Annotated in this window: 39 protein-coding genes and 1 pseudogene (1 of these 40 only partly in view); 11 read left to right on the top strand and 29 right to left on the bottom strand. The window is 55.2% G+C overall.

The window, feature by feature from the left end; genetic code table 11:
- Positions 1 to 128 precede the first annotated feature (128 nt).
- Together ACFPQ4_RS18435 and ACFPQ4_RS18430 are read right to left on the bottom strand one after the other, a co-directional pair.
- A complete protein-coding gene (locus ACFPQ4_RS18435; protein WP_378113363.1) occupies positions 129 to 335 on the bottom strand; it encodes a hypothetical protein in 207 nt (68 codons plus the stop codon).
- Between the two features lie 72 nt (positions 336 to 407).
- Positions 408 to 866 carry a hypothetical protein gene (locus ACFPQ4_RS18430; RefSeq protein WP_378113355.1) on the bottom strand — a complete coding sequence of 153 codons (459 nt, stop codon included), beginning with the start codon at positions 864 to 866 and terminating at the stop codon, positions 408 to 410.
- 160 nt (positions 867 to 1026) lie between these two features.
- Between ACFPQ4_RS18430 and ACFPQ4_RS18425 the strand changes: the two genes are divergently transcribed.
- The 6 genes from ACFPQ4_RS18425 (at position 1027) to ACFPQ4_RS18400 (ending at position 2987) form a co-directional block, all read left to right on the top strand.
- Positions 1027 to 1269 carry a spore germination protein gene (locus ACFPQ4_RS18425; protein WP_378113354.1) on the top strand — a complete coding sequence of 81 codons (243 nt, stop codon included), beginning with the start codon at positions 1027 to 1029 and terminating at the stop codon, positions 1267 to 1269.
- On the top strand, positions 1266 to 1484 hold the full coding sequence (locus ACFPQ4_RS18420) for a spore germination protein GerPB (RefSeq protein WP_378113353.1): 219 nt from the start codon (positions 1266 to 1268) through the stop codon (positions 1482 to 1484). Before ACFPQ4_RS18425 ends, ACFPQ4_RS18420 begins: the two co-directional genes overlap by 4 nt.
- A gap of 14 nt (positions 1485 to 1498) precedes the next feature.
- The gene (gerPC, locus tag ACFPQ4_RS18415) at positions 1499 to 2152 is read left to right on the top strand and encodes a spore germination protein GerPC (RefSeq protein WP_378113352.1); all 654 of its coding nucleotides are present in this window, start codon (positions 1499 to 1501) and stop codon (positions 2150 to 2152) included.
- Positions 2149 to 2361: a spore gernimation protein GerPD gene (locus ACFPQ4_RS18410; protein ID WP_378113351.1), complete on the top strand. Its 213-nt coding sequence runs from the start codon at positions 2149 to 2151 to the stop codon at positions 2359 to 2361. The genes gerPC and ACFPQ4_RS18410 overlap by 4 nt, the downstream gene beginning before the upstream one ends.
- On the top strand, positions 2358 to 2744 hold the full coding sequence (locus ACFPQ4_RS18405; protein WP_378113350.1) for a spore germination protein GerPE: 387 nt from the start codon (positions 2358 to 2360) through the stop codon (positions 2742 to 2744). The genes ACFPQ4_RS18410 and ACFPQ4_RS18405 overlap by 4 nt, the downstream gene beginning before the upstream one ends.
- Before the next feature lie 117 nt (positions 2745 to 2861).
- Positions 2862 to 2987 (top strand): sporulation protein YjcZ, encoded by a 126-nt coding sequence (locus ACFPQ4_RS18400; protein ID WP_378113349.1) that lies wholly within the window; start codon positions 2862 to 2864, stop codon positions 2985 to 2987.
- Positions 2988 to 3057: 70 nt separating this feature from the next.
- Here the strand turns inward: ACFPQ4_RS18400 and ACFPQ4_RS18395 are convergent, their stop codons facing one another.
- The 5 genes and pseudogenes from ACFPQ4_RS18395 to ACFPQ4_RS18375 form a co-directional block, all read right to left on the bottom strand.
- A complete protein-coding gene (locus ACFPQ4_RS18395) occupies positions 3058 to 4743 on the bottom strand; it encodes a PucR family transcriptional regulator (RefSeq protein ID WP_378113348.1) in 1686 nt (561 codons plus the stop codon).
- Between the two features lie 154 nt (positions 4744 to 4897).
- Complete coding sequence (locus tag ACFPQ4_RS18390; protein WP_378113347.1) at positions 4898 to 5077, bottom strand: hypothetical protein; 180 nt, start codon at positions 5075 to 5077, stop codon at positions 4898 to 4900.
- A gap of 300 nt (positions 5078 to 5377) precedes the next feature.
- Positions 5378 to 5578: an ATP-binding protein gene (locus ACFPQ4_RS18385; protein ID WP_378113346.1), complete on the bottom strand. Its 201-nt coding sequence runs from the start codon at positions 5576 to 5578 to the stop codon at positions 5378 to 5380.
- Positions 5484 to 6134: pseudogene (locus ACFPQ4_RS18380) on the bottom strand (PAS domain-containing protein); the annotation flags it as partial. The gene ACFPQ4_RS18385 and the pseudogene ACFPQ4_RS18380, both read right to left, overlap by 95 nt.
- Before the next feature lie 98 nt (positions 6135 to 6232).
- Positions 6233 to 8278: a beta-galactosidase gene (locus ACFPQ4_RS18375; protein WP_378113345.1), complete on the bottom strand. Its 2046-nt coding sequence runs from the start codon at positions 8276 to 8278 to the stop codon at positions 6233 to 6235.
- 118 nt (positions 8279 to 8396) lie between these two features.
- Here ACFPQ4_RS18375 and ACFPQ4_RS18370 point away from each other — a divergent pair, with 118 nt between their 5' ends.
- Positions 8397 to 9227, top strand: a complete 831-nt coding sequence (locus ACFPQ4_RS18370; protein WP_378113344.1) for an AraC family transcriptional regulator — start codon at positions 8397 to 8399, stop codon at positions 9225 to 9227.
- Here the strand turns inward: ACFPQ4_RS18370 and ACFPQ4_RS18365 are convergent.
- The 16 genes from ACFPQ4_RS18365 to ACFPQ4_RS18290 form a co-directional block, all read right to left on the bottom strand.
- Positions 9224 to 9955, bottom strand: a complete 732-nt coding sequence (locus ACFPQ4_RS18365) for a DUF1361 domain-containing protein (RefSeq protein WP_378113343.1) — start codon at positions 9953 to 9955, stop codon at positions 9224 to 9226. The genes ACFPQ4_RS18370 and ACFPQ4_RS18365 overlap by 4 nt on opposite strands.
- A gap of 18 nt (positions 9956 to 9973) precedes the next feature.
- Positions 9974 to 10957: an aldo/keto reductase gene (locus tag ACFPQ4_RS18360; protein ID WP_378113342.1), complete on the bottom strand. Its 984-nt coding sequence runs from the start codon at positions 10955 to 10957 to the stop codon at positions 9974 to 9976.
- Positions 10958 to 11079: 122 nt separating this feature from the next.
- Entirely contained in the window at positions 11080 to 13041 is a 1962-nt protein-coding gene (locus ACFPQ4_RS18355; protein ID WP_378113341.1) for a glycoside hydrolase family 15 protein, read from the bottom strand.
- A gap of 21 nt (positions 13042 to 13062) precedes the next feature.
- The gene (gene glgA, locus ACFPQ4_RS18350; protein WP_378113340.1) at positions 13063 to 14490 is read right to left on the bottom strand and encodes a glycogen synthase GlgA; all 1428 of its coding nucleotides are present in this window, start codon (positions 14488 to 14490) and stop codon (positions 13063 to 13065) included.
- 33 nt (positions 14491 to 14523) lie between these two features.
- Positions 14524 to 15636, bottom strand: coding sequence for a glucose-1-phosphate adenylyltransferase subunit GlgD (glgD, locus tag ACFPQ4_RS18345; protein WP_378113339.1), 1113 nt, complete (start codon positions 15634 to 15636; stop codon positions 14524 to 14526).
- Positions 15633 to 16799 carry a glucose-1-phosphate adenylyltransferase gene (locus tag ACFPQ4_RS18340; protein ID WP_378113338.1) on the bottom strand — a complete coding sequence of 389 codons (1167 nt, stop codon included), beginning with the start codon at positions 16797 to 16799 and terminating at the stop codon, positions 15633 to 15635. The genes glgD and ACFPQ4_RS18340 overlap by 4 nt, the downstream gene beginning before the upstream one ends.
- A 41-nt stretch (positions 16800 to 16840) precedes the next feature.
- The gene (gene glgB, locus ACFPQ4_RS18335) at positions 16841 to 18769 is read right to left on the bottom strand and encodes a 1,4-alpha-glucan branching protein GlgB (protein ID WP_378113336.1); all 1929 of its coding nucleotides are present in this window, start codon (positions 18767 to 18769) and stop codon (positions 16841 to 16843) included.
- Between the two features lie 347 nt (positions 18770 to 19116).
- Positions 19117 to 20397 carry a methyl-accepting chemotaxis protein gene (locus ACFPQ4_RS18330; RefSeq protein WP_378113335.1) on the bottom strand — a complete coding sequence of 427 codons (1281 nt, stop codon included), beginning with the start codon at positions 20395 to 20397 and terminating at the stop codon, positions 19117 to 19119.
- A gap of 154 nt (positions 20398 to 20551) precedes the next feature.
- The gene (araA, locus tag ACFPQ4_RS18325) at positions 20552 to 22036 is read right to left on the bottom strand and encodes an L-arabinose isomerase (protein ID WP_378113334.1); all 1485 of its coding nucleotides are present in this window, start codon (positions 22034 to 22036) and stop codon (positions 20552 to 20554) included.
- 457 nt (positions 22037 to 22493) lie between these two features.
- Positions 22494 to 22733, bottom strand: a complete 240-nt coding sequence (locus ACFPQ4_RS18320; protein ID WP_378113333.1) for a DUF3892 domain-containing protein — start codon at positions 22731 to 22733, stop codon at positions 22494 to 22496.
- Positions 22734 to 22872: 139 nt separating this feature from the next.
- Positions 22873 to 25062 carry an alpha-galactosidase gene (locus ACFPQ4_RS18315; RefSeq protein ID WP_378113332.1) on the bottom strand — a complete coding sequence of 730 codons (2190 nt, stop codon included), beginning with the start codon at positions 25060 to 25062 and terminating at the stop codon, positions 22873 to 22875.
- Between the two features lie 114 nt (positions 25063 to 25176).
- Positions 25177 to 25578 (bottom strand): DUF6232 family protein, encoded by a 402-nt coding sequence (locus tag ACFPQ4_RS18310; protein WP_378113331.1) that lies wholly within the window; start codon positions 25576 to 25578, stop codon positions 25177 to 25179.
- Positions 25579 to 25733: 155 nt separating this feature from the next.
- Positions 25734 to 26168: an L-fucose mutarotase gene (gene fucU / locus ACFPQ4_RS18305; protein WP_378113330.1), complete on the bottom strand. Its 435-nt coding sequence runs from the start codon at positions 26166 to 26168 to the stop codon at positions 25734 to 25736.
- Positions 26169 to 26172: 4 nt separating this feature from the next.
- The gene (locus tag ACFPQ4_RS18300) at positions 26173 to 27669 is read right to left on the bottom strand and encodes a rhamnulokinase (protein ID WP_378113362.1); all 1497 of its coding nucleotides are present in this window, start codon (positions 27667 to 27669) and stop codon (positions 26173 to 26175) included.
- Positions 27670 to 27706: 37 nt separating this feature from the next.
- Positions 27707 to 28366 carry a class II aldolase/adducin family protein gene (locus ACFPQ4_RS18295; RefSeq protein ID WP_378113329.1) on the bottom strand — a complete coding sequence of 220 codons (660 nt, stop codon included), beginning with the start codon at positions 28364 to 28366 and terminating at the stop codon, positions 27707 to 27709.
- Between the two features lie 14 nt (positions 28367 to 28380).
- Positions 28381 to 30171, bottom strand: a complete 1791-nt coding sequence (locus ACFPQ4_RS18290; RefSeq protein WP_378113328.1) for an L-fucose isomerase — start codon at positions 30169 to 30171, stop codon at positions 28381 to 28383.
- A 125-nt stretch (positions 30172 to 30296) separates the two neighbouring features.
- Between ACFPQ4_RS18290 and ACFPQ4_RS18285 the strand changes: the two genes are divergently transcribed.
- Positions 30297 to 31343, top strand: coding sequence for a LacI family DNA-binding transcriptional regulator (locus tag ACFPQ4_RS18285; protein ID WP_378113327.1), 1047 nt, complete (start codon positions 30297 to 30299; stop codon positions 31341 to 31343).
- A gap of 155 nt (positions 31344 to 31498) precedes the next feature.
- Positions 31499 to 31855, top strand: a complete 357-nt coding sequence (locus tag ACFPQ4_RS18280; RefSeq protein ID WP_378113326.1) for a hypothetical protein — start codon at positions 31499 to 31501, stop codon at positions 31853 to 31855.
- On the opposite strand, the gene ACFPQ4_RS18275 is transcribed toward ACFPQ4_RS18280, so the two are convergent.
- Positions 31848 to 32330 carry a hypothetical protein gene (locus ACFPQ4_RS18275; protein WP_378113325.1) on the bottom strand — a complete coding sequence of 161 codons (483 nt, stop codon included), beginning with the start codon at positions 32328 to 32330 and terminating at the stop codon, positions 31848 to 31850. The two genes, ACFPQ4_RS18280 and ACFPQ4_RS18275, sit on opposite strands and share 8 nt — an antisense overlap.
- A gap of 97 nt (positions 32331 to 32427) precedes the next feature.
- On the opposite strand from ACFPQ4_RS18275, the gene ACFPQ4_RS18270 reads away from it, so the two are divergent.
- Positions 32428 to 33912, top strand: coding sequence for a lamin tail domain-containing protein (locus ACFPQ4_RS18270; RefSeq protein WP_378113324.1), 1485 nt, complete (start codon positions 32428 to 32430; stop codon positions 33910 to 33912).
- 88 nt (positions 33913 to 34000) lie between these two features.
- Here the strand turns inward: ACFPQ4_RS18270 and ACFPQ4_RS18265 are convergent, their stop codons facing one another.
- The 3 genes from ACFPQ4_RS18265 to ACFPQ4_RS18255 are packed head-to-tail and all read right to left on the bottom strand — an operon-like array spanning position 34001 to position 38304.
- Positions 34001 to 34576, bottom strand: a complete 576-nt coding sequence (locus ACFPQ4_RS18265; RefSeq protein ID WP_378113323.1) for a nitroreductase family protein — start codon at positions 34574 to 34576, stop codon at positions 34001 to 34003.
- 57 nt (positions 34577 to 34633) lie between these two features.
- A complete protein-coding gene (locus tag ACFPQ4_RS18260; protein WP_378113322.1) occupies positions 34634 to 36541 on the bottom strand; it encodes an ABC transporter ATP-binding protein in 1908 nt (635 codons plus the stop codon).
- Positions 36538 to 38304 (bottom strand): ABC transporter ATP-binding protein, encoded by a 1767-nt coding sequence (locus ACFPQ4_RS18255; RefSeq protein WP_378113321.1) that lies wholly within the window; start codon positions 38302 to 38304, stop codon positions 36538 to 36540. The genes ACFPQ4_RS18260 and ACFPQ4_RS18255 overlap by 4 nt, the downstream gene beginning before the upstream one ends.
- A 274-nt stretch (positions 38305 to 38578) precedes the next feature.
- Here ACFPQ4_RS18255 and ACFPQ4_RS18250 point away from each other — a divergent pair, with 274 nt between their 5' ends.
- Positions 38579 to 39319, top strand: a complete 741-nt coding sequence (locus ACFPQ4_RS18250; protein ID WP_378113320.1) for a spermidine synthase — start codon at positions 38579 to 38581, stop codon at positions 39317 to 39319.
- Positions 39320 to 39375: 56 nt separating this feature from the next.
- On the opposite strand, the gene ACFPQ4_RS18245 is transcribed toward ACFPQ4_RS18250, so the two are convergent.
- Both ACFPQ4_RS18245 and ACFPQ4_RS18240 read right to left on the bottom strand, forming a co-directional pair.
- Positions 39376 to 39666: a DUF3817 domain-containing protein gene (locus ACFPQ4_RS18245; RefSeq protein WP_378113319.1), complete on the bottom strand. Its 291-nt coding sequence runs from the start codon at positions 39664 to 39666 to the stop codon at positions 39376 to 39378.
- Between the two features lie 85 nt (positions 39667 to 39751).
- On the bottom strand, positions 39752 to 40436 hold the 3' portion of the coding sequence (locus tag ACFPQ4_RS18240) for an RluA family pseudouridine synthase (protein ID WP_378113318.1). It continues 266 nt past the right edge of the window; only the last 685 of its 951 coding nucleotides appear in the window; its start codon lies off the right edge, out of view; the stop codon is at positions 39752 to 39754.

Raw genomic sequence — 40436 nt, 5'->3', positions numbered from 1 at the left:
GCTTGGCCCCTCCCGCGACCGGACTTTCACCGGCTAGAAGATGCGTGCCTCTGGGCACGCCAAAACTAAAAAAGCCTCGGCGAATGCCGGGCTTTTTTGACCTCTTTGCGCTTATTGCAGCCGACGGGCTACGCAAACCAAGTGTTCACGGATGCGACGAGTCCGACGAAGGACGCGACCGAAAGCGCGAGAAAAATAAAGCCTTGCCGTTTATTTTCCTGGAAAAACCGCAGCACGCCCAAGCTCAAAAACGAACCGATCAGAAGAATGAAAATCGCGCCCGTAATGAACAACGCGGGAGAAATATCTTTAACATCGACCAAATCCACGACCATTGCCCCCTTAAACCGTTCCAACCCGATCTACGTTTCCGCTAGCCGGGTTGATTCCTCTAGCATTATACCGATTTACGGCTGTATAAACAATTCGTATTCGCTTTTCTCGGGGGGCCTTCGCTTGAAGCGAACGATTAGTTGTCCTTTTCTCATCTCGGCTTTGCCGGATCTGGCGTACACCAGGCAGGGGAATCGAACCGCCTGTTTCCCTTCGTTCGGCAATCCCGTTACCCGAAGTCGATCGGAAACGGCGAACAGCTGCAGATCGCGATAGTCGACGTTCGGGTCCAAGTGCATCGTTACTGTAACGAACTTTTTGTCCTTTTGCACGTCCATGCGCACAAGTCCCCGCGACTTTACGCGCGCATCCTTCTTCGCGTGGGTCATCATATTTTTTACGTACTGATTCAACCAATCGGTGTCTCCAGGCTTATCCCATTGCTCGACAAGCTTCCAGGGTAGATCTTTGCCCAACCATTGTTGCACGACTTTCCAATCCGGAAGCGGCCCGCTATCGAAAAAAGAGCTCATCCGCCCTCCCACCTTCCCATCCAACGGCTTATCATTCAGCATATGCCCATAGCGTGAAGCCGTGCGCGCGACTCCCCGACCGTTCATTCCGGATGAACCTCTGGGCATTTGCCTTCATACACTGTTGCATGACCCCACAGCGAAGGAGTCGTTTCTCCCTATGCCCTGCATAATCGGCAACGTAAAAATTTTAAGCGTCGGCTCGGGCAGTGTGGTTCAATTCGGCGATTCGCTCCAAATCTCGCCTTCGAGCACTTCAAAAACCTATGCGGGCGCGGGTTCCTTCATTACCGGCGACCTATCTAGAAGCAATAACGCCGTAAGCGCGACAAATACGAACGATACGGATCTCCAAGATAACCCGACAATTAATGAACCTGGATCCGGGAGTGTGGTTGTATGAGTTGCTGGTACGTCAACCAGACGATTACGATCGGCCAGCTTCGCGTCGAAGCGGTTACGAACTCCTCCGTGTTGCAAATCGGCAGCGCCGGCAGCATCCAGTCTCTATCCCAATTGTACAATACCGGCGGATTTACTAAACCGGCGCCAGGAGTCGAAACCGTTGGCGAGGCGCTGTCTTCGCTTTCGCTCGTTCCGCTCCCGAATCCGACATAAGGAGGACGTTCGCGATGAATCCGCCTTCGAACGGGCAAAACCAGCCGCTCCCGAACCCCATAACCGATTGGCCGACTTTATTGCAACGCTTCTACCGGTCGGAGCAACAGATCCAACTGATGGCCGCGCAACTGCAGTCGATTCAGAAGCAGCTAGACGACTTGAAGAGCAAGCCTCCCTTGCACGTGGAATACCATTTTGACCAATTGAAGGTCAACCGGTTGGAAGGTACGCTGAACGTCGGTATTACGCCGCAGGGCACGCCCAGCATCGAGTCGCTCGAAACGCCGGGCGGAGCTTGTTGGTCGGTGAATCCGGCGGAAGCCGAAGCCGCGGACGACCCCGTGCGCCGCATGCAGGGCGAGATGGCCGCTTACTTGAACGGGGAAGGCGCGCAGTCGCTAATGCTGCTGGAGCAACAATACGCCGTCCCTCTCGACGAAGTCCACCGGACCCAAGTCGTCGACGACGTAAGGCGGCAGTTGAACGAAAGAGTCCGATATTACGTCACGATGAAACCTTATCCGCAACAAGGCACGGACGAAGAGAAGCGTCTGTGGCACGATCAGATCAAAGAGAAGACGACGCGAGATATTCAAGGCGCATTCACCGCCTACTTGCAAAAGCAAAAGACATCTGCGCCCGAAGGGAGAAACCACCGCCTATGAATGCCCCGCCTCCTTACAGCTTGAATGTCGTTAACGGTCCGCTTACGATCGGTTCGATCACGATACTTGGCGTATCCAGCTCGTCTTCGTTGCTGCTTGGCGACACCGAGTCGATTCGGCTGTATGCGTTCTTCGACACGCCTCCCGAATCCGTCATCGTCGGACAGATCGCTCCGCTTCCGGAGTTGCCGGAGGGAGATATCGAATGACGCTGCCATCGGGTAGGAGCACGAATATCGGATGGATGAATTTAAATACCGTCAGCTCGTCCGGAGTCGCCCAATTCGGCGATAACGGGACGACCGAGCTAACTTCCCGCGCGCTCGCCGTGCAGCGAGCAGTCGCGAATTACTCGCACGACGAGACGCGGTTCGCCGCTTACGAGATCTTCGCCCGCCCAGCGTATAACCTGGATACGTGCGTTCAAGTCGCGTTCCATAAGACCGATTGCGTCCCCGAAATCCGAATCGGCTACATCGACGTGACGGCTATATCGTCCGCTGCCTTGCTGCGCGCCGGCATTGGCGGACCTCTGTTGGCGACTACGCGAATCAAACATATCCGCAATTTCAACTACCGGGACATTCGCTGAAATATCGGGAATAAACGCTCCCCCGGTACAAACGTACAGGATTCGTCATGCCCCCCGCCATATGCTGACATTGTGATTTGCCATCACATCACTTCGAACGCGGGAGGTTTTACACAGATGAGTTATCCAGTTGCAGGTGCAGTTGGTTGCGGACATGGTCATGGTCATGGTGGGATGAGCGCAGCTGCTTTCGTTCTTGTTCTCTTCATCCTGTTGGTTATCATCCTTAAAGCCGGCTATTAAGCTAAGCCACTAACAGCGTATGCACCATAAGAAAACCTTGCCGACATGTCGTCGGCAAGGTTTTTGAACGTTAACCGGAAAATCCCGGCGTAATTTGTCCTAGCTTCAAGGCAAGATGCAGCTGCAACCGGTCCTCCGGATCGTCGAGGGACACGCCGAGTATCGCCTGTATTTTCTCCAGCCGGTACACGATCGTGTTGTAATGCGCGTACAGCTTCTCCGAAGTAAGCTTGATATTGCCGTTGCATCGGAAGAACATCTCCAGCGTCTCGACGAGCCTGCCGCCGCCTTTGCGGTCGGCTTGCTGAAGCGGCGCCGCGAACCGCATGAGAAACTGATCCCTCTCTTCCCCTGCGGGAATCAAGTAGAGCAGAGAATAAATGCCAAGCCGATCGTACGATACGACCTCCCCCGGCAAACCGCACACTTCGGCCACTTGCCTTGCCCTTTTCGCTTGCGACCAACTGCCGTGCAACCCGTCGTATCGATCGATGATTCTCCCCGTGTAGAGGCGCAAATCCCGGTCGCCGAGCATCGGACGAAGCTCTGCGAGCAGCTTGCCGAGCAGCTGCTCGAACGCTTCGACGCCGCTGCCTTCAGCTAACGCGGACCTACCTAGCGGCAACACGAGCGCCAAATCGTTGCCGATCGGCGCAGCCAGCATCCCGTCGACCGTGCGCAGCCTTTCCGACCGAAGCCGACGGGTAATTTCCCGCAGCTTCTCTTGCGATGGCTCCTTCTGATGCCAGCCGACCATAACGGCGCACATGCGCGAGCCTTCGGGAATCGAACAGCCGCAGACGTCGGCCCGAAGCTTCCAATCCGCGTCCGAGACGATTTTGCCGGAGAGCCAATCCTGCATAAATTGATCCAAGTATTTACCTTCGACCTCGCGCACCGCTTCTACGTTCGCGAGCTCTAGGCCGGCTAGCGCCGAAAGCCGATCCACGCTAAGCGCGTCTAGCGGCGAGATGTCCTTGCCGCGTTCTAGCAACACGAGGCACGCTTGCTTCATTTTGCGCGACGGAATAGGGCTGACGTAAGCCCGGTACGCGTTCTGAAGCAAGGTGAAGCCGCTATTCAAGCCTCGCCCAATCTGCCGAAAGGAGAGCGATTGCAGGATCGGCCATATTTCCGTAGGTTCCGCCCCTCTCATGCTCGAGGATAGCCATGGCTTTTCTTGTTCGCGCACGACAATGACCGGATTTCCCAGCATATCCTCCATAGCGTCCAAAAACGCATAAAGACCGCTTCCTTCCAGAAGCAGGCGAGTCATGCTTTGTATTCGGTTTTGCAGTTCGGATAATTGCGAGGTTTCCTGCGCGAGCACCCGCTCCATGCACGCACGGACGAGGTCCGAGAATACGATGTCCGGAGGCAGGTCGATCAGCGCGAAGCCTAGCTTATCCGCTTCCTCCAGCAGCTCCTTGGGCACCTCTTCGAAGAAACGCTTCGTTTTGATACCAAGTGCGGTGACGCCGCGCTTTGCGAGCTCCGGAATGAGCTGCAGGAAGCGCTCGGGTTCCTCTCGGAAAGGATAACCGGTCGTCATCAAAAATTCCCCGGGTCTGACCCAAGTAATGATGTCCGGCACCTCCATTACGTTAACCCTGGTGATGGCGCGATATTGGCCGGCTTGGCCCGCGACAAGCTTAGCTTCCTTCAAAAGCGGGATGCCGAGCAATTCCTTCACCGTAAATATCGTTTCCTCGGCTTGGCTTCCGGGGGACGATTCCTTGCGCGGCATCATTGCCATTATGCTTCCTCCTCGACAGTCGTCCTAGCTCCTAATGTTGCTATTGCTGCAATTGATGCTATCTAATCGCTTCCGGATATTTCCGGCTGCGGAAGGCTTGACAATACGGCTTCCGTAGACGCCGCCCATCCGAAAATACCGCCTTGCTGCACCGTCATCCGGATCGCCGCTTCGTGATCCCGTTCGTCGTAATCCGCGGTCGTTTGCCCGCCCCGTTCTCGCCTAACACCGCATGAATTTCCGCCGCGTGCGCCGATAGCGTCACGCCGTCGTTCGCCCTTACGTTGCCGAAAACTTTCGTAAGGCCCGTTACTTTCAGTAATGGCTCCTCCATCGTCCTCTCTCCCTCTCTTTTACATCACGTCACTTACAATAACGCGAAACGGGGAATAGGCTACTTTTGTTGTTCTTGTGTTATATTTTATTACACATTGATTGTATTGTCTTTAGGGATTATTGCTGAAAATAGGCATTCGCAGCTGTGCACAACCTATAATCGCTTCGATTCACTCCGGAAAGTGTTAGATTGCATGACTTCAAAACGCAAAAAAGAGCCGCCTCCGCATACCTTACACGGAGACAACTCTACTTTTTGAAAGCTCGTTCATACGTAAACTTAATAGTTTATGCTAGGTTATTGCGATCGCAAAGGCCATGCAATCTCGATCGTCGTGCCCTTATCGACGACGCTATAAATGTTGATTTTCCCTTTGTGCGCTTCCACGATGCGGTTGCACACCATTAACCCAAGACCGGTACCGCTCTCTTTGAGCGAAAAAAACGGTTCGCCGATTTTGCCCAACCACTCTTCCGGAATGCCGACGCCTTGGTCCACGATTCGCGTGCGACCCCAACAATTCCGGATGCATGAATCGAGAGACGTGCTGACCTAGCAACTGACCTGAGTTGTCTGCACCCATCAGCTTATTAGCCGCGGGATTAACGAAAACGATAACTTGGTCCTGGAAAACGACGATCGGTTCGGGCAAGCTGTCCACCAGCACCCGGTAACGATCCTCGCTCTCCCGCAGCTTCTCTTCTACGTGTTTCTTATCCGACAAGTCAGTCTCTACGACCATGAACGCGAAGCATACCCCTTGTTCGTCGCGCATAGGCACGACCGTGACGTCGAGAAACATAGGACTGCCGTCTTTGCGAATCCTCGTCAAATTCGACAGCTTAACCTCATTGCACTTCTCGGATTGCGCGAACGCTTCATTGACGCGCAATAAGCTTTCGGGCGTTATAGGCACCCTTGCCCCGATAATTTCCTCCGGAGACCATCCGTATAATCTTTCGAACTTGTCGTTAACCTCAAGGGTGATCCCTTTCACATCGGTAATATACACGCTGTCGGTAGTTCTTTTGAGGAACGTCTTCAACACTTGCATTAACGTTGTCAAAATATATATTGTTGTGGGTCGGTTGCGAGGCAAGAATCCAAATAAGAAAACAGCCGAGTACGATAAGCACCCGGCCGTTCGTATGCTTAAGCTTTAAGTTCGACGATCCATAAGTCTATGCCGGCTAAGCTAGACGTGCCGGAGATCGTTTTGCCGGTTAGAAGATCGGTTCCGCCGTCTTCGGTTAATTGAATGTCTACCGCATCCGCGTTGTGATTAAGGACGAACAAGTAGCGCTTGCCGCCTTTGACGCGAAGCGTCGTCTCGACGCCGCTAGGAACGGATTGAAGGTGCGGTCGAATCGAAGATTCCGCGCACAGCTTCGGCAACCAATCCCGCAGGAAAGCGGCTTCCGGACTTGTAGCCAAATACCACGCTTCCCCCGCGCCGAACCTATTAACCGTTAATGCAGGCATACCCTTGTAGAAGTCTTCTCCGTATTCGGCGACGACCTCCGCGCCTTCCGAATGGACGAGATCGCATAACATCGAAGAAACGTAACTGCCCTCCAACCCGATCGCGTTCGGCTTCACGACGATCCGATTGCTTTGCGTCGGCAATAGCGCATCGATCTCCTCCGACCAAATGCCGAGCACCTTACGGAGCTCGCCCGGATAACCGCCGAGCGTAACGATGTCGTTCTCGTCGACGATGCCGCTGAAATACGTCGTTATGAATTTGCCTCCCGCGCTCACGAAAGATTCGACATTCTGCGCGAAGCCAGGTTTAACCATGTACATAACCGGCGCAATTACGATATCGTATCGGCTCAGATCCGCGTCGACTCCGACCACGTCCGCGGAGAAACCGGCTTGATAGAGCGCGTCGTAAAATTTATGCACCTCTTCGACGTATTTGAGAGCGATGGTCGGACCGCTGGAAAGCTCCGTCGCCCACCAATTCTCCCAGTCGAACACAATGGCGATCCTCGATTCCACGCGCGAATCGAGCAGCGTGTCGCCAAGTTTGTGCAGCTCCGCCCCGAGCTCCGCGCACTCGCGGAATACCCGCGTATGTTCGTGTCCCACATGCTCTATGACCGCACCGTGGTACTTCTCGCATGCGCCGATCGATCGGCGAAGTTGGAAGAACATGACCGTATCCGCGCCATGCGCCACCGCCTGATAGCTCCATAAGCGCATGACGCCCGGACGCTTCAAAGAGTTGTACGGCTGCCAGTTTTGCTGGCTCGGCGTCTGTTCCATCAGCATGAACGGCTGACCGTCCTTCAAACCGCGCATGAGATCGTGCATCATCGCCGTGTAGCTGTACGGCGTATCGAGAGACGGATAGTTATCCCAAGAGACGACATCCATATGTTTCGCCCACTTTTGATAGTCCAGTTCCTTGAAGGCGCCCATCAAATTCGTCGTCACCGGAACGTCCGGCGTCCGTTGCTTAAGTGCCGCTTGCTCTAGTTTATAGCATTCGAGCAAGCTATCCGACTGGAATCGGCAATAATCCAGCGAAATGCCTTGGAAGTTCGTCGCCGTGCGTCCGTTCCAACCGCGCCATTCTTCGCTGAGCCCGTTCGGAGGGACGATCTCGTCCCAATCGTAAAACGTATGGCCCCAGAACCCCGTATTCCATGCACGGTTGACGGACTCTAGCGATCCGTAGCGTTGCTTGAGCCATTCCCGGAAAGCTTCCGCGCAGTTGTCGCAGTAGCAATACCCGCTGTATTCGTTAGAGACGTGCCAAATGAGCAGCGCCGGATGGTCCTTATATCGTTCCGCCAGCTTCTCGGCCATGCGGACAGAATACTTGCGGTAGGTCGGGCTATTCGGACACGAATTGTGCCGTCCGCCGAACTTGCGCTTGCGACCGTCGAAGTCGACGCGCAGCACGTCGGGGTAACGCTTCGCCATCCAAGCCGGATGCGCGGCCGTACTCGTCGCGAGGCATACGCCGACGCCGTCCGCGTGCAGCTTATCCATCATTTCATCCAACCACTCGAACGAGTACGTCTCTTCGTCCGGCTGATTAAGCGCCCATGCGAACACGTTCAACGTCGCGACGTCGATGCCGGCCAGCTTGAACATGCGCAAATCTTCGTCCCAGACGGGCTTCTCCCATTGATCGGGATTGTAGTCGCCGCCGTACCAAATTTTGGGCTTCGCCTTATTAATCATCTCGCACCTCGTCAGGAATAGGATAATCTGTCATCACAGCTTCGATTATAAACCTTATCCGAATAGCATCCTATATAATATAATGGACAGAAGATATAACAATCTGGAGGTCACCTTCATGCTTCGTCGCTTCGTTGCGCCTACAGCAGGCGAGCTGCTTCCGCTGCAAATCGAGACGATCGGACTCAATCCCGATCAAGAACACGTAAGCCGTCCGGACGGCTATCCTTGCTATCATTGGCTGCACACCCTTGAAGGAGAAGGAGAATTGCGCGCGCTCGGCATGACTTGGAAGTTGCCTGCGCGAACGGGATTCCTGCTCCACCCCGACGTGCCCCATGAATATTACGTAAGTAACGGTCCCTGGCATACGGCGTATATTACGTTTACCGGGAGCATGGCGGCAACGTGCGCCAATACGCTGTTCGGAGCCGCTTCGGACAAGTTCCAGTGGGAACAAGGAGCCGCCGGGCCGACCGAGCAGCTCATGCGCATGCTGAACTTGGCGGAGTCCGGCGACGACCCGTCGGGCTGGAACAACTCCGCGGAGCTATACCGGTTCATGACTTTGCTCAAGACGAACGGCACGAACGATCAACAACCTTCCCTATCCAAGCGTTTGGAGCGCGTGCAACAGTTGCTCCATTGGCTGGACAAAGAATACGCCAACCCCGATTTGGGATTGGCGGAAATGGCGGAGCGATTATCTATCGGCACGAGGCAACTAAACGAGCGCTTCAAGGAATCTTTCGGACAGTCGGCTTACGCCTACCTCATTCAGCTACGGCTTCGCAAAGCAAAGGAATGGCTGCCCTCTCGTCCCGACATGACCGTCCGCCAAATCGGCGAAGCCGTCGGCTTCCGCGACGCAAGCCATTTCATCGCTACGTTCCGGCAAAAAGAAGGCATGACGCCCGAAAAGTACCGCAGGCTTCACGGCCACTCTTAAAGCGAACTCGGCGTTGACCGTTCTGCCGACGAAGAGACTCGGGCATGCGTCGTAATCGCGTACAACGAGACGTATACGATTAAGATCAGCGTACCGAACAAAATCGAGAATGCGATGGAATTAAAGTGAATCGCGTCGATAATTTGCTCGACAATTCGTCCCGGATGCAAGACGTCCCAGCTATTCAGCCTGACGATCCGACCGAGGTAGACGCCGAACCCGCTAAGCATCGAGCTGCCGAACACGAACGCCCAGCCCATAGCGGAATCCCAATAGTGGCGCACGATCGCATGGATTTGATTCATGGACAAATAACCGAGCAGCATGCCGCACCAGGTAAATATAAAATAGAGCACCAAGTCGAACCACAGCAACAAGCCATCGACGTCGTAACCCAAGTAATCGCTAGTGAATATCAGGTGAATGAGATCGGTCATTAAATAGGGTGCGTTAGGAAACAGCAGCAGCCAACCTATACCGAGCGCGATCAATCCGATAGCGAGCGACGCCCCTTTGGCGACGCGAGCCCATATGAGCGCGACCATCGAACAGAGAAGCGGCAACCATGCCAAATACAAGTTCCACAGCAGGAAACTAAAGTCCAGGAACGCACCGTGCGATTCCCGGAACTTAATCAATAAAGCGCATAAGATCGATGTCGCGGCGAGGATGTAGAACAACGGGTCTACGATCTTACGACTTACGGTCGAGTTACCTCCGCCACGCATGCCGATCAGCCCCTTGAATCAATATGAACCGCGAATATGGCCGTGCACTTCGTTCTCGTAAAACGTCCGCAGCCGCGCAAGCTCTTCTTCCGTGAACGACGGAACGCGTTGCGCCGCTAGATTATGCTCGACTTGCCTAACGTTCTTGAACCCGGGGATGACGCACGTGATCGCGGGATGATCGAGAATCCAGCGCAAAGACGCTTCAGTCATGCTTCCGCGTCCTTCCGCGATCCAAGCCAACTCCCGCGACAGCGCCACGCCCGTGGCGAAAGGCAAGCCCGCGAACGTCTCGCCGACATTGAACGATTCGCCGTTCTGGTTGAAGTTGCGGTGGTCTGCCGCTTCGAAAGTCGCATCTTCCGCAAACTTTCCGGTTAACAGTCCGCTGGCGAGCGGCAATCGTGCTAGCAACGCTACGCCCCGCTCCTGAGCTTGCGGCAGCAATTCCGCGATCGGCTTCTGGCGGAATAGATTGAATATAATTTGCAGCGCCTGCACGCCGGGTTGCTTCAGACAGAACAAACCTTCTTCCACGGACTCTACGCTCACGCCATATGCGCGGATTTTCCCTTCCGCTTGCAGCTTGTCCAGCACTTCGAACACGGCGCCGTCTTGAAGGATGGCGAGCGGCGGACAATGGATCTGGTACAGATCTATCGTCTCCCGCTCCAACCGCGACAAGCTGGCTTCGCAATATTGACGCACTTGCCGCTCGGAATACGTGCTCGGATCGTGAATGTCTCCCGCCCGGCAAAACTTCGTCGCGATATGAACGCGATCTTCTTTGCCTTTGGTAGCGACCGCTAGCAACCGCTCGCTCCGCCCGTCTCCGTACACGTCGGCCGTATCGAAGAAATTAACCCCTTCGTCCATAGCCTTGTCCAGCGCTTTGAGCGATTCCTTCTCGTCCGTCTGCCCCCAGGAACCGCCGATGGCCCAGGTTCCGAAGCTGATTTCACTAACATTCAAGCCCGTCTTGCCTAAAGGACGATAATTCATGTATCCCCAACTCTCCTTATATGAGCGCCAAGCAAGACGCTAGTAAGATTATTCCATTATAGCAAAATCCCCGCGCAAAAGCCCGAAGAGGCACTTGCGCGGGGATCCGTCAAACCAGCAAGTCACGAAGATAATTGCTCAAGCTTGCGTACGTATTTGCACACCGTCTGCACGTACGTCGCGTGAGACCAGGTGAGCGGCGCGACGGATAACGGCGAACCGTTTTCCGGCTGCACTTGTTCCGGCAAATTGCCGCCCGGCAGTGCGAAAGTTCCTACTTTCTCTAGCGTCCGTCTTGGCTCGACCAAGTCATCGACCGTACGCGCGGTCTCGATCTGGAAGTTCGCGACCCATAACGTGCAAATGATCCAAGGGTTGCCGGGCACGGTGTCGATGTCGTCCGATTGCCGGAAGTAGTAGTCGTTCGTATAGCGGGCGATGCCTCCGACATCCGTCTTCACGCGCAGCTTGTCGGCGATGGCGTGCATCGTTCGAGCGACGCGATCGTCCTCCGCCGGCAGCACGCCGAATTCGAACAGACCGAACATGCTGCTCTCGACCGTCATGTCCTTCACCCATTGACCGTCCTGCCACGTTAAGCCGCGGGCGAATCTTCCCGAAGCTTCATCCCACAAATGGGTGACGATTCCTTGCTTGATCTGCTCCGCGACGTTGCGATATTGATCGCTGCGATCGTAATCCCCGAACAGATCCGCGAAATAAGCGGCGGCCATCAGTCCGCCGTACACCGATGCCGACGTATACGTCCAGATGCCGTAACGTTCTTCCCATAAATCGTAGCTAGGACGCGGCAAGCCGAGGCTCCGCTCCATGTATTCGCATAGGAACGAGGCCGCTTTGCGTACGAGCGTATTGTACAACGCTTGCGGCAGCTCGATCTCTCCGTGCCGAGCGTAGTCTTTCCATAACGCGTATAGTACGAGCGCCGTCTCATCTTCTTGAATCGGAAGCCTCGGAACGCCTTGCAAGACGTAAGGATGCCAGCTTGACCCGACCGTTCCGTCCGGATTGTACTTATGGTGCAAGTATCCTTCCAGCGATAGATTGCGTGCGCAAAAGTGGAAGAACGGAGCAATCGTCCCATGGTATCCCGCCAGCGACATCGCATCGGCGATCAGCGCGCCGTCCCTAGGCCACATATAACTGTAATGATCGCGGTTGTATTGTAAAATCTCCGTATCGTTAGCCGCCAAGATCGCGCCTCGCTCGTCGATTTGGGTACGTACGATCAGCAAGCTGTGCTTGAACTGGCGGATGACGCCGGCCGGCAAATCGCCGTAACGTCCGCTTACCCGGGATAGCCAATGGTTCCAGTAGATGACGATCCGACTTAATAGCTTCTCCGGATGGCTCTCCTGTACGTACTGATCTAGCCGTTTCACTTCTTCCATGTTCGCGCCTACGGACATCCAATAATAGATCGTCCGCTCGTTGCCCGAAGGAACCGTCGTGCGGAAGCTGATCGTGCTATCGACCGAGCCTTGAGAGATCGAATTGCCCATCAGCTCTCCGTCTTCGGCGTCCCTCCATGTGCCTTCCGCGGAATGGAACCGCTTGATGCCGGTGGAATACTGATAGATTCCTCCCTGCTCCGAGCGGCCGTTGAACATGAAGTAGGAGGAACGTTTGTAATGGAACAGCGTCCGGTTTTCCGGATAAAAAGCCGCCGTGTCCCCGACTTCGTTGCCGTCGATCATCAGATCGTGGTGGAAGAAGATGCGGACATCCTTCGGCGTATCGCCCAGATTCCGTATGACGACGCGTTTCAAGTAAATGCATTCCCGCTGGTGGATGCCGTCGTTGAGCTGCAACTCGACGCCTAGACGCTCATGCCTCGCGGTAACGTTCGTGACGAGCGAATCCTCGACGTAGCCTAACTCTATCACCCATTCCGGGTCATTCAGCCAAGCGAAAGCACCGTTCACCCAGACACCGAACCGGCACTCATGCCCGTTGACGTGATTTTGCTGCCCTACGTAAGGAAAATAGACATCTCGAATGTAGCAGTTGCTGTCTAGATTGACGAGCAGCTTACCGTTGCCGATGACCAGATGACGCGCCATACCGGTTCCTCTCCTCTCTATCTAAAGGGCGAGCTCTCTATACAGCTTTTCATACAGGCGCGCCGAAGTTGCCCATCCATAATCCTTCTCCGCACCGTTCGCGACAATCTTGGACCAATGATCGGCGTTGCGGTAGAAGCTTAACGCGCGCTTCACGGTGAACAGCAAGTCGTGCGCGCTCGCCGGGCCGAAGGAGAAGCCGTTGCCCGTTCCGGCGTATTCGTTGTACGCCTCGACAGTATCTTTAAGACCCCCGGTTTCCCTAACGATCGGGACGGAACGATAGCGAAGCGCGATTAACTGGCTAAGACCGCAGGGCTCGAAGCGAGACGGCATTAAGTACATGTCGGACGCCGCGTAAATTTTGCGCGCGAGCGCCTCGTTAAAGCCGTACCAGACGACGATTCTGCCCGGATATTGCTGCTGCGCGTTATAGAGCATCGCTTCGATGCCGGGCTCGCCCGTGCCGAGAATAACCAACTGGACTTTCTCTTTCATGATCTCGTGAATGACTTCCCCGATCAGATCGAAGCCCTTCTGACGCGTCAGCCGCGAGACAATGCCGATAAGCGGCGTCTTCTCGTCGATGATCAAGCTAAGCTCGCGTTGCAGCGCGGTTTTGTTCTTCCGTTTGTCCGCCATCGAATCGGAGTACGGTACGTAGACGTGAGGATCGTTCGCCGGATCGTACACCTCGGTATCGATTCCGTTCAAGATTCCCCACAGATCGTCTGAGCGTTGGCGGATAACGCCGTCGAGCTTCTCGCCGTATTCCTCGCCTTGAATCTCGTGAGCGTATGTATAACTCACCGTGGACAACTTGTCCGCGAACCGCAATCCGGCTTTCATGCAGCTCGCTCCGCCGTAAAACTCCAGCCCGTCGCGAGTAAACGCGTCGTCTCCGGTGGCGAGCAAATCTTGCAGCAGCTCTCTCGAGAAAACGCCTTGGTATTGCAGGTTATGGATCGTGAACAACGTACGAATGTCGCGGAAGCCCGGTTCGTTCGAATATCTCGTCTTCAGTAAGAATGGAATAAGACCCGTCTGCCAATCGTGGCAGTGAATAATATCCGGCAGCGTATCCAAATGCTTAAGCGCCTCGAGCACCGCGAAGTTGAAGAAAGCGAACCGCTCCGCTTCGTCGCCGTACCCGTACAAGTAACCGCGCTTGAAATAAAACTCGTTGTCGACGAGCAGGAACCGCACGCCGTCCGCGACGACTTCCTGCAAGCCGCAATATTGCCTGCGCCAGCCAAGCTGTACGTCCATGATGGCGAGCGTAACGGTCCGATCCGCGATTTCCTTAGGAATTTCTCCGTACTTAGGCAAAATGACCGTCACGTCGATGCCGATGTCGGCAAGCGCTTTGGGAAGAGCGCCGACGACGTCGGCCAGCCCTCCCGTCTTGACAAGCGGCATCGCTTCCGACGCCGCGAACAACACTCTCATGTAGACACCCTCTTGTTCGTAGAAGTTAGCCGATCAGATCACCTTGCGCTTGACGGCGAGGAACGGTAAATCTTTCGCGCCCCTGAGCTGTTGCTCCGCGCGGATTTCCACCTCTTTGTCCAGAATGCAATTGTCCAGCGCGCCGTTCTCTCCGATGATGCCGTTCTGCATAACGATGCTGTTGCGGACGATCGCGCCTTTGCCGACTTTGACGCCGCGGAACAAAATGCTGTTCGTTACCGTCCCCTCGATATCGCAGCCGTTCGCGACGAGCGAGTTGCTCACGTCCGCGCCGCTCCGGTAATGGGTCGGCGGTTCGTCCTTGACCTTCGTGTAGACGGCGCCGGGACGGAAGAACAGCTCGCGCCATACGTCCGGTTGTAACAGCTCCATGCTATGACGGTAATACGCGGCGATGTTGTTGACGACGCCGAGCACGCCTTCGTGCATATACGCGCTGACGTGCAACTGGTTTAGGCGGGACAGGATCGCATGGCGGACGAAGTGGTCGCGGCCTTGCGCAAGCGACGTCTCCACGAGATCTAGCAATAACTCTCGGCTTAGGACGTACATCTCCATCGACACGACGTCGCTGGACAGCCTGCCGAAATGGTCTTGCATCTCGACGATCCGGCCGAATTCGTTCACTCTCGCCTTGCGGGCAAGACCCGGAACGCCTTCCGGCTCCCGCTTGCAGACGACCGTAATGTCAGCGCCCGATTCGCGATGCTGATCCAGCACTTTGGCGAAATCGACGTTGCACACCATATGGCTCCGCGTAATGACGACGTACTCGGATGGGCTGCGGGCGAAGTAATCGCGATTCCGGTAAAAGTGATACAAGTCCCCTTTGCCGTAGTCCGTCTGGTCCTCTAACGAAGGCGGCAGCACGAACAGTCCGCTTTGCTTGCGGTGCAAATCCCAATTGCTTCCCGAACCGAGATGATCCATGAGCGAACGGTATTTCGTATGCGCGAACACCGCGACCTTCGGAATGCCGGAGTTCACCATGGAGGAGAGCACGAAATCGATCAGGCGGTATCGCCCACCGAACGGCACCGTCGCTAAACAACGGTTCGCCGTCAAGGAAGCCATCTCGTCGGCTTCGTGAATCAAATTAATGACGCCCATCATCGGAAGCTTCATACCGGCTCTACCTCCTGCAATTCGACTTCGGCCTTAATCGTCTTTCCGCTACCTACGACGGCGATTTCTTCCGCGCTCGCGGAGCCGACCTGACAGCCGTCCTCCACGATCGCCCCTTCTCCGACGATCGCGCGAATGATCGTCGCGTTTTTGCCGATTACGGCTCCCGGCATGAGGACCGAATCTTCCACCACCGTACCTTCACCGACATGCACCCCAGGGAATAGCACCGAACGGGTCACTTCCCCCTCGACGAAACAACCTTCGTTAATAAGCGCTCCGTGCACTTTGGCGCTAGGGGCGATATATTGCGCCGGCTGATTCGGGCTCGCAGTTAAAATCCGCCAGGAGCGGTCGTTCAATTGCAACTGCGGCTTATCCTCGAGCAAATCCATATTCGACTCCCACAAGCTATCTATCGTTCCGACGTCTTTCCAGTAGTCGTCGAACCGGTACGAGTACATGCGGGCGCCTTCCGCCAGCAACGTAGGGATAATATCTTTCCCGAAATCGTTCGAGGAAGAGCGCGCTGCCTCGTCGCGGATGAGCGCTTCCTTAAGCACTTGCCACGAGAACATATAGACGCCCATAGAAGCCAAGTTGCTGTTTGGTTTCTTCGGTTTCTCGGCGAATTCGACGATGCGTCCGTCATCGTCGACGCTCAGAATGCCGAATCGACTCGCCTCCGCCCACGGCACGCTTATGACCGCGATCGTCGCGTCCGCGCGGCTCTTCTTATGAGCATCGAGCAGCAAATCGTAATTCATTTTATAAATGTGATCGCCCGAAATGATCAGCACGTACTCCGGAGCATGCCGCTCGATGAATCCGATGTTCTGATAGATAGCGTTGGCCGTCCCCTTGTACCAGGTACCGCCTTTCTGACGCACGTACGGAGGAAGCACATGCATGCCGCCTTCCCTGCGGTCGAGCCCCCATGGCGTGCCGATTCCGAGATGCTGGGTAAGCACGAGCGGTTGATATTGCGTCAGTACGCCGACCGTCTCTATTCCAGAATGGGCGCAGTTGCTTAGCGTGAAGTCGATAATGCGATATTTGCCGCCGAACGGCACGGCCGGTTTGGCCAAATCTTTGGTCAAGACGCCTAGACGTCTCCCTTCGCCGCCCGCCAGCAGCATTGCGATACATTCGTTTTTGCGCATGAACCTCACTCCTCCCCCAAATTAAATGCACACTGCAGGCATTACAGGCTCAAGTTACTCAAGCTGTCTGTGTCTGACTTCCACATTTGCAAGGAAAGCGATGGGACGGGAACGACGATGCTGTAAGGTTTGCCGTGCATCGGAATCGACTCGGCCGATGAACGCGCAGGCAGGAACATTCCGTTGCCGCCATACCGTTCGTCGTCGCTGTTGAAGGTCAGACGATATTCGCCGGGTACCGTAACGCCGATTCTGTAGATGTCATGCGATTGTCTGGAAAAGTTGCATACCGACACGGTCGGCGAAGCGGAGCGCTTGCCGGTCCTTTGGAAGATCAGCATGCATTGCTCGGCGTTGTTCACGTCGATCCATTCGAAGCCGGCTTGCTCATGATCTTGTTCCCACAGCGACCTGTCGCGCGAATACGCGGCGTTCAAATCTTTGACGTACTCGTTCATGCGGGCATGCAACGGGTATTGCAGCACTTGCCAATCGAGGCCGTCGTAGTCTTTCCATTCGTCGAATTGGCCGAATTCGCCGCCCATGAAGAGCAGTTTTTTGCCCGGATGAGTGATCCAGTAACCGTAAAAAAGACGCAAGTTCGCGAACTTTTCTTCGTAGGAGCCCGGCATCTTGTTCAGCAGCGAACGTTTGCCGTGTACGACTTCATCATGGGAAAGAGGCAATACGTAGTTTTCCGAAAAAGCGTATAGCAGCGAGAATGTGATCAAAGAGTGGTGAGAAGGTCTGCGGGACGGATCGGTCTCCATGTAGCGGAGCATGTCGTTCATCCAGCCCATGTTCCATTTGTAATTGAATCCGAGGCCTCCGAGGTAAGTAGGCGCAGTGACTTGAGGGTAGGAGGATGAATCTTCCGCCATCATGAGCGTGTTGGGGTAATGTTGAAAGACGGTTTCGTTCAGCTTGCGCAAAAAGGATAACGCTTCGATATGCTCGGATCCGCCGTAGCGGTTGAACGTTTTGCTATCGTCGGCCTTGTCGAAGTGCAAGTCGATCATGCTTGCGACGGCATCTACGCGGAGTCCGTCGATATGATACTTATCGAGCCAGAATAAAGCGTTCGAGAGAAGGAAGCTGCATACTTCGGGCTTGCCGAAGTCGAACGCGAGCGTTCCCCAGAGCAGCTTCTCCGCGCGCCTGCTGTCCGAGTCTTCGTAGAGCGGCGTGCCGTCGAAAAGCCGTAACCCGTGATCGTCTTTGCAAAAGTGACCCGGCACCCAGTCGAGCAATACGCCGATTCCCGCTTGGTGACATCGATCGACGAGCATTTGAAGACCTTCCGGCGGACCGTATCGGCTCGTCGCCGAGTAATAACCGGTCGCTTGATAGCCCCAAGATCGATCTAGCGGATGCTCGGTTAACGGCAACAGCTCGATATGGGTGTATCCCATCGCGGCGACGTATGCGACAAGCTCGAAGGATAACTGTTCATAAGTGCGGAATTGCTCGGGGGCATCCATTCGCCAGGAAGCGAGATGCACCTCGTAAATGAGCATTGGACGATCATAAGGGGGAGCTTGCTCCCGGTGTTCCATCCATTGGCGGTCTTGCCATTCGTACCGGTCGAGCGATGTAACGATGGATGCCGTATGCGGCCGAAGCTCGCTGTAGACGGCATGCGGATCGGACTTCAAGGTCAAATGTCCGTCGGCGTTAACGATCGCGTACTTATACCGTTCCCCTTCGTCTAATCCGGGAACGAAGCAGCACCATACGCCCGTCGAACCTACCGGATCCAACCGGAACCCTAAACTGCCGTGGCCCCAACCATTGAAATTGCCGACTACGGAAACTTCCCGGGCTTGCGGAGCCCACACGACGAACCGTACGCCGTGGCGTCCGTCGAAGGTCATCAGGTGCGCTCCGAACGTCTGATAAGCCCGCAATAACTGACCGGTGTTGAATAAGTACAGGTCCTCGGTGGAGAGTAAAGCCGGCGGGGCCTGCATGCGAAGTCACCTCCCGACAAATAAACCTTTGGAACGAGTACGGATAGGATGAATTGTTAACTAATTGTCAGCTAATTGTTAACTTTGCTTATAATTCACACGAAACTTACATTCATTATAGCGAATATTATGAAAACTTTCACCTCATTTTCAAAAAAGTCGCAACAAAGTTCGTGACGTGAACGCCACGAACACGGTCAACCCGATAGGTATCTTTGCGCTTTTAATAGATTAGCAAAAGTGGCTACTCATAAAAACGAGATTATTGTCGAGCGTAAAAATTTTTTTCTGAAACTACTATTTAGACAAAAGAAGCCATCCTGTGGGATGGCAGTAAACGGCTGAATTCAGTTGTGTATAGCGAAAACCGCGACTTGCTTGCGGAGCGCCTCGGAGCACGACTTAAGCGATTCGGAAGTCGCCGATAGCTCTTCCATGACCGCCGTCTGCTGCTGCCCCGCCGCGAACACGGCTTGAGCGCCCTTACGTATCGTCGTCGTCGCCGTCGCCATTGCTTGCGCTTCGCGCATCGCAAGCTCGACCTGTTCGCCCTGCTCGATCAGCTTGCGGGAAATCGCGTCGACTCGTCCGTTCACCTTGGCTACCTCGGTCGTCACGACGCGAAGCGCGGTCGCAGAGCTTTCTCCGTGCTCCGCCTCGCGTTCGGAACGCTGCCGTTGCTCCGACATCTGCCGGGTTGCATTGTCGGCTTGCCGCTGTATGCGCTCGATCAGCTTGCGGATATCTTTAACCGCCGTCGCGCTTTGCTCGGCGAGCACCCTTACGGCCTGGGCGACGACGCCGAACCCCTTTCCTTCCTCTCCGGCGCGCGCCGCTTCGATCGACGCGTTAAGAGCGAGCAAGTTCGTCTGCTCCGCGAAGTCGGCGACGACGCCCGAGATCGAGCCGATCTTCGCGGCATCTTCGTTGAGCTCCGCAACGATGGCAAAGGAATCTCGATTGAGCTCCGCCAGTTGATGCATTCCGCCGATCAACGAACGAATAACCGTCTCCCCGCTCTCTACCGACCGGGTCATCATTTGGGTGATCGACCTCGTTTGCTCTGCTTCTACGGCCATTTCTTTGGCGACTTCGGTCATAAAGCTAACCGAACTGAACAATTGCTCGGCCGCGGAAGACTGGCGCTCCGTCCTTTCGGAGATGACGTTCGCCTCTTCCGTCATATGGACGATATGGTTCGTCGCCTGATCGATCGCGCCTTGCAACTCGCCAGCGAACAAATCCGTCTTCCGCGAATGCTCCGCTACCCCCGCGATCATGCCGCGGAGCTGGCCGATCATGTCCGCGAAAGCCCGATTCAAAGTCTGAATTTCGTCTTCCGATCGCGTCGCTTCCACCGTCACTTGCAAGTTCCCGTTTGCGGCCGCACGCGCGGCATCCGTTAAGCGAAGCAGCGGTTTAACGAACCAGCGCGCGGCTATGTAACCGAGAAAACCCGTCCAAAATATGCCCAACACAAGCGTAAGCGCGATAAACGCGCCATCCGGCAAAAACGCCAACCGATCCTTTAACACGAGCAAAAAGAACGCGCTAGTCGCGTACGTTACGGTCGACACGCACGTGATGCCTATTACCATTTTTTGAACGATGCCTAGTTTGTTTGCCATGTTGATTGCTCCTCTAATCGTACTCCCTTTATGCTAGTGCACTACGTCGGGCGATAGCTGTGATAAATCTCATAGCTTTGGTTGAAAAACGAAAAAAACCGTCCCATCAGCTTTTGGGGCTGCAGGACGGTTTGTTCGTTAGGTTAGATATTCCTTATTTCCAAGCCACGCTGCTCCAACGAAGCTCGTTGCGGAGTTGGTTCGGATTCGTGTTCTTGTCGATGACGACGCATTCGATGCCCGCGATTTCCGCGAAGTCGAGCATTTGCTCGGTCGTAACCGCGAACGAGTAGACCGTGTGGTGCGCGCCGCCGGCGAGGATCCATGCTTCCGCGGATTGCTGAAGCGAAGGCAGCGGCTTCCAGAGCACGCGAGCGACAGGAAGCTTCGGCATCGGTTTGTTCACCGCCACGCCTTCCACTTCGTTAACGATCATGCGGAAGCGGTTGCCCATATCGATAACGGACACGTTAATCGCCGAACCGCCTTTGCCGTCGAATACAATACGCGCCGGATCGGCTTTGCCGCCGATGCCGAGCGGGTGGACCTCGATGCGCGGCTTGCTCGCGGCAAGCGTCGGACACACTTCCAACATATGCGCGCCGAGCACGAGCTCGTTGCCCGGTTCGAAATGGTACGTGTAATCTTCCATGAACGACGTATCTACGCCGCCGGCGATGATCTTTACGAGACGCGTGAGCGCCGCCGTCTTCCAGTCGCCTTCTCCCGCGAAGCCGTAGCCTTGCGCCATAAGACGCTGAACCGCTAGACCCGGCAATTGCTCCAGTCCGTGCAAATCCTCGAACGTCGTCGTGAACGCCGTGAATCCGCCTTCGTCGAGGAAAGATTTGAGCGCGATTTCGATGCGCGCCTGATAAGCGATCGCATCGCGAACCGGCCCGGCCGTGCGGCCCGCTTCCACGATATCGTATTGCTCCGCGTATTCGGCGAGCAGCGCTTCTACGTCCGCTTGCGAAACAGCGTTAACGCGCGCGACTAGATCGCCTACGCCGTAACCGTTGACCGCCCAGCCGAACTTGATTTGCGCTTCGACTTTATCGCCTTCCGTTACGGCAACTTGACGCATGTTGTCGCCGAAACGGGCAATTTTCAATTGGTTGCTTTCCGCGGATGCGACAGCCGTACGCTGCCAGCCGCCCACGCGTCCGCGAACTTGCGGATCTTGCCAGTGGCCGACGACGACTTTGCGGGAGATGCCCATGCGCGCTCCGATGAAGCCGTACTCGCGGTCGCCGTGCGCCGCTTGGTTCGTGTTCATGAAGTCCATGTCGATCGAGTCCCACGGAATGTCGCGGTTATATTGCGTATGGAGGTGAAGCAGCGGCTTGCGAAGCTGCGACAGTCCGGCGATCCACATTTTGGCAGGCGAGAACGTATGCATCCACGTGATGATGCCCGCGCAGCTTTCGTCGGAGTTCGCTTCGATACAAATTTGGCGAATTTCTTCCGGCGTCTTAACGACCGGCTTGAATAGGATCGGGAAAGGAATTTTCGCGTCGGCGGCAAGGTTTTCCGCGATTTCCGCGGAGTGCGCGGCGACTTCCTCGAGCGTCTCCGGTCCGTACAAGTGTTGGCTGCCCGTTACGAACCAGAATACGTAAGGCTTTAATTTCAACATGTGATGTTCCTCCTATGAATGAGTGGAATGAGTTAACTTGTACGTACATGATTACATTGTTATTTTACAAGCAAATTCGGGTTATTTCAATAAAAATGATTTTATGAATTTCATGTTGTACATACGAGTTACATTGTAGGGAGGCGACCCCCTTTATAACGATATCCCCTTCGCTCAGGGGAGGATTCGTACTTGTATAACGCGGTGGGACCGAGTTACTGAAGACTAAGCGGCAAGTTTGCTCGCAATAGCGCGGTGGGATCGAGTTACTAAGAACAAAGTGACAAGTTTGCTCGTAATAGCGCGGTGGGATCGAGTTACTTAAGACTAAGCGGCAAGTTTGCTGAGGATAGCGCGGTAGGATCGAGTTACGCAGAAGGAGGGGCATCATTAAACCACGAAAAAGCTACCTCGGAAAAGGTCTCCCCTCCGAAAGCAGCTATTCTCGCGCATCAACTTAGAACGTCGGCAAATTGTCGAGATTGTTGTCTTCGCGGCCATCCGGGTCCGAGCGCAGGTGCTCGTCGCCGTCGCGGCCTTTGAACACGTTGACGTTCTCGAGCTGGTTCGACTTGGCCATCTGCTGCGCTTCTTTGTACCCGACGACTTGGCCGGATGACAGCTGCAGCTCCACGATATCTCCGTCGCCGTTTTTGCGGACGGCCGTGATCTGTTGTCGTTGATTGTTGCTCTCCATAAAATCCACCTCCGTGGCGTAGTTTTCGCACAATGATGGATTCCGATACATGGAGCGCGACCGTTCCTGAGCGAAGGGGATATCGTTCAAAAGGACATCCTCCCCTCTCCTGAGCGAAGGGGATATCGTTCAAAAGGCGTTACGCCCGAACGAACCGCCAAATGTGGCTTTGATAATCGCCTTGCAGCCTAGGAACCGGAAGTCCGGCGTACATCAATTGATCGCCGACGTATACGGCATCGGATCCGACCAGCTTATACTTCGCCGCGGGATCCAGCCCTTTGAACTGCACCCAATCGAACGGCGCGTTCGGCTCAGCAAGCACTTGAACGTAGACGGCGAATGCTTCCGAACCGTCTTCGGCAACCATCATCCAAGCCGTGTCGTTTCCTTCGAACGGGCTCCGCAGACGATAAAACGTGCCGAATTGCACCAGATGACGAATTTCCTTATACAAAGCGACTTGCCGTTTCACTTCATCTTTCTCTTCGTCCGACATCTTCGTCAAGTCCAGCTCATAGCCGAAGTTACCCGACATGGCTACCGACCCGCGCGTCTCTAGCGAAGTAAACCGATGAACTTGATGGTTCGGAACGGCGGTTACGTGCGCGCCCATCGTGCTAATCGGATACACAAGGCTCGTTCCGTATTGTATGCGAAGACGAGAGATCGCATCGGAGTTGTCGCTTGTCCAGGTTTGCGGCATGTAGTGGAGCATCCCCGGATCGAAACGGCCTCCGCCGCCCGAGCAGCTCTCGAACAGGACGTGCGGGAACGACGAAGTAATCGTCTCCAGTACGCGATACAAGCCAAGCATGTAACGATGCGCCGTCTCGCGTTGACGCTCCGGAGGAAGCAAGGCGGAGCCGATCTCCGACATGTTCCGGTTCATATCCCATTTGACGTACGTTATCGGAGCGCTACGCAAAATACCGCTAACCGATTCGATAATGTAATCGCACACATCTGTACGAGACAAGTCGAGAATAAGCTGGCTGCGCGCTTCCGTTCTGCGCCGCCCATCGACGTGCAAGCACCAATCCGGATGCGCGCGATATAATTCGCTGTCCGGGGATACCATCTCCGGCTCGAACCAAAGACCGAACTGCATATCCAGCCGGTTAACGCGGTTCACCAGATCCGGCAGGCCGTCCGGAAGCTTGTTGAAGTCTACTTTCCAATCCCCGAGCGAACAATTGTCGCTATCGCGTCGTCCGAACCAACCATCATCGAGCACGAACAACTCTATGCCTAGTTCGCTGCCCGTCTTGGCGATTTGCTCGATTTTGTCGGCGTTGAACTGGAAATAGGTCGCTTCCCAGTTGTTCACGAGCACCGGACGCGTCTGGTCGCGGAATTCGCCCCTGCACAACCGAGTACGATAGAGACGATGATAGATACGCGACATTTCGCCTATCCCTTCGCCGGAGTAAACCATGACTAGCTCGGGCGTCTGGAACGACTCGCCCGCTTCTAATAACCAGTTGAAATCGAACGGATTAATGCCCATCGATACGCGAGTCGTCTTGAATTGGTCGACCTCGGCTTGAGCGACGAAGCTGCCGCTGTACACAAGGCTAAAGCCGTACGCGTCGCCATGGTCTTCCCCGGCACCCGGCGACAATAAGGCGATATACGGATTTTGCTGATGGCTGCTCGAGCCGCGACGGCTCTCGACCGATGCCATGCCCGGAGTCAACCGGCGTCTATAGACGTCCCGCTCGCGCGCCCATGCGCCGGACAATTGCAACAGCTCGAAGCGGTCGCGCCTAAAGTCGACGCTGGCGCTAAGCGCGCGAAGCAACCGGATCTGCTCGTCGCTGGCGTTAACGAACTTGACCGAGCGGGCGATCGCATCGTGCCCCTCGAACACGGTATAAGAAAGCACGGCTTGCAGACCGGCTTTCTCGTCGCGAAGCGTAAGCTCTAGCGTCTCTGCTTCGGCTTCATTTTCCACGTATGTAGAAGGTAGACCCTCCAAAGCCGGTTTGCCAGCGACGATGCGATGACTCGCGTATACGAGCTCCGTAATCGTCGAGCCGTCGGCCAACTGCGCTTGATACGCCGGATGACGGAAATCGCCGGCACCATAGGCTGGATACTCTTGCGGCAGCGTATCAAACGAGATAGAGCGATCGTCCGGATACGGATTCGGGCTGAACGAAGATCGCTCTTGGTAATCAAGCAAACCGGGCCACGGCGCGTCGGCGACTTTGCGTCCCCAGTAGGCGTGAACGGGTACGCCGTCTTGTATAAGTTGAATAATATAGCTTGTCTTAGGCGTCTGAAGATGGAATACGCGTTGCTCGGAATCGTACAATATCGGCATAACAAAGCCCCCTAAACCTAGATGAGAATTAACTAACCCTCATTATAGGCGCAGGAGGCCATTATTCCTATATCGTATTTTGCGCATGCATATAAGAAAATGAAACTAAACCCACTATACCACGTTACGGTATCTAGACTCGACCATTCCGCGGCTGAAAGCGTTCGCGAGGCTTTCCAAATACGAATAATCGGCCGAACCGATCGACTCTCGTTCTCCCGATGCGAAAACGAGCACAAGCCGATGAACCGGCTTATGAAGGAAGTAATAGAGCGCGGAACCGATCAACCCGAGAAACCCGAGTAACGCTACCCAGCCATGGAACTTATAGCCCCAACCGAGCCCGCCTACAATCAGCGCGACCTCGAGGAACAGCAGCGTATACGGAACGACTCTCTTGGTTTTGACCAGTCGAATCGAAGTTAGATGCTTCATCGCGAATCTCGCGCTTCCGGTAATGAATAAGTCTCTTGTTAGCGTAAAGTTGACGTCTTTGTAGATCGGCTGATGGTCCATTCGCATCCCTCCTCTTGTATACGGAAGTAATTTCGACATTTGCATGGAAATCCCTACCTGCAAACGAGCCGTGATGGATAAAATTTCATGAACCTAAACCAAAAAGGACGGAACGAATGGCAAGCGCCTTCGTCCGCCCTTCTTCGTATTGACGCCTACAACTCTTTGATAACGCCCTTCTTCAAAATCAAATTCGCGTACAATGCCCCTTCGCCTGTGGCGACGACGGCATACGCTTGCTTCGCCCGCTCGTAGAACGCGAACCGTTCGACCTGCTCGAACGGCTCTTCGAAGCCCGAGCGACGCGCGATTATGTCGCGGTACGTCTCCCAGATCGGCGTCTCCGCCGTGTCTCCGGGCACGATCTGCATGAGCGCCGCCGGTTTGACCGCGTACGGGTCTAGCGGAAACAGCGCGAGTATCGCGTCCAGCAGCTCGGGCATCGCATGGCCGTCCGCGCGAACTAACCGCTGCGCGTGGCTCGCCCCCGGAAAGTTGCCGTCCGCGAGCACGATTTCGTCGCCGTGCCCCATTTCCATGAGCACTTTGATCAGTTCGGGCGATATGAGCTTAGATATTCCGATAAGCATTCGCTTATGCCCCTTTCTCCAAAGCCGTAAATCTGTCGTATGCAACTTTCCACGCCTCGTCGCCGTTCGGCTCGAACACTTCGATCGGGAACGAATCGGCGACTAGCTTGCGGGCTTCGCGCAAGTTAGCGCAATGACCGGAAGCGATTAGCTGAGCGAGCATATTGCCGATCGCGCTCGCTTCCACGGGACCTGCCCACACCGGACGGCTGATCGCGTTCGCGGTGAGCTGGCACAGCAGTCGGTTCTGGATGCCGCCGCCGACCATATGCAACCCGCCGAACCGGTTGCCAGTCAAGCGTTCCGCTTGTTCCAACGCTTGGCGATACCGAAGCGCCAAACTTTCCACAATGCAGCGCGTCATCTCGCCTTCCGTCCGCGGCACGGGTTGCCCCGTCTCCGCGCAATAAGCCTTTACCCGATCCGCCATGCCGTTAGGCGCGAAGAATCGCGCGTCGTCTGGCTGAACGAGGCTGCGGAACGGTTCTGCCGCCTCGGCGAGCTTAACCAATTCCCCGAAGCCGAGCTCGTTGCCCGCTTCGTCCCATTCGCGCTTGCATTCCTGCAGCAGCCATAGACCCATGATGTTTTTGAGCAATTGGTACGTGCCGCCTACGCCGCCCTCGTTGGAAAACTCCAGCTCCATCGTTTCCGGGGTCAGCAGCGGACGATCCAGCTCGGTGCCGAGCAAAGACCACGTCCCGCATACCAAGTAGGCGAAAGGCTCGTCGCCCGCGGGTACCGCAGCCACCGCCGATTCCGTATCGTGCGTGCCGACCGCGACCGCCTGCATGACGGGAACGTTCAGTTCCTTGCGTACGGCATCGGACAACGGACCGACGATCGTGCCGGGTTGAATCGGATCGAGGAACAGATGCGACGGGATACCGAGACGATCCATCAAAGGCTTATTCCACTGTTGCTTGCCCGGATGGTACAGTTGCGTCGTCGTAGCTATCGTAAATTCGCAAGCCTTGATCCCCGTAAGCATGTAAGCGAGCAGATCCGGCGTCAACAGCAGCGTCTTGGCGATGTCCAGCTTAGGCGAAGCCGCCTTCCGCATCGCGTACAATTGATAGATCGTGTTGAACGGCATGAACTGAAGTCCGCCCTGTTCGAACAATTGCTCGCGGCCGACGAGCGCGCCGACTTCCTCGATCAAGCCGTCCGTATGGGAATCGCGATAATGATAAGGATTGCCGATCAGTTCTCCGTTCGCGTCCAGCAAGCCGAAGTCGACGCCCCACGTATCGATGCCGAACGTCCCGGGCGCATAACCGAGCTGGAACGCCAGGCGGATGCTTTTCTTCATCTCCCTGAGCAATCGCAGAATATCCCAGTGAAGGTGGTCTCCGACCTCGATCGCGTAATTCGGAAAACGGTGGATTTCCGTCACCTCGAGCTTAGTCGCGCCGTCGTCGCCGACGAGCAGTTGCCCGATCAATGCCCGGCCGCTGCTCGCTCCCAAATCGAAAGCGAGCGCGGCCGTACCCGTAGCCATGTTCAACGTCACCTATTCACACCTCGCTTGAGCGCGATTATTTCATTTTTTGCAACAGCTGTATGCGGTACGCTTCGCTCTCCAAGGAGGCGATCTCCTCGAACTCTTCCTTCGTCAGCACTTTCGGCTCGCGGATCGCGGAGGAGATCAAATAAATTTTCGCGCTCTCCTCGACGACTTCCGTCCGGTAGTACGCTTCGCGAAGGTTGCGTCCCGTCGTTACGAGACCATGGTTGCCAAGCAAAATCGAGCTATGCTCGATTTTCTCCACGACCGCGTCCGCGAGCTTGTCGGTCGTCGGCAGCACGTAATCCACGTATACCGTTTTGCCGACGAGCGCGGCTTGGTCCGGGAACATAATCGGCAAATCTTTGGACACTAACGTAAAAGCGATACAGTAAGGCGGGTGCGTGTGCACCATGGCGCCGATGTTCGGATTTTGACGGTAGGCGTACAGATGCATCAGAACCTCGGAAGACGGACGCAGACCGATATCGGTAATGTGGCCGGTCTCGATGTCGACTTCCACCCATTGTTCCGGCTTGATCTCGTCGAGGGCGAAGCCGCTCGGGGACAAGTACATTTTGCCTTCGTGTCGCGCGCTGATGTTGCCGCCGGGACCGACGACAAGTTTGTTCGATACTGTCTTCTGCGCGTATTTGCATAACTCCTGGCGAATAGCTTCACTGTTGCTCATCGTTGAATGGCCTCCTATTTATAGAGCGGTCCGAAGTTGTCGCACGCACGGTAGTCGGCGCTCTCTTGATCCTGTGTACCGAACAATCCCCAAGCGCGCGGACGGAAAACGCGATCGTTAGGCACGTTGTGCATGCACACCGGAATGCGCAGCATCGACGCGAGCGTAATCAGATCGCCGCCGATATGACCGAAGCTGATCGAGCCATGGTTCGCTCCCCAGTTGTCCATGACTTCATACACGCTCTTGAACGAGCCTTCGCCAGTCAAGATCGGCGCGAACCAAGTCGTCGGCCAAGTGGAATCGGTGCGTTTGTCGAGCGTGTCGTGCACGTGCTCCGGCAATTCGACGGAGTAGCCTTCGGCGATTTGGAGAACAGGTCCTACGCCTTTGACCAGGTTCAGTCGGGACATCGTCATCGGCATGCCGCCGCGCGTAAGGAAGTCCGAAGAGTAACCGCCCCCACGGAAGTATTCGACCGACGCCGGGCGCCAGCTAGTAGCATCCAGACACTTTTGCGCCTCTTCTTGCGTAATTTCCCAAAACGGCTTCATTGCCGGTTTGCCGTCTTTCGTTTGCTCGCCCGTGCCGTCCAGCGTCGCCGGACCGGAGTTGATCAAGTGAAGCAAGCCGTTCTCGGCCGCGCCGGTCAGCTTGTGGCCGGTTACGCGCTCTACGGAAGCCGGGCTCCAGTACGTACGCACGTCGGCGAAAATTTGCGCGGTGTTCGTAAGCAGGTTGCCGAACAGCATGACCGCGCCGTTCAGGCTATCGTTCTCCGTCGCGACCATGAACGGCGCGCGAATGCCGTTCCAGTCGAACGAGGAGTTCAAGATTGCTTCCATGAAGTCGCCGTTCGGGAAATGGTCGGTCCATTGACGTTGGCCTTGGAAGCCGGAGACGATCGCGTTATGCCCCATCGCCTCTTCGCCGAAATCAAGCTCCGCCAGACGCGGATTGCCGATCATAAGGTCGCGGGCGATCATCGTCATTTTGACGACCGTCTCCCAGTCTTTATTTTTGCGTTCGCGGGAAGTTTGAATGGATGCCGGGTTGTTGTCCGGACCTTCCTTGCAGTTTTCTTTGACCCATGCAAGCGCTTTCTCGTATTCCGCAGGATCATAGATGCCTTCGTCCATTCGGCGCACGAACTCCGTCATGTCCACATACTCCGTGCGAATGCCGAGATATTCTTGGAAGAACGCGTCGTTCACGATCGAACCCGCGATACCCATGGAGACGGAACCCATCGACAAGTACGATTTGCCGCGCATATAGGCGACCGCTAAACCAGCTTTCGCGAAGCCGAGCAGCTTGCCTTTGACGTCCTCCGGAATATCCGTCGTGCCGGCGTCTTGAACGTCTTCGCCGTAGATACCGAATGCCGGAAGTCCTTTTTGCGCGTAAGCGGACAGAACGGCCGCCAGATACACCGCACCGGGACGCTCGGTTCCGTTAAAGCCCCATACGGCTTTCGGAATCGCCGGGTCCATATCCATCGTCTCCGTGCCGTAGCACCAGCATGGCGTTACGGTAATCGATACGCCGACGCCTTCTTTGGCGAATTTGCTCGCCGCCGCGGCCGATTCCGCCACGCCGCCGATACACGAATCCGCGATTACGACTTCGACCGGCGCGCCGTTCGGATAACGCAGGTTATCGGACAGCAGCTTCGCCACTCCGATCGCCATGTTCATCGTCTGGTCTTCCAACGACTCGCGTACCCCTTTGCGTCTGCCGTCGATCGTTGGACGAATGCCTATTTTCGGAAAACCGCCTTGCCATCTGAATCCGTTGTCTGCCATCTAAGAACCCTCCAATAGCGAAATAATGTTACCGATAACATTAACGTAACAGCCAAAATGCTTGCTGTCAATCGCTAGATTCGGTATAGTAAAAAACAAACAAACGCAGACAAGGAGCGCGCTTAATGGTTACGATCTATGATATAGCGGCCAAAGCAGGCGTCTCTGCGATGACGGTGTCCAGAGTTATCAATAACACTGGTAAAATAAGCGACAAGACGCGCACGAAAGTTCGCCGCGTCATGGACGAGCTGGGCTACGTTCAGAACCAAATGGCGCGAAGCCTCGTGCTCCAACAGAGCAATCTGCTTTTCTTGCTCATTACGGACATTACGAATCCTTTCTATACGACGCTGGCCAGAGGCGCAGAGGATGCCGCGAAGAAGCACGGCTACCGCCTGCTGTTCGGCAACTCCGACGAAAGCTTGGACAAGGAAAAAGACTATCTCGATACGATTCTAGCCACGCGGGCGGACGGCGTGCTGATCGCGCCGACCGGCGACTCTTCGCTTCCGCATTTGGAGACGTTGCGCAAACATGACGTCCCGTTCGTGCTGCTCGACCGCGAAGTGCCGGGAATGGAGAGCGACATCGTGCTCGGGGACAGCAAGGAAGGCGCGCGCAGGCTCGTCGAGCATCTCTCGTCGCTCGGCCATAAGCGGATCGCGATGATTAACGGCTCGCGTCATGTTTCCAGCGCGCGGATGCGGCTCGAAGGCTATCGCGAGGCGCTTAAGCTGAACGATTTGCCGTACGAGGATCAATACGTGCTGGAGACCGCTTTCGAGCCGCGGAGCGATTTGTCGGCGATCGAACATTGGCTGGCGGAAATGAACCCGGCGCCGACGGCGATTATCGCGGGCAATAACGTGCTAGCCGTCGAGGTCATTCGGACGCTTACGGCGCAAGGCAAGCAAGTGCCGGACGACATGTCTCTCGTCTGCTTCGACGATCTCGGTCCGCTGTCCGAAATCAATCCGTTCTTGACCGTTATCGCGCAGCAAGCCTATCAATTCGGCTACTTGGGCATGCAGATGCTCGTAGACCGGCTGAAGGAACGCGGCGAACCGACGGTGCCGTGGAAGAAGATCGTGCTTCCGGCGGACATGATCGTGCGCCGCTCGGCGGTGGCGTGCGGTTGTGGGCTGACGGATACTTGCTTGGGCGGTTAACGTTACGAAATCACCTTATGGTGACTCGCGAGATTTATTTGTTGAAACAATAAATAGGGCTCTAGCGTCTAATTTCATGGAGGTGTTGATCCATGAGAATACACACGAGAGCCTTTATTTGTATCCTAACTATCATAGCAATATTGACAGGCTGCATGAGCAATAAGCCACCGCTCCCGAAAGTGTCGGCGGGTAAAGTCAACATTCCCGCGACGCAGAGCAGCTATTGTTGGGGTAACACGTGCGCGGACTATGCCGACGCCAAGTCGCAGCTCGAGGGAAAGAAGCCGACCGCCGTCCCGCCTGGATCGGAGATCAAAATATCGTATTCCGGTACGAAACCGAAGACGCTAATAGCAAATTTGCAGACGCAAGACGGTCAGTTTACCGATGTCACGGTACAAGGTAATCTTATCGTCGCTCCCACGGAGGCCGGAATTTATTACTACAATATTTCCGCATGGTGGAAACGGGGATCTTCGTCCGCGGCGATCGTTATTGAGATTAAATGAATATAGCCGCGATGATCCCGATAACAGTCGATGTAATCAGCATAATGACAAGACTGCCGAACAACAGCAGTATTCCCTTCCAGTCTACCGGCTTAATAATGAGCGCATTCGCGACAAACCATATAAGCCCGTAGCCCAAAACAAAGTATTGCTGCCAGTTCTCGTAGCCCTGTTGATCCTCGAAGTCGAACGGTCCGTAAAATCCGAACGGGACCGCGGCGATCACTACGACGGCCGACAACGGGATGCCTAATAAAGCGTTCGCCACCACATACGCGATCCATCTTGCTCTCGTCATTTCCGGACTAACGTTCAACCATTTATTACGGACTAATTCGAGCGCCGCCGCAATTATCAAACTAATAATAATGAACGTATATAACCGAAATCTAGCTTCTAGCCACGTTTGCTCCACGAGCAAGCATGAGACGATGAACCAAGTTACATAGGGAAATAAGTACGCTAATCTGATCATCGTAATTAGTCCTCCGATTAGGTCGATATCCCAACTATAACATACATTTTTTTCCTGATTCTATATCCATTTTTATTGACGGCAAAGGCGGGATACCGTGTTAACTAGCAAGCGTATTTATAAAATAACGAGCAAAATCGGAACGGTAATCGCGTTGACGTTGGTAATGGCCGCATGTTCTTCTAACGACACCACGGTTCAGACAACGGTTACGCCTCAAGCAACCGCTTCAGCTCCCGCATCCAACGATACAAGCCCAGCAACTATCGAGCTTCCTGATGCTTCGGACAACGCCTCCACCCTCGCTAAGCTAGAAGCGCAATGGAGCGTCGACGCGCCTGATGGCGATCAAAATCCTTGCCCTTTTTCTTATGCCAGCATAAGGCTCGATGCAAACCAGACTAACTTTCCGGCATTAGCCCTCATTGGCAATCATGCCTCAGTTACCTACGAGGAGTCCGTAAATGGTTCTTATGGCGAAGCAAAGCTCTACCTTGTCGCGCGCGATCGTTACGTCGGCGATACGAACAAGTCCGTGAATTACGAGGGTTACACTTTCGAAGCATGGTTAGTTACCGTAGGCAAAGCGATCGACGCCGAAGGTAGCCGCGTGGCGACCACTATCGCCGTTACCGGAGAGACGACCTTGAAAGAAGCTTATCGGAAAGGCAAGCTCTTGTCTCGCCATGCCTCGCTAATAGATGCTAATGGAGAAATCACCAGTGTTACCAAGCTCCAACTCGAGGAAGGAATCGCAATAACAGGCGTCAATTTCAGCAAGCAAACCGCCACGATCTTAAATCGAGGCGACCAGGATGTCAACCTGACCGGTTGGAGCTTGGAAGGAACGAACAAACGGGAAAGTTATGTTTTCTCGGAAGGCACGATGCTAAAAGCCGGCGCGCAGCTAACGATCGTGGCAGGCGTGACGGGAGGCAAGGCTGCCTCAGCAGGCGAGATTGTATGGGACAACAATCGGTTTCCATGGCGTTACGATGGCGATCAAGCGATCCTGCGCAACGCGGATAAAGAAGTCGTCAGCCATTTCGAGGCACCGGATTTAACTGACCCCGTCATCATCGGCGAATATACCGACATGCCGATCTCGGCATCGGTGATAACGAATCAAAGCGTTAAAGATGCGATCGGTAGTTATAAGGACGCGCTAGGGTCATCTGCCGATGATCTAAGGCTCAGCGCGGTCAAGCGAGCAACAGCCTCGAACAGCCGCACGATCTGGATGCTCATGCTCCGGCCCGAAGGGCAGACGGACGGCGCGTTCGCGGACGTTCGAATCGATCCGGACAACGGCGAGCTGCTAAGCGTCTACGGACTTGGAGGAGCTAGCGACCGGGTGTTATCCAATGGGGACCCGATAGCGCTCAAAACACTTGCTAACGAGCGACTACGTCTCTTGCTTGGCAACGCTGGAGCGGATTACGAGCTCTTAGACCTGGTCGACGAGCATGGATACGCAAAGCTGATAGTTAGTCGCGGCAATCAAGACATTTACCAAATCCTCTATTCCGACGAAGACGGGTTTACGAGCATTTCCCGTCCCTGGCTTTCCGCTTGGGATTGAAAATTGCAAGACGTCGCTCGACGCAATTAAAAAGGGACGAAGCGGCATCGCAACCGAATGGGTTGCGCGCTGCTTCGTCCCTTTTGCCTTACTCTTCAATCCAACGCGTCTTCTCGGCGCCCGGCACTCTCTTGCCCGCGTGCAGCGCGAGCTCCGGATAACCGACGAAGATGAGTCCGACGACTTCCTCGTGCTCAGCCACTTCTAGCGCCGCTTTCATTGTCGGATGATACGCCGGATCGCCGGTGCGCCAGATAGCCGCTAGCCCGACATCGTGCGCCGTCAACAACAAGTTTTGCACCGCGGCATGGGTTGCCGCAAGCTCTTCCGCGCGAACCGCCTTCGGATTCGCGGACGGCGAGCAGATCGCCGCGATGACGACCGGCGAACGGTACGCTTTCGCGATTTCTTTCGCGATACGCTCCTGAAGCTCGTCGCCCTCTAGCGCTTGCAGCGCTCCCGCGGCGAAATCCACGTACGCCTGCCCCAGTACGCATCTGCCTTCGCCGGTCATGACGATGAATCTCCACGGCTCCGTGCCGTGATGGTTCGGCGCCCATACGGCCGCTTCGATCATTTGCTCGATAAGCTCTTTAGGCACGCTATCTGCTTTTACTCTTCCAATGCTGCGTCTCTCTTTAATTACGCGTTGTAATTCAGACATGCTTTCACAACCCTCTCCCGTATGCTCCAACCATCATCCGATGAATTTCCCCTCTCGTCAAGCCGGACTCTTGCGCAATCCGCCCGCGGCAAACTGGCTATTGTACAAGTCTGCATAGAACCCGTTTTGCGCGAGCAGCTCTTCGTGTGTCCCCTTCTCCACGATGCTGCCTTGGTTCATGACGAGAATGAGATCCGCATCGCGAATCGTCGATAACCGGTGCGCGATCACGAAGCTCGTTCTCCCCTTCATCAACTCTTGCATCGCCTTCTGGATATGCGCTTCCGTCCGCGTATCTACGCTGCTCGTCGCTTCGTCCAAAATCAAAATCGCCGGATCCGCCAAAATCGCGCGGGCGATCGTCAGCAGCTGTTTCTGCCCTTGCGACAAGTTCGAAGCTTCTTCGTTCAACATCGTATCGTAGCCTTCCGGCAACGTGCGGATGAAGTGATCCGCGTGCGCGGCGCGAGCCGCTTGTACGATCTCCTCTTCCGATACGCCGAGTCGGCCATAGGCGATATTGTCGCGGATCGTTCCGTTGAACAACCAAGTATCCTGAAGCACCATGCCGAATAAGCTCCGAAGCTCTCCGCGCTGCATCCGCGTAATATTAACGCCGTCGACGGTAATCTCCCCGCCGTTCAACTCGTAAAACCGCATCAGCAAGTTGACGAGCGTCGTTTTGCCGGCGCCGGTCGGACCAACGATCGCCACCGTCTGTCCGCTCCGAACATTGATGTTCATATGCTCGATGAGCATCGCGTCTTCTTTATAGCCGAAGCTGACGTCGCGAAGCTCGACATGGCCTTTCGGAGATTCCAGCTTGACCGCGGACGCCGCTTCCGGCACCTCTTCCGTTTCGTCCAATAGCTCGAATACCCGCTCCGCGGACGCGATCGTCGATTGAATAATGTTCGCGATGTTCGCCGTTTGGGCGAGCGGCATCGAGAATTGTCTCATGTATTGGATGAACGCCTGAATATCTCCGATTTTGATCGCGTTGCGCGTAACCAAAATGCCGCCGATAACGGCGATGAATACGTACCCGATGTTGCTCACCATGTTCATAAGCGGCATGATGGCGCCGGATACGAACTGAGCGCGCCAGCCGGACGCGTATAAGCGCTCGTTGATATCGTCGAACCGTTCGACCGATTGCTCCTCTTGCCCGAATGCTTTCACGATCTGATGTCCGGTGTACATTTCCTCGACGTGCCCGTTCAGCTTGCCGAGCTCCATCTGCTGCGTTTTGAAATACGCTTGAGACTTCTTCGCTATGCCTCTGATGACGAGGACGGATAAAGGCAGCGTAATCAGCACGATCAAAGTGAGCATTGGACTGATCGTCAGCATCATGATAATGACGCCCAAGATCGATATAATCGAAGTGATGAGCTGAGTCATGCTCTGCTGAAGCGTGTTGCTAATATTGTCTACGTCGTTGACCGCGCGGCTAAGAATTTCCCCGTGCGTCCGCGAGTCGAAAAATTTCAGCGGCAGCTTGCCAAGCTTCTCGTTCACTTCGTTGCGCAGCCCATAGACCGTCTTTTGCGCGACGCCAGCCATGACGAATTGCTGAATATAGGTAAAGAGAGAACTGACGACATATAAGCCCATAAGGAGAAAAATGATGTTTGCGATCGGTCCGAAGTCGATGCCCGTGCCGCCATTGGCCTTGCTAATTAAACCTTCGAACAGGCGAGTCGTCGCATGACCGAGTAGCTTCGGGCTGAAAATCGTGAACGTCGTGCTCAAAATAGCCGTAATGAACACGATGAGCAGGTTAGTTCGGTACGGCTTCAGATAGCGTACGAGTCTGCGCAACGTGCCTTTGAAGTTTTTCGGCTTCTGTCCGGGCATCCCGAAACCGCCCATGCCGCCGAAGCCGCCGCCCATCGGTCCTCTGCCGGGACCGGGACCAGCACCAGGACCGCCTGGCGCGCGTTGATGTTGTTGTTGGCTCATGCGATCTCCTCCTCGGACAGCTGCGACGCCACGATTTCTCTGTATACGTTCGAGCTTGCCATCAGCTCTCTATGGTTGCCGTTGCCGACGATCCGGCCGTCTTCCAATACGATGATGCGGTCGGCGTCCATGACCGTGCTGACCCGCTGGGCGACGATAATAACCGTCGAATCCGCCGTCTCCTGTTTCAGCGCCGCCCGTAGCTTGGCATCCGTCTTGAAGTCGAGCGCCGAGAAGCTATCGTCGAACAAGTAAATACGCGGTTGTCTGACAAGCGCGCGAGCGATCGATAGCCGCTGCCGTTGTCCGCCGGAGACGTTCGTTCCGCCTTGCGCGATCGGCGTGTTAAACCCTTCGGGCATCCCGCTTATGAATTCGGTCGCCTGAGCGGTATCCGCCGCGTGCGCTACTTCTTCTTCCTTCGCATCGTTTTTGCCGAAGCGGATATTGTCGGCGATCGTGCCCGTGAAGAGCATCGCCTTCTGCGGGACGAGTCCAATCAGCGAACGAAGCTGCTCAAGCGGCACTTCGCGCACGTCTATCCCGTCGATCGTCACGGCGCCTTCGCCCGTATCGTAAAATCTCGTCATGAGATTGAGCAGCGTTGTTTTCCCAGATCCCGTTCCGCCGATAATCGCCGTAACTTCCCCCGGATTCGCCGAGAAGCTGATCGCTTCGACGGCCGCATTTTCCGCCCCGGGATATCGGAACGTGACTTGATCGAACGCGACGACGCCGCGCGGAGCTGCGGGTTGTTCGTCAGCTTCGACGCCTTCGCCTTCGTCACCGTTGTCGGCTGTCGCTTCCGCTTCCTTAATGACCGGCTCCATCGCGAGCACCTCGTTGATCCGAACCGCGGAAGCAGCGGCGCGTGGCACCATGACGAACATCATCGATACCATCATGAGCGAGAACATGATCTGCATCGCGTATTGCAGGAACGCCATCAGATCGCCGACCTCCATATGGCCGCTGTTGATCCGAAGACCGCCGAACCAAATGATCGCGATCGACGAGAAGTTCAATATGATCATCATCATCGGCATCATGAACGCCATAATTTGATTGACTTTGACGGCCGTCGCGGTAAGATCGGCGTTCGCCTGCTCGAACCGTTTGCTCTCATGCTCGCCCCGGTTGAACGAACGGACGACGCGCATACCGGTCAAGTTTTCGCGCAGCACGAGGTTCAGCTTGTCGACTTTCTTCTGCATGACGCGGAAATACGGGATGCCCCTGCGAGCGATAATGAAAATCGTTAGCGCGAGAATCGGAATGGCGGCGACGAAAATAAGAGACAGCGTAGCGTCTTTGGATACGGCCATGATCAGTCCGCCGATACACATCATCGGTGCCGACACCATCAGCCGGATCATCATGATTAGCACTTGCTGCACTTGGTTAATATCGTTCGTCGTGCGCGTAATGAGCGACGCCGTACCGATCTTGTCGAACTCCTGCAGCGAGAACTTCGAGACGTGCTTGAACGTCTTGCTTCTCACGTCGCGGCCGAAGCTCGTCGCGATGCGCGACGACACATAGCTCGCGGCTACGGATACAATGGTGCCGAACGCGGTCACGAGCAGCATGAAGCCGCCGATTCGCCAGATGTACGGCTTGTCGCCGGGAATAACGCCCTTATCCACGATGTCCGACATGAGCGTCGGCAAGTACAGATCGCACAGCGACTGCAGCAAGATCAGCACCAGCACGAGCGCAACGATCCAGCGATAAGGCTTCAGAAACCGAAACAACTTCAACATGCGAGCATCATCTCCGCGTTAGGTGTGGTAACTTAAAATCATATGTAAATAACATCATAATAGACTATTATGAACGCAGCATGAACCGAAAATCAACTCGGAGTACACGTGCTAATGTCAGTCGTACGATGGCTTCGCCTGCGTTTGTCAGCTTTGGAAGACTATGATAGTATGCTTGAGGATGTTAGGAACGAATCACGGCGAATCTGAATTCGTCAAAAAAGGATAAGCGTGCCGGAACGATAACGGAGTCGCTTGCGTAGGAGAGCGGACGATGCACATACTCGCCAAGGAAACTAGCGAATACAACGAGCTTACGGTTTGCGAAGTATCCGAGCTGTTCGGGGAAATGGGAAAGTTCCGGTGCTTGAAGTTCGCCGACGAAGCCGTCCAAGGCGCGATGGATCTTAGAAATCCTCGCCGCATCGTGCTTCCCTACCAGAGAGCCGTCATCCGGTTGTTGGAGACGATCGATCCTTCGTTCGATACGGCGTTCATCATCGGGCATGGGATAGGCACGATTGCGGGACATTATCCGAATAAAAAGCTCGTTGTCGCGGAAATCGACGAGAAAGTCGTGGAACTGAGCAGGCGATATTTCGATTACCGACTGGATAACGTGACGGTCGGCGACGGTCGCGAGGTGCTGGCTGAACAGTCCACGAATATATACGACCATATCGTCGTAGACGCTTTTACGCACAAGGGAACTCCGATGGCGCTAAGTACGCTTGAGTTTTTTCGTTTGGCCGAGGAAAAGCTCGACCCAGATGGCACAATCATAATGAACCTATTCGGCAAACCGAAAAACGATACGCGGATTAACGCCATTCATACGACGCTCGGCGAAGTGTTCGGACATACGGCTGCTTATTGGATGCCCGAAGGCACGAGCGACGCGGGAAATATTATTCTCGTAGGGAGCAATCGGGAGATGGATGGGCTACCGGTGCCTCTCGACGAGTTTAAACCGGTTTCGCTTGAGCAGGGTCATATGCTAATGGATCCGCGGTAACGCAATGAGAGGCCAACCGGAATGATCCGGTTGGCCTCTCATTGTGTTTTATAAAGTTATTCGAGCACGCGCAGCTTCCGATCGAACACGAACGGTCCGAATGGCAACAACGCGCAAATAAATCCGATCGCCGATTGCTTGAACGACAGCTTGCGGACCACGAGCGCGTTCAATAGCGCCAGCAGGTAGAGCGAGAAGAAAAAGCCGTGCATGATCCCGACGACTTTAACCGCTTCGGGCATATCCGCCGCGTATTTAAGCGGCATTGCGATTAACAGCAACACTAAAAACGATAGCGCCTCGACCGTTCCGATCGCGCGCATGCGCCCGATTGGCGTGTTTCCCATTGCGACTAGCCCTCCGAAGATGAGTGAGATGATATACCCATCATAGCAAGCGATTTGGGCTAATGCCATGTCTGAAACGTGAACTTTACACCCGCAACCCGATCCGATCCGCCACGGCCTTCATCTCCGCCGGCAGCGCGGCTTTGAACTCGCGCCCGTCCGGAAGCACGATGCGCCAAGCGTGCAGCAGCTGGTGATTGATATCGCCGTAACGTCGGCCTCCGTATTTGATATCGCCGAGCAACGGGTGGCCGATGCTCTGGAAGTGCGTGCGGATTTGATGCGTGCGTCCGCTGACGAGCTCTATCTCGACGAGCGAATAAGCAGCTCCGGGTTGAAGTACGCGATAATGGGTGATGGCCGACTTCGCGCGATCCGCGCCGCCGTGGCGCTCGGCATCTTCAGCCGTATGTACGACATGCGTCCGGTTCGATTTCTCGTCGCGGATAAGATCTCCGGAGAGCGTTCCTTCCCCGGTCAAATGGCCTTCCACGATCGTCACGTAATATTTGCTGAGCTCGTGCTTTTGAATCCATTGGTTAAGCTGATGCAGCATGCCCGCGGTTTTGCCAACCAATACAAGCCCGCTCGTGTTCCGATCTAGCCGATTGGCGGTTGCCGGCATGAACATCGGGCTATCCAGTTCGCCCTTCCGGTACAGGTATGCATGCACCCGATTGACTAGCGTGTCCTTCTGGTCCGCTTGGTCCGGATGCGTCAGCATCCCCGTCGGCTTGTTGACGACGAGAAGCTCCGCGTCCTCGAAAGCA

The organism is Cohnella yongneupensis (assembly GCF_042655785.1).
Taxonomy (GTDB): Bacteria; Bacillota; Bacilli; order Paenibacillales; family Paenibacillaceae; genus Cohnella; species Cohnella yongneupensis.
This window is presented reverse-complemented; position numbering and strand designations above follow the sequence as displayed.

Excerpts from the sequence above, each read along its gene's own strand:
- ACFPQ4_RS18435 (WP_378113363.1), bottom strand. The coding sequence starts at position 335 with ATGGTCGTGGATTTGGTCGATGTTAAAGATATTTCTCCCGCGTTGTTC.
- ACFPQ4_RS18430 (WP_378113355.1), bottom strand. The coding sequence starts at position 866 with ATGAGCTCTTTTTTCGATAGCGGGCCGCTTCCGGATTGGAAAGTCGTG.
- ACFPQ4_RS18425 (WP_378113354.1), top strand. The coding sequence starts at position 1,027 with ATGCCCTGCATAATCGGCAACGTAAAAATTTTAAGCGTCGGCTCGGGC.
- ACFPQ4_RS18420 (WP_378113353.1), top strand. The coding sequence starts at position 1,266 with ATGAGTTGCTGGTACGTCAACCAGACGATTACGATCGGCCAGCTTCGC.
- gerPC (WP_378113352.1), top strand. The coding sequence starts at position 1,499 with ATGAATCCGCCTTCGAACGGGCAAAACCAGCCGCTCCCGAACCCCATA.
- ACFPQ4_RS18410 (WP_378113351.1), top strand. The coding sequence starts at position 2,149 with ATGAATGCCCCGCCTCCTTACAGCTTGAATGTCGTTAACGGTCCGCTT.
- ACFPQ4_RS18405 (WP_378113350.1), top strand. The coding sequence starts at position 2,358 with ATGACGCTGCCATCGGGTAGGAGCACGAATATCGGATGGATGAATTTA.
- ACFPQ4_RS18400 (WP_378113349.1), top strand. The coding sequence starts at position 2,862 with ATGAGTTATCCAGTTGCAGGTGCAGTTGGTTGCGGACATGGTCATGGT.
- ACFPQ4_RS18395 (WP_378113348.1), bottom strand. The coding sequence starts at position 4,743 with ATGGCAATGATGCCGCGCAAGGAATCGTCCCCCGGAAGCCAAGCCGAG.
- ACFPQ4_RS18390 (WP_378113347.1), bottom strand. The coding sequence starts at position 5,077 with ATGGAGGAGCCATTACTGAAAGTAACGGGCCTTACGAAAGTTTTCGGC.
- ACFPQ4_RS18375 (WP_378113345.1), bottom strand. The coding sequence starts at position 8,278 with ATGATTAATAAGGCGAAGCCCAAAATTTGGTACGGCGGCGACTACAAT.
- ACFPQ4_RS18370 (WP_378113344.1), top strand. The coding sequence starts at position 8,397 with ATGCTTCGTCGCTTCGTTGCGCCTACAGCAGGCGAGCTGCTTCCGCTG.
- ACFPQ4_RS18365 (WP_378113343.1), bottom strand. The coding sequence starts at position 9,955 with ATGCGTGGCGGAGGTAACTCGACCGTAAGTCGTAAGATCGTAGACCCG.
- ACFPQ4_RS18360 (WP_378113342.1), bottom strand. The coding sequence starts at position 10,957 with ATGAATTATCGTCCTTTAGGCAAGACGGGCTTGAATGTTAGTGAAATC.
- ACFPQ4_RS18355 (WP_378113341.1), bottom strand. The coding sequence starts at position 13,041 with ATGGCGCGTCATCTGGTCATCGGCAACGGTAAGCTGCTCGTCAATCTA.
- glgA (WP_378113340.1), bottom strand. The coding sequence starts at position 14,490 with ATGAGAGTGTTGTTCGCGGCGTCGGAAGCGATGCCGCTTGTCAAGACG.
- glgD (WP_378113339.1), bottom strand. The coding sequence starts at position 15,636 with ATGAAGCTTCCGATGATGGGCGTCATTAATTTGATTCACGAAGCCGAC.
- ACFPQ4_RS18340 (WP_378113338.1), bottom strand. The coding sequence starts at position 16,799 with ATGCGCAAAAACGAATGTATCGCAATGCTGCTGGCGGGCGGCGAAGGG.
- glgB (WP_378113336.1), bottom strand. The coding sequence starts at position 18,769 with ATGCAGGCCCCGCCGGCTTTACTCTCCACCGAGGACCTGTACTTATTC.
- ACFPQ4_RS18330 (WP_378113335.1), bottom strand. The coding sequence starts at position 20,397 with ATGGCAAACAAACTAGGCATCGTTCAAAAAATGGTAATAGGCATCACG.
- araA (WP_378113334.1), bottom strand. The coding sequence starts at position 22,036 with ATGTTGAAATTAAAGCCTTACGTATTCTGGTTCGTAACGGGCAGCCAA.
- ACFPQ4_RS18320 (WP_378113333.1), bottom strand. The coding sequence starts at position 22,733 with ATGGAGAGCAACAATCAACGACAACAGATCACGGCCGTCCGCAAAAAC.
- ACFPQ4_RS18315 (WP_378113332.1), bottom strand. The coding sequence starts at position 25,062 with ATGCCGATATTGTACGATTCCGAGCAACGCGTATTCCATCTTCAGACG.
- ACFPQ4_RS18310 (WP_378113331.1), bottom strand. The coding sequence starts at position 25,578 with ATGGACCATCAGCCGATCTACAAAGACGTCAACTTTACGCTAACAAGA.
- fucU (WP_378113330.1), bottom strand. The coding sequence starts at position 26,168 with ATGCTTATCGGAATATCTAAGCTCATATCGCCCGAACTGATCAAAGTG.
- ACFPQ4_RS18300 (WP_378113362.1), bottom strand. The coding sequence starts at position 27,669 with ATGGCTACGGGTACGGCCGCGCTCGCTTTCGATTTGGGAGCGAGCAGC.
- ACFPQ4_RS18295 (WP_378113329.1), bottom strand. The coding sequence starts at position 28,366 with ATGAGCAACAGTGAAGCTATTCGCCAGGAGTTATGCAAATACGCGCAG.
- ACFPQ4_RS18290 (WP_378113328.1), bottom strand. The coding sequence starts at position 30,171 with ATGGCAGACAACGGATTCAGATGGCAAGGCGGTTTTCCGAAAATAGGC.
- ACFPQ4_RS18285 (WP_378113327.1), top strand. The coding sequence starts at position 30,297 with ATGGTTACGATCTATGATATAGCGGCCAAAGCAGGCGTCTCTGCGATG.
- ACFPQ4_RS18280 (WP_378113326.1), top strand. The coding sequence starts at position 31,499 with ATGAGCAATAAGCCACCGCTCCCGAAAGTGTCGGCGGGTAAAGTCAAC.
- ACFPQ4_RS18275 (WP_378113325.1), bottom strand. The coding sequence starts at position 32,330 with ATGATCAGATTAGCGTACTTATTTCCCTATGTAACTTGGTTCATCGTC.
- ACFPQ4_RS18265 (WP_378113323.1), bottom strand. The coding sequence starts at position 34,576 with ATGTCTGAATTACAACGCGTAATTAAAGAGAGACGCAGCATTGGAAGA.
- ACFPQ4_RS18260 (WP_378113322.1), bottom strand. The coding sequence starts at position 36,541 with ATGAGCCAACAACAACATCAACGCGCGCCAGGCGGTCCTGGTGCTGGT.
- ACFPQ4_RS18255 (WP_378113321.1), bottom strand. The coding sequence starts at position 38,304 with ATGTTGAAGTTGTTTCGGTTTCTGAAGCCTTATCGCTGGATCGTTGCG.
- ACFPQ4_RS18250 (WP_378113320.1), top strand. The coding sequence starts at position 38,579 with ATGCACATACTCGCCAAGGAAACTAGCGAATACAACGAGCTTACGGTT.
- ACFPQ4_RS18245 (WP_378113319.1), bottom strand. The coding sequence starts at position 39,666 with ATGGGAAACACGCCAATCGGGCGCATGCGCGCGATCGGAACGGTCGAG.